Below are 56,355 nucleotides of genomic sequence, written 5' to 3' on the forward strand. Positions count from 1 at the left end.
CTGAGGGCTCCCCTCACGGACCTCCGCCGCTGCGCCCGGCGGGCCGCTTCTGAGAAATCGTGAAGTCCCTCCGAGGCCACTTCAGGCACACATATTTGCTATCGCGAAGAGAGGGTTCATGTCCGAGCAGGCACAGAATCACCCCGCCCATGCCGTTCCGCCCTGGCTGGTGCGGGTCGTCCGGCAGCCGGGGCCGAGGCCGTTGTTCGAAAGGGCCGAGGCCGCGGTGCCCGGCGGCGCGAAACTGGTCGCGCTGGCGGTCGCGGTCGCCGGGGCGGTCGTCGTGCCGGTGGACCGGCCCGGGATCGGCTGGGTCCTGGCCCTGCTGATCGCGGCCGGAGTGCTCCTGGCGTGCGCGAAACTGCGCGGCAGGCAAGAACGGACGGCCAAGGCGAGACGCTGGCGGCAGGCCGCGTGGGCGTTGATGGCGATCGCCCTGCTCGCGGTCGGAGCCCTGCGAGCGGCCGAGTGGTTGTTCGCGTTGTGCGCGGCGGGAGCGGCAGCCACGGCATCGCTCGCCGTCGTCGGCAAGCGGACTGTGCACGGCACGACGTACGACGTTCTCGCCGTGCCGCTCGAAGCGTTCCGCGCGGTGCCGTGGCTGCTCCGCCGCAGGCCACGCCCCGGCGGGCAACGCGGACGGGTTCTCGGGGCGGTGCTGCTGTCCGGGCTGGTCCTGGTGGTCTTCTTGCCGTTGCTGATCAGCGCGGATCCTCGCTTCGCGCAGTTCGTCGGCGACCTTGTCCCGGAGGTGCGTCCGGGTTCGGTCGTCCAAGCCGCGCTGGTGTTCGTCGTGGCCTTCGCCGCGATGGCAGCCGTCTTCCTGATCTCCACGGAACCCTTGCCGGAACGGGAAAACCGGAGAACCACGCTCGGCGACCGGCTGTCGTGGACGTCCTCGCTGGGCACCTTGGCGGTGGTGTTCACCGCCTACGTCGGAGTGCAAGCGACTGCACTTTTCGGCGGCACGGACTACGTCCTCCGCACCGACGGCCTCACCTCGGCGGACTACGCGCGCGGCGGTTTCTGGCAGCTCTGCGTCTGCACAGTGCTAACCCTCGGCATCGTCGCCGCGGCGCTGCGCTGGGCGCCGAAAGCCACCCGCGCCGACCGGACGGTCCTGCGCGCGCTGCTCGGTGCGCTGACCGTGCTAAGCCTGGTCGTGGTGCTGTCCGCTTTGAGTCGCATGTGGACCTACCAGCAGGCGTACGGATTCACGGTGCTGCGCTTGCTTGTGGAGGTGTGCGAGATCTGGCTGGGCGTGGTGTTCGTCCTGATCGGAGCGACGCTGGGCACCCTCCGCCCCGGCTGGCTGCCCCGCGCGGCGATCGCCGCCGCCGCACTGGCGTTGCTGGGACTGGCCGCGGCGAATCCGGAGGCGGCGATCGCGGACGCCAACCTGGACCGGGCGGCGCAGGGCAAGCCGCTCGACGTCCGCTACCTGAGCCGGTTCTCCGCCGACGTGGCGCCGGTCGTGGCAAGCCGCCGCCCCGACGCGGCTTGCCTGTTGCGCCCGCTCGCCCATTCCCTGCCCGACGACGCTTGGCCAGCCTGGAACTGGAGCCGTTCCCGGGCCCGGGAGATCATCCGGTCGGGGCCGCTGTGCGTGTGACGGGTTCCGGTCCGGGCGCGGTCAGCCAAGGGTGCTTCGGCCTCCGGAGATGGGTCTCGGGGCCACCGTGCAGTGATGATGCACCTGGCTGCGGCGTCGGGAGTCAGCTCCGTGGCACCGAACGGGCTTTCCTGGTCGATGCCCACGTCCGCGTCGACGGAGAACCGGCGAGCGTCCGCGGCCCGCTCCCACCGGAATGTTCGCCGCGGCAAGCGATTCCAGGGCTGCCGGAACCGCTTCCCGCGTCCGCCCGACGTTAAAGCGCGAACACTCCGTTCGACTGGCTGTCCGCCGCGCACTTGTTCGGGTACGTCGCCCGGTACGTCACCGGCGTGCCCCGCCAGCTGCCCTGTGCCGTGACGTCCACCGGCGAGTAGATCATCGTGCACTTCTGCCGACGCGGGGAGATGCGGGAGAAATCGCCGTTGACCGCTTCGAGGGTCGCGCAGGCGGCGTCGCGGTGGCGGTGCGTGCCGCCGGTGGGTTCGCAGGTCAGGGACGCGCTCGTGACGCGCCCGGAAGTCTCGTGCATGGTCAGCTGCAGCATCGACTCCGGGACGTGCGGTGCGGCCAGGCCGCCGAAACCGATCAAGGCAGCTGCGACCGGAGCGAAGGAAGAGAACACCATACGAGGGATATCGGCGCCGCGGACCCGATCACTGTGCTCCTCGTCCGGGTGGGTTTTCCTCGCTCGGACGGGTGGCGGTGCCGAGGTCGTGCGCCAGCAATGCCACGTACAGCGACAACATCGACTCCGGATCTTCCAGTCGCACTCCCAGCACCTGTTCGATGCGGGCGAGTTGCTGGTAGTACGCGGTCCGCGAGGTGTGGGCGGCGACGGCCGCGGCGGACTTGTTGCCGCCGTGCGCGCAGTAGTGCCGCAGCGCGGAGACGAGACGACTGCCGGAAGCAGCGTCGCGTTCGAGGAGCGGGCCTAGTTCTCGCGCGGCGAAGGCGTGGACGCGCTCGTCGTCGGCGAGAAGGTGCAGCAGGCCGCGTAGCCGAACATCCTTGAGACGGTGCAACGGTTGGTCGTCGTCCTCATCGAGGGCGGCGGCAGCGACGTGTGCGGCTTCGACCAAGGTGCGTTGTGCCTCAGCAGGTCCCGTGACAGTCGTGCCTACGCCGATGGCGGCTGGTGCGGACGCGCGCGCGTCGTGGATGTCAGTGGCAAGGCGCTGGAGCACGGCGTCAGCGTTGGCGTCCGGCGAGAGGGCGAGAAGCGCGCGTACGGCGGTCTCGTCCGTCGACACCAGCGCGGAAACCTTCGCGCGACGCGTCGCGAGAGCAGTCGCTTCGGCCAGTTCGCGCAACAGTGGCGGCGTCGACAGCGTCGGTCGCGTAGTCGCGGTAATGCGCGGCCTCACCGCGAGACCGACCAACTGCCGACCGGTCAACGGCACAGCTAGCGCAGAAGAGCGCGCGAGGATTTCGGCTGTCGGCGCGGGAGAATTCAGCAACTCGGTCAAGACCGCGCGGTGTGCTTGTCGTTCGAGGGTGTCGGAGTCGCGCGTCACGAGACGGTGCACCGCGAGCGCGGACGCTGCTCGTTCGGCGACCACCTGATACCGATGCGGTGGCGGTTCGGCGCACACCAGCACCAGCCGTCCCCAGTCGTGGCCGCGCGCGCCGACGACGGTGACGAGCCAGCCCGCCGCCGAGTGGTATCCGGTGCGCTCGCCGACCTGCACCACTCGCGACCGCGCCGGCCAGCCGATCAGCAGTTCGCCCGGATCGGTGCCCGCAGTGTCGTAGGCGAGGACTTCGTGTTCCAGGGTTTCCAGCACGACCGGCTGTTCGGTCAACCGCGCCACCTCGGCGAGCACCGCCGCAGGCTCGGCACCGGCGACGGTCAGCGACGTAAACGTCTCGTGCACCCGCTCCGCCGCCCGAAGCTCGGCGAGCTGCGCGTCCACGATCATTCCGTTCACTGCCTCGGTCACCGCGACATAGCGCGTCTCGAGGGACAGCGTCACGAGCGGCAATCCCCGCTGCTCAGCCGCCGTCACGAGAGCTTGCGGCAGCCGGTCGTTCCAGTGCCGCACGAGCTCGACCACCAGGCCCGCGACGCCCACGTCGGCGAGATCGGCGACGTACCGGGTCAGCGTCGCGTCGTCGTCCGGGAGCGCGACACCGGTGGTGAGCACGAGTTCTCCGCCGCGCAGCAGGTGCGCGATGTCGGCGACCTCGGCCGCGTGCGCCCAGCGGACTCGCCGTTCGAGCCCGGTGCTGCCCGCGACCACGCGCGGACAGCCCTGGCGCAGCACCGGCAACGCGAGCGCCTCGGCGACGGTCGGGTACATCGGTCCCCCTTGCTGGCCGGCCAGGGCACAGACTGTACGGCGGAGAGGGGTAGTCCGTACACGTTGTCGATGGCGGACCCGGGTGCCGCGCCCGGAGACTCGGGGGCACCCGACCGGAAGGAGCGGACGTCGTGACCGACCGCATCAGCCATTGGATCGACGGCAAGCCGGTCGTCGGCTCCGGACGCACCGGCGACGTGTACGACCCGGCTACCGGCCAGGTCAGCGCGCAGGTGGACTTCGCGGGACCGGCCGAGGTGGACCAAGCCGTGGCCGCCGCGACCGCCGCGCTGCCGGGCTGGCGGGGCACGTCGCTCGCCGGACGCACGCGCGTGCTGTTCGCCTTCCGCGAGCTGCTTCAGGCACGCAAACACGAACTGGCGAAGATCGTGACGAGCGAGCACGGCAAGGTCGAATCGGATGCTGCGGGCGAAGTCGCGCGCGCGATCGAAAACGTCGAATACGCGTGCGGCGCGGCGCAAATGCTGAAGGGCGGCTTCAGCGAGAACGCTTCCACGGGCGTCGACGTCTACTCGATCGCGCAGCCGCTCGGCGTGGTCGGCGTGATCTCGCCGTTCAATTTCCCGGCGATGGTGCCGCTCTGGTTCGTGCCGAACGCGTTGGCGTGCGGCAACACCGTCGTGCTCAAGCCAAGCGAGAAGGACCCGTCCGCGGCGCTGTTCATCGCCGAACTGCTCGCCGAAGCGGGCCTGCCGTCAGGTGTGTTCAACGTGCTGCAGGGCGACAAAGTCGCGGTCGACGGCCTTCTCGCGCACCCGGACGTCAAGGCGATCTCCTTCGTCGGCTCGACCCCGATCGCCCGCTACGTCTACGAAACCGGCACCAGCCACGGCAAGCGAGTGCAGGCGCTCGGCGGGGCGAAGAACCACATGGTCGTGCTGCCGGACGCCGACCTCGACCTGGCCGCCGACGCCGCCGTCTCGGCCGGCTTCGGATCGGCGGGGGAGCGGTGCATGGCGGTTTCGGTGGTGGTCGCCGTGGAGCCGATCGCGGACGAACTGGTGGCCAAAATCGTTGACCGGATGCGGAAACTGCGCGTCGGAGACGGACGCAAGCCGTCGTCGGAGATGGGACCGCTGGTCACCAGGGCGCACCACGAGCGAGTTGCGTCCTATGTGGACGCGGGAGTGGCCGAAGGCGCGGAACTGGTGATGGACGGCCGGGGCGTGGAAGCAGACGGCGCGAACGACGGTTTCTGGCTCGGCCCCACTCTTTTCGACCGGGTCACTCCCAGTATGTCGGTCTACACCGACGAAATCTTCGGCCCCGTGCTGTCCGTCGCGCGAACGACGACCTTCGACGACGCGCTAGCGCTCATCAACGCCAACCCGTACGGCAACGGAACCGCGATCTTCACCGGCGACGGACGGGCGGCGCGCCGCTTCCAGAACGAGGTCGAAGTGGGCATGGTGGGCGTCAACGTGCCGATCCCGGTCCCGGTCGGCTACTACTCCTTCGGCGGCTGGAAAGACTCCCTGTTCGGCGACACGCACGCGTACGGGCCGGAGGGGTTCCACTTCTTCACCCGCACCAAAGTGGTCACCTCGCGGTGGCCGGACACCTCGCATGCCGGGGTGAACCTGGGGTTCCCGAAGAACTCCTGAACCGGATTCACCACACGCCGTTCTCGCCGACGATGCTCGCCACCGAGCCGCTGTTCCCCAGCAGGCACACCGCGAGCACCCGCTCGGCAGCCAGCCGTTCGCCCCGGGCCGCATTGAGCTCATGGGTGCGGCCGCCCACACGGAGCTGCCATTTCTCGACCGTGCCCGGGCCGCGCGGCGTGTGCTTGAACCCGACCGGGTAGTCGTCGGTGATCGGGCCGGCGCCGAAATCGTGCGCCGGCCCGGAGACGACTGTCAGCGGCGCACGGCAGTCGGCGAGCTCGCGACGTCCGAACCGGATCGCCAGCGCGACGACCACGGCGGCGAACGCCACCGCCCACGAAGCGGACGCGCTGAAGCCGGACTTGACGACCGCCACGACCGCGATCGCCACTTCGATCGCAACGAACACCCAGACCGCCCAAAAGAACCAGCCGAGGACCGCTCCGCGCTGGCTCCGGTGCAGTCTCCCGGCGAGATTGGCGGCGGCGACCTCGCCGGGATCAGCATTCACGGTCATGCCGCGATCACGTTGACCAGGATTTTGCTGCGCGGGACGAAGACCGCGCCGTTGGCCCGCCCGCCGAGCACCCGGCGCTTCAGGTCGGGATCGAGCCGATAGCTCTTCCCGTTCACGACGAGGTAGGTGAAGGGGATCCGTTCCGTGATCTCGTACAGGTACATCGGGGGCAGTACGCCGGACGGCCGGTGCTGCACATGGCCGAAATCGTGCGTCAAGCCCGTCACCACGTCGACCTTGCCCCCGCGCCAGTCCGCCAGCCGCCGCCCGATCGCCCGCCCGGGATACACCGCGAGGACCAGGAAGACCAGTGACATCACGTACAGGGGCGCGTTCTTCGACCAGTAGGACACCAGCGGCTTGCCGAAGTAAGCGTTGAGATTGTTGGTGGCCTGGATCATGGCTGGGCTGATGCCGAACCAGATCGGGGTCAGGACCGCCAGCGCGACGAGAACGAGCAGCACCAGGACGAGCGTCCAGAAATTGGCGTCCAGCACCATTCGCCGCTGGGACGGATGCAGTTTGCCTTCGCGGTTGGCCTGGTCCGCGGCTGCTTGCACAGCTTCCTGGGTCACTCGCCGGAGCCGCCCTTCGCCTCCTTGGCCTCGCGTTCCTTCTTGGCGGCTTCGGACGCTTCGGAGTATCGGTCGTACTGTTCGTTCTCCTGCCGCCGGGTCTCGGCACCGACGCCGACCGTGTCGGCGGGGCTCCACTTCGGCACGCCGCCCTCCGCTTCTTTCCAGCCCTTCGGGCTGAGCACGCTGCGGCCGTCCTCCGAGTAGGTCTCTCCCCACTCGTTGACCCGGTCCTTCCACTTCTCGTTCAGCGGCGCCTGCACCTTCTCCTTGGCCGCTTCCTTCCAGCGGTCGGCCTTGACCTCGGCGGACTCGGCCTTGCCCGCGTCCTTCAGCTCTCCGGCCTTCTTCTCCAGGTTGATGCCCACGTCGACGCTCTTGTCGGTGATCTTGCCCGCCGACTTGCCGACCTTGCGCAGCGCGTTCGCGGCCTGCTCGATCGCCGCCTTCGACTTGCCCGCGCTCTCCGCGAGCTTGTCCAGCTTCTCCACGACCTTCGCGATCCGGGTGGCGATCTTCTCCGCCAGGATCCCGCCGTTGACGATGGTGTCGGCGATGAACGCGGCCACCGTGCCGCCGAGAGTGCACCACGACGAAGCGAGCGCGGCGAGGCCCTTGATGATCAGCTCGCCGACGAACGACGAGATCATGTCGCGGATCAGCCCGCGTTCGGTGCCGACCAGGGCGCCGGCGACGTTCATCGCGGTGGACGCGCCGTTGGCCTGCCCGGCCGCGTTGCGGAGCTTGTCCACGTAGTCTTTCGCCCGGCCCTGGTAGGCCTGGCCGCCCTGGCCTTGGAAGTTCGGTGCCACCTTGCCCGCGGCCTGCTCGTACTTGTCCGCGCTCTCGGCGAGCTGCTTCGCGACGTTCGACCAGGTCACGGCCTTGGCGGTGACCGCTTCCGGATTGCCGGCGAGCTGGTCGAGTCCCTCCTTGAGGAAGCTGATGTGCTCGATCAGCCAGCCGACGCCCGCGCTGGCCAAGCCGCCCAGCGGGTCCATCGCCACGCCGAGCAGGTCGAGCGCGTCGGTCACCCCGTCGACGGCGAGGTTGCCCCAGTCGCCGTGCCGGAGGTCGGTCTGTGTCGCGGAGAGATCGTTGACGATGCCCGCACCGGAGGTCTGGGCGTTGAGGTTGTCCAGCTCGTTCGAGGACGACCCCATGTTCGTGCTGAAGCCGCTCGGCGATTCCGACTTGGCGACCAGCGGGTTTTCCTGTGTCTCGGTCATTCCGGCAGCTCCTTGCCGAGGCCGTTGATGTGGCCGACAGTCTGTTGCTCGTGCCTGTCGTAGTGATCGTGCGCCTGTTGCAGCAGGTTCGCGATCTCGTCGCCTTCGCCCGCCAGGTCCGTCACGAACGAGGTCGCCACGGACATCCAGATCTGCAGCGGCATCGCGAACACCTGGCCGACGATGCCGAACGCGTCGTCGCCGAACGACTGGCCGGACTCGGTGGCCTGCGCCGCGGTGTGCACGCCGGCCGCGATGTCCTCGACCTCGCCCTTGTGCGCGCGCAGCGCCGGCAGGTCGACCTTCGATCCGTCTGCCATCAGTTCCTCCCCAGGAACGAGCCGCCGCCGTAGTAGTCGTCGTCATCTGTCGGGTCCGGCGCCGGGCGGGCGGGGCGTGCGGGCCGGGACGGCGGAGCGGGCGGGGCCGCGGGCCGGGCGGGCGGGGCGGAATCGTCCTGGGCGTCGAAGAATTGCGGCTGCGGCGGTGCCGGCGGGGCCGTTTCCTCCGGAATCTCCGGCTCCGGGATCTGCTCTTCGAGGAATTTCATCGCGTCGCTGTTCTCGCCGATCACCGGTGCCATGATCGCGGTCAGCTGCTGCGCCGCCTGGGCCTGGGCGCGCCGGGCGGTGGCCAGCACGGCGGCCGCGAGGGCGGCTCGCGGCATCTCGTCCGCGCGGGAGCCGAACTGGAGTTCCTGCAGCGCACCGGCGGTGTTGACGGTCGCGGTGACCGCGCCGTCCGGGCTCGTCGCGGTCGCCGACACGTGCTTCAGCCGTTCCTGGGCCTCCGCGGCCCGCTGCCGGATTTCGGCGATTTCGGGAGAAAGTGCGTTCATGTCGGCCGCTGCTTTCGGATCGAGTTGTGCATAGTCGTTCCGAGGCAGAAAACCGGGTTCCGGTTCCCCGTGCAAGCTAAGTTCCGAGTTGCCCGGTTCGTCGTCATTAAGAATCATTTGCCCGTCATTTACCTCGCGCCGCCCGGACCGGAGGGCGCGCCGGGCACTGCCGGGTCCGTAAACTCGGTGTGAGTAGCAGGAGGACCGCGAAGGAGGTGCCGGTGGCGAACACGGAAGAGCGTCGCTTCGAGGTGCTGCGCGCGATCGTCGCCGATTACGTGTCGAACCAGGAGCCGGTCGGGTCGAAGACGATCGTCGAGCGGCACAACCTCGGTGTTTCCAGCGCCACCGTGCGCAACGACATGGCCGCGCTGGAGGAAGAGGGCTACATCGCCCAGCCGCACACCAGCGCCGGCCGGATCCCGACCGACAAGGGGTACCGCCTGTTCGTCGACCGGCTCTCGGAGATCAAGCCGCTGTCGGCGGCCGAGCGGCGCGCGATCACCAGCTTCCTCGACTCCGGCACCGACCTCGACGACGTGCTGCGCCGGTCGGTCCGGCTGCTCGCGCAGCTCACCCGCCAGGTCGCGGTGGTGCAGTACCCGATGCTCACCAACACCGTGGCGCGGCACCTCGAAGTGGTCCCGCTCACGCCCGCGCGGCTCATGCTCGTGCTGATCACCGACTCCGGCCGCGTCGACCAGCGCACCGTCGACCTCGGCGACGTGGTCACCGAGGAGACCGTGCTGCGCCTGCGCACCGTGCTCAACGGCGCGCTCGCCGGGCGGCGGCTGGCCGACGCGGCGGCGAACGTGGCCGAGCTGCCCGACGGCGCGCCCCCGGACCTGCGCGACCACCTCACCCGGATCTGCACCACGCTGGTCGAATCGCTGGTCGAGCACCCCGAAGAGCGGATCGTGCTCGGCGGCACCGGCAACCTGACCCGCAACGTCGCGGACTTCCCCGGATCGCTGCGCCAGGTGCTCGAAGCGCTCGAGGAACAGGTGGTGGTGCTGAAGCTGCTCGCCGCGGCCCGCAACCCCGGTGCGGTCACCGTGCTCATCGGTGAGGAAAATGAGGACGAGCAGATGCGCAGCACCTCGGTCGTGTCCATCGGCTACGGCCGGGACGACATGCTGCTCGGGGGGATGGGCGTCGTCGGGCCGACCAGGATGGACTACCCGGGCACGATCGCGGCGGTCCAGGCGGTCGCCAACTACGTGGGGCAGATCCTGTCCGGCCGCTGACCGGCGGCAGGCCGGGGACGTGGCGGAACACGAAGGAGAAGGCAGAGCAACGTGGCGAGGGACTACTACGGGATCCTCGGGGTGGCCAAGAACGCGAGCGATCAGGAGATCAAGCGCGCGTACCGCAAGCTGGCCCGCGAGCTCCACCCCGACGTGAACCCGTCGGAGGACGCCCAGCACCGCTTCGGCGAGGTGACCACCGCGTACGAGGTGCTCTCCGATCCGCAGAAGCGCAAGATCGTCGACCTCGGCGGCGACCCGATGGACACGGGCGGCCGGGGCGGCGGGGGCGGCGACCCCTTCGCCGGCTTCGGCGGGCTCGGCGACATCATGGACGCCTTCTTCGGAGCGGCCGGCGGGGGCGGCGGACGGGGCCGCGGGCCGCGCAGCCGCGTCCAGCCCGGCTCCGACGCGCTGATCCGGCTCGGCCTCACCCTCGAGGAGTGCGCGACCGGCGTCGACCGCGAGATCACCGTCGACACCGCGATCGTCTGCGACCTGTGCCGCGGCGCGGGCACCGCCGAGGGCACGAGCACCAAGACCTGCGACACCTGCGGCGGGGCCGGCGAGGTCCAGTCCGTGCAGCGGTCGTTCCTCGGCCAGGTCGTCACCGCGCGCCCGTGCCCGGTGTGCCGCGGCTTCGGCGAGGTCATCCCCGACCCGTGCCGCCAGTGCGGCGGCGACGGCCGGATCCGGTCGCGGCGCGGCGTCACCGCGAAGATCCCGCCCGGCGTCGGCGACGGCATGCGGATCCGGCTGTCCGGCCAGGGCGAGGTCGGCCCCGGCGGCGGCCCGGCGGGCGACCTCTACGTCGAGATCGACGAGGCCCCGCACGAGGTGTTCGTCCGCGAGGGCAACGACCTGCACTGCAACTTCCGCATCCCGATGACCACCGCGGCACTCGGCGCGACGGTCCCGATCGCCACGCTGATCGACGGCGACTACGAACTCGACATCGAACCCGGCACCCAGCCCAACACCGAACTGGTGCTCACCGGCAAGGGCATGCCGCGGCTGCGCTCGTCCGGCCGCGTCGACGGCCGCGGCGACCTGCACGTGCACATCGACGTCGTGGTGCCGACCAAACTCGACGAGGCCCAGCGCGACCTGCTCGTCGACCTGGCCCAGCAGCGCGGCGAAGAAGTCCCGACGCTCGCCGCCAACGGCAGCAAGCACGGCGGCCTGTTCTCCAAGCTGCGCGCGAAGAACCGCTGACGGTGCCGGACACCACCCTGCCGGTCTTCCTCGCCCCGGCCGTGCCCGCCGAAGGCCGGGCGCTGCTCGACGGCGAGGAAGCCCGGCACGCGGCCACCGTGCGCCGGCTGCGCGTGGGGGAGCAGCTCGTGCTCTCCGACGGGGCCGGCGCGATGGCCCGCTGCGCCGTGGACGCGGTCGAAGCGGGCCGGGCGGCGTCGGTCACCCTCACCGTTCTCGAGCGCTGGCAAGAAGAACCGCCCGCGCTGCGCGTCCACGTCGCCCAGGCGCTCGCCAAAGGCGACCGCGGAGAACTGGCCGTCGAACTGGCCACCGAAGCCGGCGCGGACGCGATCGTGCCCTGGCGCGCCGCCCGCAGCGTCGCCCGCTGGGACGACGGACCCCGCGGCGAGAAAGCCCTCGCCCGCTGGCGCGCCACCGCCCGCTCGGCCGCGAAACAAGCCCGCCGAGCCCACGTGCCCGCCGTCGCCGAACCCGTCGGCACGCGCGAACTCGCCCAGCTCGCCGCGACGATGTCCGCGACGCTCGTCCTCGAATCCGGCGTCACCAGCAAACTCACCGACCTCGACCTCCCCGACGGCGGCGACCTCCTCCTCGTCGTCGGCCCCGAAGGCGGCATCACCGACGAGGAACTCGCCCTCCTCGAACAAGCCGGAGCCACCACGGTCCGCCTCGGCCCGACCGTCCTCCGCACCTCCACCGCGGCAGCCGTCGCACTCGGCGCGTTAGGCGTCCTCACCGGCCGCTGGCACTGACGCGAACCCGGAAAACCCGGCAGAACCCCTCAATATCCGCCCCAGGTGATGGCGCGTCGCACCCCCGCCAGCTACTCTGCACGGCAACGCGCGAACCCAAGGGTTTCACCCCGCCCCCAGGCGGGCATTACTCTTGAGTACGAACCCGAACCCCGCCGGGCACCTCCCCCCTCGGTCCGGCGGAGCCGCGGCGGCGGTGGAGCGACCCCCAGGCTCCACCGCGCCGCGGCGTCTTCGTATCGCCTGGCGGCGATCCTTCGCTGCTGCGGTTCCGGCTATTACTCCCGGGGGGCCGAGCCCCCCGGACCCCCGCGGTGCGGTGGTTGCGTTTGTGCGTCCGTTGCGGTAGTGCGTGGGGTGGTTGAGTGCCGTGCGTCCGTCGCGTTAGTGCGTGGGTGTGGCGCTTTGTAGGGTGTTGCCATGAGTGATGCGGGTGCTGCGGAGACTTTGTTCGAGCGGATCATCGCTGGGGAGATTCCGGCGGACGTCGTGTACCAGGACGACAGCACGTTCGCGTTCCGGGACATCAATCCGCAGGCGCGGGTGCACGTGCTCGTCGTGCCGCGGAAGAGGTACCGGAACGTGGGGGAGCTGGCCGAGGGGGACCCGGAGCTGCTGTCCCGCGTGCTGTTGACGGCGCGGAAGGTCGCGGAGATCGAGGGGATCGCCGAGAGCGGGTATCGGGTCGTGTTCAACACCGACGCCGACGCCGGGCAGACCGTGTTCCACGTGCACGCCCACGTGCTCGGCGGCGAGCAGCTGGGGTTGTTCGGGAAGCCGCAGGGCGGAGTGCACTGAAACCGGGCTGCGGGGCGGGGATCAGGACAAGTAGCATTCAAGGGTCCCCGTACGCCGACTTGCGAAGTGCGCAGAAAGCAGGACCGAGGCCACGTGGCCGGAACTGAGACAGGTGGAGCCGCCCGAGCTGACAATCGGGTATCGGCCGAGGCAACCGCCGCTGGGGCGGCACAGGTTCGATTCCCGATCCCGGAAGCGGCCCAGCTGAGCCTGCTGGGGTCCCGGGACGAAAATCTGCGGGTCGCCGAGGAACTGCTGGCCGCCGACGTGCACGTGCGCGGCAACGAGGTCACGCTCACCGGCGCCGCCGCGGACGTCGCGTTCGCGGAACGCGTGTTCACCGAGCTGGTGCAGCTCGCCGGCGGCGGGCAGCAGGTCGGGCCGGACACCGTGCGGCGCACCGTGGGGATGCTGTCCAGCGGCGACGCCTCGCCCGCCGAAGTGCTGAGCCTCAACATCGTGTCGCGGCGCGGCAAGACCATCCGGCCCAAGACGCTGAACCAGAAGCGCTACGTGGACGCGATCGACAAGCACACGATCGTGTTCGGGATCGGGCCCGCCGGCACCGGCAAGACGTACCTCGCGATGGCGAAAGCCGTGCAGGCGCTGCAGGCCAAGCAGGTCACGCGGATCGTGCTGACCCGCCCCGCGGTCGAAGCCGGCGAGCGGCTCGGGTACCTGCCGGGCACCTTGAACGAGAAGATCGACCCGTACCTGCGCCCGCTCTACGACGCGCTGCACGACATGGTCGAGCCGGAGTCGATTCCGCGGCTCATGCAGGCGGGCACGATCGAAATCGCGCCGCTCGCCTACATGCGGGGCAGGACGCTGAACGACGCCTTCATCATCCTCGACGAGGCGCAGAACACCACGCCCGAGCAGATGAAGATGTTCCTCACCCGCCTCGGCTTCGGGGCCAAGATCGTCGTCACCGGCGACATCACCCAGATCGACCTCCCCGGCGGGCAGCGCAGCGGGCTCCGCGTCGTGCGCGACATCCTCGGCGGCGTCGAGGACCTGCACTTCGCCGAGCTCACCAGCCAGGACGTCGTCCGGCACAAACTGGTCGGCGACATCGTCGACGCGTACGAGAAGTGGCAGGCCGTGCAGGACGCGCAGGAGCAGCAGACCGGCGGCTGGAAAGGCACCCGCCGATGAGCATCGAGATCGCCAACGAATCCGGCGTCGACGTCGACGAGGCGTCCATCGTCTCCGCCGCGCGCTACACCCTCGAGAAAATGGAGGTCAGCCCGCTCGCCGAGCTGTCCATCCTGTGCGTGACCCTCGAGGTGATGGAAGACCTCCACGAACGCTGGATGGACCTGCCCGGGCCCACCGATGTCATGGCCTTCCCGATGGACGAGCTCGACTCCTCCCGCCGCCCCGACGCGCCCGACTCGTCCCCCGCCCTGCTCGGCGACATCGTGCTCTGCCCGGCCTTCGCGAAAGACCAGGCGAAAACCGCGGGCCACCGGCTGATCGACGAACTGCACCTGCTCACCGTCCACGGCTGCCTCCACCTCCTCGGCTACGACCACGCCGAACCCGCCGAGGAACGCGAGATGTTCGGGCTGCAGAAGCGGATCCTCGGCGAATTCCAGGCCGCGGTCGCCGCGCACGAGGCCCGCAACGTGCAACGCGACGTCGACGACCGGGTGCTCGGCATCGCCGGGCTCGACGCACCGCGGCCCGGGGAAACGCCCTAGGCTCCGACCATGGGAAACCCCCCAGCACAGGTCGTCATCGCGGTGACGCTCGTGCTGCTCGCGGGCGTGTTCGCGGCCGCGGACGCCGCGGTCGGCACGGTGTCGCAGGCCAGGGTCGACGGCCTCGTCCGCAACGGCCGCGTCGGAGCCCGCCAGCTCGCCGCGGTCGTCGCCGAACGCCGCAGGCACATCAACCTGCTGCTCCTGCTGCGGCTCGCCTGCGAACTCACCGCCACGGTGCTGGTCACCGTGTCCTTCGTCGCCTGGTTCGACCGGCTGTGGCTCGCCATCCTGGTGTCCGCGGTCGTCATGGTCGTGGTCAGCTACGTCCTCATCGGCGTCGGCCCGCGCACCATCGGCCGCCAGCACCCCTACCGCGTCGGCACGATCGTCGCCGGACCGGTCCGCGCGCTCGGCACCGTCCTCGGCCCGCTGTCGCGGCTGCTGATCGTGCTCGGCAACGCGATCACCCCCGGCCGCGGCTTCCGCGAAGGCCCGTTCACCTCCGAGGTCGAACTGCGCGAACTGGTCGACCTCGCCCAGGAACGCGGCGTCGTCGAGGACTCCGAACGCGAGATGATCCACTCGGTGTTCGAACTCGGCGACACCGTCGCCCGCGAGGTCATGGTGCCGCGCACCGAAATCGTGTGGATCGAGCGCACCAAAACCGTGCGCCAGGCCCTCGCGCTCGCGCTGCGCACCGGCTTCACCCGCGTCCCGGTGATCGACGAGTCGGTGGACGACATCGTCGGCGTGGTCAACATCAAAGACCTCATGCCCGAGTACATGGGCCCGGACGGGCCGAGCACGGTCGTCGACGCGGTGATGAACCCAGCCAGCTTCGTGCCCGACTCCAAACGGCTCGACGAGCTGCTCAAGGAAATGCAGCGCACGCACAACCACATGGCGATCGCCGTGGACGAGTACGGCGGCACCGCGGGCCTGCTCACCATCGAGGACATCCTCGAGGAGATCGTCGGCGAGATCACCGACGAATCCGACGCCGACGAGCGCCCCGAGGTCGAGGAGCTCGAGGACGGTTCGGTCCGGGTGTCGTCCCGGCTCAGCATCGACGACCTCGGCGAACTGTTCGGCATCGACCTCGAGGACCACGACGTGGAGACCGTGGGCGGGCTGCTCGCCGAGCGACTGGGTAGGGTCCCGCTGCCGGGGGCCGAAGCCGAGGTCGCCGGTCTTCGGCTGTTCGCCGAAGGGGGCAAGGACCGCCGCGGCCGGATGCGCATCACGTCCGTGGTCGTCCGGCCGTCCTCCGCGCGCCCGCGCACCCGCCCGCCCCAGCCCGAAGAGCACGACAGGAGAGTCGAACATGCCTGACCTCGACGCCGAGGACCAGAAGCTGGTCACGCTGGCCCGTTCGGCCCGCGCGCGCACCGGTGCCGCGGAAGGCGCCGCGATCCGCGACAGCGACGGCCGCACCTACGCCGCCGCCACCGTCGACCAGCCGTCGTTCAAGCTCACCGCCGTGCAGGCCGCCGTCGCCGCCGCGCTGTCCAGCGGCGCCGAGGGCATCGAAGCCGCCGCGGTCGTCACCGCTGACGCGCTGGTCGCCGAGGCGTCGATGCACGCGGTCCGCGACGTCACCAAGGCCGCGCCGATCATCTTCGCCGATCCGTCCGGCGCCGTGGTCGAGGTGCTGCACTCGTGACCGAACCGCACCGTTCCGGTTTCGCCTGCTTCGTCGGCCGCCCCAACGCGGGCAAATCGACGCTCACGAACGCGCTCGTCGGCACGAAGGTCGCGATCACGTCCAGCAAACCGCAGACCACCCGGCACGCCATCCGCGGCATCGTCCACCGCGAAGACGCGCAGCTGGTGATCATCGACACCCCCGGCCTGCACCGCCCGCGCACGCTGCTCGGCCAGCGGCTCAACGACGTCGTGCACGAGACCTGGTCCGAAGTGGACGTCGTCGGGTTCTGCGTGCCCGCCAACGAGAAAATCGGCCCCGGCGACCGGTTCATCGCCGCCGAGCTGAAGAAGATCGCCCGGCGCACCCCGGTGATCGGCGTCGTCACCAAGACCGACCTCGTGAAGCCCGAACAGGTCGCCGAGCAGCTGGTCGCGCTGCAAGAGGTGATGGAGTTCGCCGACCTCGTGCCGGTGTCCGCTGTGGACGGTTTCCAGGTGCGGACGGTCGCCGACCTGCTGGTGCAGCGCCTGCCCGAGGGACCGCAGCTGTACCCGGGCGGCGAACTCACCGACGAGCCCGAGCAGACCCTCGTCGCCGAGCTGATCCGCGAAGCCGCGCTCGAAGGCGTCCGCGACGAGCTGCCGCACTCCATCGCGGTGACCGTCGAGGAGATGATCCCGCGCGAAGACCGCGACGACCTCATCGACATCCACGCGCTGCTGTACGTGGAACGGCCCAGCCAGAAGGGGATCATCCTCGGGCACAAGGGCGAACGGCTGCGCGAGGTCGGCGCGACCGCGCGCAAGCACATCGAACGGCTGCTCGGCACGAAGGTGTATCTCGACCTGCACATCAAGGTGGCCAAGGACTGGCAGCGGGACCCGAAGCAGCTGCGCAGGCTGGGTTTCTGACCGGTTGTGATCGTGCCCGGCGGCGCGGGCGGGTAGCGTCAGGCCGAACCGCACCCGATTCGTCCAGGGGGACCGCATGACCGGCCCGTATCCGCCGCAGGGCCCGTACCCGCCTTCGTACGGTTACCCGCCGCAGTATCCGCCGCCGCCGGACAGCAACCTGGTGTGGGCGATCCTGGCGACGGTGTTCTGCTGCCTGCCGCTGGGCATCGTCGCGATCGTCAAGGCCAGCCAGGTGAACACCTTGTGGTACCAGGGATACGCGGCCGAAGCGCACCGCGCGGCGGACGAGGCGCGCAAGTGGGCGATGTGGTCGGCGCTCAGCGTCGCCATCCTGATCGGGCTGTACGTGATCGTCGCGCTCGTGGTGTTCCTGATCGCCGGGAGCGCGATCTGGTGGCCGCATTGAGCACCGTCTACACCGGACTGCCCGCGCGCGGAACCCGTGCGGTGGCAAAGGCTCTCGCCGGTCCCGCGGCCGCGGCCGGAGGGGTCGGCCTCGCGTGCGTCGCGGTGTGGTTCGGCGATCCGACCACTCCCGGCGGGCCGCTCCCGGTGTGCCCGACGAAGCTGCTTTTCGGGATCGACTGCCCCGGCTGCGGCGGGATGCGCATGGCATACAGCGTGCTGCACGGCGATTTTTCCGCGGCACTGCACTACAACGCGGTGGCTTTGGCGTTCGTCGCCCTCTTCGCGTGGAGCGGTCTCGCCTGGACGATGGGACGGCTGCGCGGCCGGACGATGCGGTCGTGGCTGCACTGGCGGTGGACGCCGCACGTCGTCGCGGTCGTGTTCGTCTTGTGGTTCGTGGTGCGCAATCTTCCGTTCGCGCCGTTCACCAGCCTGTTCGTCTGAGTTCGCCTCGTTTTCGCTGTCCCGGGAACCGATTCGGCCGCTGTCGCGTCCACTGTGTCACCCGATGCGGACACCTGCTCGGCCTCGCCGCGCCGAACGAGGTACGCTCCCGCGCACCGACGTGTCCGCCGCGGACACGACGTGGGTCAGCTCGCGCGCCGAGACCAGCAACGAGGGGGACACTCGATGACCTATCCCTACGGCCAGCCCGGCGGCCCGCCTCAAGGCGGACCGCCGTTCGGCACGCCGCCGGGACAGCAGGTGCCGGGCGGCTACCCCCAGCCCGGTTCCGGGCAGCAGAACCCGTACGGCCCCGGCAAGGTCTACGCGGACTGGGGCCAGCGCGCCGGCGCCTACCTCATCGACTTCGCCCCGCTCCTGGCGGGGCTCCTGATCGCTCTGCTCGTGTCGATGGCGTCGGGCATCGCGGGCACGATCGTCTACGCCCTCGCGATCCTCGGCAATCTCGCCTGGACGGTCTTCAACCGCTGGATCAACGGGGGCAACACCGGCCAGTCGCTGGGCAAGCGGATCGTCGGCATCAAACTCGTCAGCGAGGCCACCGGCGAGCCGATCGGGGCCGGGATGGCGTTCGTCCGCGACATCGCGCACGCACTGGACAACATGGCCTGCGCCCTCGGCTACCTGTGGCCGCTGTGGGACGACAAGGCGCAGACGTTCTCGGACAAGATCCTCAGCACGATCGTGGTGCCCGCCGGTTCCGCGCCGTCGGGTGCGCCGGGCGGATTCGGCCAGCAGGGCGGCTTTCCCGGCCAGTCCGGCGGATTCGGGCAGCCCGCCGGTTTCTCGGGCCAGCCCGGCGGATTTCCCGGGCAACCCGGTCAGCCGGGCGGTTTCCCGGGGCAGCCGGGTCCCGCGCCGCAGCCGGGATTCGGGCAGCCCGCCTCGGGCGGGTTCCCCGCGCAGCCGTCGCCGTACGGCGGATTCCCCGCCGCACCGCCCGGATCCGGCGCTCCGCAGCCGGGATTCGGGCAGCCGCCGGTCCCGGGAACGCCGCCGCAGCAAGGATTCGGGCAGCCGGGCGGTGCGCCGCAGCCCGCGTTCGGCCAGCCGGGAGTTCCGCCGCAGCCCGCGTTCGGGCAGCCGAACCAGCCCGGTCCGCCGAACCAGCCGCCGGGCCCGACGCCGTTCGAGCAGCCCGAGCCGACGCAGGTCGTGCGCCCGCCCGCACCCCGGCAACCGCCGTCCGAAGCGCTCGGCGCCGCTGAGCGCACCCAGGTCGTACCGCCTTCCGGGGAGCCGGAAGCGACGCAGATGATCAAGCCGGAAACGCCTGAATCCGGTCCGGCCCAGTCCTGATCCGCACCGGATCACGGTAAGCACGAGGAACTCGGGGGAACCCAGATGACCAATCCCTACGGCCAGCCCCAGCAGCCCTACGGCGGCCAGCCGCAGCAGCCCTACGGCCAGCAGCCGTACCCGCAGTCCGGTGCGACGCCGGCGCAGCCGTACCCGCAGCAGCCCTACGGCCAGCCCGCGCCGTACGGCCAGCCCGCCTTCGGCGGCGCGCCCGGCGGCGACCTGAGCTCCATCAAGGACTACAAGGGCTGGGCGATCGGCTGCATCTTCCTGATGTGGATCATCGCGATCTTCGCGATCATGAAGTCGAACGAAGTCCAGAGCTACAAGATGCAGGGCAACGCCGCGATGGCCCAGCAGGCGTCGCAGACGACGAAGACGCTGTGTCTGGTCGCCACCATCCTCGGGGCGCTGGGCTGGGTCGTCGCGATCATCATGATCATCATCAGCCTCGTGGCCGCGTCCGAGGTGCACAGCTACTACTGCACCGGCAGCTACTGCTGAACCAGGGTGTCCCGCCCCGGCATCGTCGGAGAAGTGCGACGATGTCGGGGTGGTGAACCTCTACCGCGACACCGGGGTGGTGCTGCGCACGCACAAGCTGGGCGAGGCCGACCGGATCGTCACCCTGCTCACGAAACGGCACGGCAAGGTCCGGGCCGTCGCGAAGGGCGTGCGGCGCACGTCGTCGCGGTTCGGAGCGCGGCTGGAGCCGTTCGGGCACGTCGACGTGCAGTTCTATCCCGGCCGGTCGCTCGACGTCATCACCCAGGTCGAGACCGTCGACGCGTTCGCCCTGCCGCTCGTGGCCGACTACCAGCGCTACACCGCGGCGTCGGCGATCGCGGAAACCGCGGACCGGCTCTCGGCTGAAGAGGGCGAACCGGTCATGAAGCTGTATCTGCTGGTCGTGGGCGCGTTGCGGGCCCTGGCCGGCGGTCAGCGGGACGCGTCGCTGGTGCTCGACGCGTTCTTCCTCCGGGCCATGGCCTACGCCGGCTGGGCGCCGGCGATCACCGAATGCGCGCGCTGCGGCCTGCCCGGCCCGCACGCCGCGTTCAACGTCGCCGCGGGCGGCTCGATGTGCCCGGACTGCCGCATCGCGGGCTCGGTGCATCCCGCGCCCGAGGTGCTGACGCTGCTGGAAGCGCTGCTGCAGGGGGAGTGGGCGGTCGCCGAGTCGTCGCCCGGGATCACCCGCCGGGACGCGTCCGGCCTGGTCGCGGCGCATCTGCAGTGGCATCTGGAACGGCAGCTGCGGTCGCTCCCGCTCGTGGAGCGGCGTGCCCGGGAGGCCGCCGGGCCGGGCCCAGTAGGGTCGGCCGGGTAGGAAGTCCATTCTTCAGGAGGCCGCGAGTGCTGCGCAGGGGACGGGAGACCCGCTCGCCGGGGTACGAACTGCGGGCGCCGGATCCGCATCCCTCGGGCGCGAAACCGCCGGAAATCCCGCCGGACCTGGTGCCGAAGCACGTGGCGCTCGTCATGGACGGCAACGGCCGATGGGCCAACCAGCGCGGCCTGCCGCGGATCGAGGGCCACAAACGCGGCGAGGCCGTGATGATCGACGTCGCGAGCGGCGCGGTCGAACTCGGCATCAAGTGGCTGTCGGTGTACGCCTTCTCGACGGAGAACTGGAAGCGCAGCCCCGAGGAAGTCCGGTTCCTCATGGGCTTCAACCGCGACACCATCCGCCGCCAGGTCGACTACCTCGGCTCGATCGGCGTGCGCATCCGCTGGGCCGGGCGGCGGCCGAAGCTGTGGGCCAGCGTGATCAAGGAACTGCAGATCGCCGAAGAGAAGACCAAGCACAACACCAAGCTCAACATGACGATGTGCGTCAACTACGGCGGCCGCGCCGAACTGGGCGACGCGATGCGGCGGATCGGCCAGGACGTCGCGGCGGGCAAGATCAACCCGGACAAGATCGACGAGCGCACCATCGGGAAGTACCTGTACCAGCCGGAAATGCCGGACGTGGACCTGTTCCTGCGGCCCTCGGGGGAACAGCGGACGTCGAACTTCCTGCTGTGGCAGTCCGCGTACGCGGAGATGGTCTACCAGGACACGCTGTTCCCGGACTTCGACCGGACCCACCTGTGGAAGGCGTGCCTCGACTTCGCGAAACGCGACCGCCGGTTCGGCGGCGCGGTGGACCAGGCAGGGAGCACGAAATGAGCACCGCGGAAGCCGCCGAAACCGGCGCACTGCTCACCCGGGCGCGCGAAGCACTGGAACGCTACCTGGAAGTCCACGTCGACGACGACGGCGCGATCACGTTCTCCCACGCGGACGTCCCGTGTGTCATCCAGGCGACCCGCCTCGCCGACGGCCTGACGGTGCTCAGCCTGACCTGCGTAGTGGCGTGGGACATGCCCGACGACCCGGCACTGGCGGTCGCGGTCGCCGAGCGGGCTGGACAGGGGCTGTTCGGGACGCTGGGCGTCGGCCACACGGAGCGCGGGATGGACGTGACGCTGCGGTACGCGTTCCCGGCGGAGGGGATGGACCCGTCGCCGCTGGGGACGTTGCTGATGCTGGTGGTTTCCACCGCTTCGCAGTTGCGGACGGAGTTGCCCGGCGTGGAGGCGTGAGCCGGGTTTCCGTTTCCTGACCGGGTTTTGTGCTCGGCTCGTGCGGTGCCGGGTCCTGGGGTTCGTGGCTCGGCCGCTTCCGGTAATTCGCGCTGGTGGCTTGGCGGCTCGTCCAGTTGACTTCGCAGTCCAGCGGGCGTTCGTTGGAGAATCTCCCTGGCTGGACCAACTTTCCGGGGTCCTGGCTCGCTTTCGGCCGGGCGGAGGTCGCTGATGCCTTGCCCCCGTTGGCTTCTCCTGGATCTCGGAGCTCCTACGCCGGGGCTGGCTTCGTGACTCGACCAGCCTGCCGTGGGACCCGTTGTCTGCTGGGTTCGCTGCTAGCTTCCGCAGCCGCTTAACCGCTCGCGGTCGCTTAACCGCTCGCGGTCGCTTAACCACTCGCCGCGGGTTAACCAGTCGCGGCCGCTTAACCGCTCCCGGAGGCTTAATCAGTCGCGGGGGCTTAACCGCTCCCGGCCGTTAACCAGTCCCGGCGGCGTGTGGGTCGCGCACCGTGCCTCCAGCCGCACCGCGCCCTGGGATTCCGAAACCGGCACCCCCACGACCGGCAAACCCGACGACCCCTTGCGGCGTGCCCGAAGTGTGGCTTCGCTGCGGCTTTGTTCGTGGCGGCCGTTTCGCTTCGTTTTCTGTATTCGCCTTCCCTGTCCAAGTCTCGCCGCCGCCCGCCCCCGAAGACGCGGTCCGTCGCGATCCCCGCGCCACCCGCCCGATTCCGCCCCTTCCTCCTGTCCAATCGGGTGACATTCACGCAAAACCGGCGCGAGGGGACCCCTCGCGCCACCGGCGGCTGGGGTTCTGTCGGGCCCGGCTGGCATCATCGCCGGCGTGGAAACCCTTTCCAGCAACGCCGCCGAGGAGCGCCCCCGCACGCGGCGGTTCCGGATCAGCTCCATCGAGATCCTGTGCGCCGTGCTGCTGGTCGCCATCCTCGCGCAGAGCAAGCTCCAAAACCTCTTCGACGTGCCCGCGCTGCGCACCGGATCCACCGTGTTCGTCGCGGTGTGCGTGCAAGCGCTGCCGTTCCTCGTGCTCGGCGTGCTGATCAGCGGCGCGATCGCCGCCTTCGTGCCCGCCCGCGCGCTGGAACGGGTGCTGCCGAAGAAAGCGTCGGCCGCGGTGGGGGTCGCCGGGCTGGCCGGAGTCGCCTTGCCCGGTTGCGAATGCGCATCAGTCCCCGTGGCTCGCCGGTTGATCGGCCAAGGCGTCGCGCCCGCCGCCGCGCTCACCTTCCTGCTCGCCGCGCCCGCGGTGAACCCGGTGGTGCTGGTGGCCACGGCGGTCGCGTTCCCCGGCCGTCCGGAAATGGTGTTCGCGCGGTTCGCCGGCTCGCTCGCCACCTCGATGGTGATGGGGTGGATCTGGGCCCGGTGGGGCAAGCTGTCCTGGATCACCGAGCGCGCGTTGCGCCGATTGCCCGATGTCCCACCGGGACAGCGATGGCGGGTATTTGCCGAAACCGCCCGCACCGATCTCGTGGAAGCCGGCGGGTTCCTTGTTCTCGGCGCACTGATTTCCGCTTCGCTCAACGTTCTCGTGCCCGCGAAATGGTTCGAAGTGCTGTCCGGGCAGATCATCGTCGGCGTCGTGGTGATGGCGGTCCTGGCCGTGGTCCTCGCGCTGTGCAGCGAGGCGGATGCTTTCGTCGCCGCTTCGCTCACCGCCGTGCCGTTGCTGCCGAAGCTGGTGTTCCTCGTGGTCGGCCCGGCCATCGACGTCAAGCTTTTCGCCTTGCAGACAGGCACTTTCGGCCGTTCCTTCGCCGCGCGGTTCGCCCCGGTCACCTTCGTGGTGGCGATCTCCTGCGGCACCGTCGCGGGCGTGATCTTCCTCGGAGGCGTCCGATGAGGCGCGAAACCCAGAACGTTCTGCTGATCCTGCTGGGCGGCGCCCTGGTGAAGATCGCGCTGAACGGCGACTATTTGCGCTACGTAAAACCAGCCCAGCAACCATGGATCATCATCGGTGGCGCCGTGATGCTGCTGCTGGGCGCGACAGCGATCGTCCGCGACATCGCAGCCGCGCGTGCCGAGGCGAAAGCGGCCCACGAATCCGAGGCGGACACCGAACCTTCAGACGCGCACGGCCACCACCATCACCCCGCGCGCTCAGCCTGGCTGCTGGTCGTCCCGGTACTGGCGGTGTTCCTGGTCGCCCCGCCCGCACTCGGCGCGGATTCGGTCACCCGCACCGAAGCGCGCCTGCCCTCCAGTGCCTCGAGCACGTCGGCCGCCGCGTTCCCGCCGCTGCCTGCTGGAGCAGTGGTTCCGATGGCGATGAACGAGGTCGTCACGCGCGCGGGCTGGGACGCCAACGGCACCCTGAACGGACGCACCGTCCAGATTTCCGGATTCGTCGTGCACACCGGAGGCCAAACTCTGTTGGCCCGCTTGGTCATCAGCTGTTGCGCAGCCGACGCCGCACCGGTCACCGTGCACCTCAAGGGCGGTGGTGCGGACCGCTTCCCGAGCGACACCTGGCTGCGCGTCGCGGGCCAGATCGTCCCGGGCACCGCGACCGAGGCCAACAGCTACACGCCGGACCTGGTTCCGGTGACAGTCGAGCGGATCACCGCGCCGAAGGATCCGTATGAGTACTGAAAGGAGCGACGCGCTCGACTGTTCCGCCGCGGCCGCCTCGGAACGCGGACCGCCGCGTCCACCCGCCCGGTGCACCTGAGTTTCTTCGGCTGATCCGGAGAGGTCCTGCTTCGCGTACTCGCTCAAGTCCGCCGCTTGAGAGGCCGCCGAACGGACTCGGACCGAGATCAGTCCGAGTTGCTCAGAGTTGCGAAACCCTGCGGCCCGAAGGCCTCGCAGCGGCTCCGCTTTGCCGGACGCGTGCCCCCAACCTCGACGAGACCCGCGCTCTGGACAGTCGCAGACCGCACAACCTGTCCGAAGGGGTCAGCTCGCGTGCTCGGCGCAGGTGCCGGTGATCTCCACAGTGTGGCTGATGTCGCTGAACCCGTGGTCCGCCGCGATTTTCTCCGCCCAGCGTTCCACCGCGGGACCCTCGACCTCGACCGTGCGCCCGCACACGCGGCACACGAGGTGATGGTGGTGGTGCGACGAGCACCGGCGGTAGATCGCCTCGCCGGAGTCGGTGCGCAGCACGTCGATCTCGCCCGCCTCCGAGAGCGACTGCAGCGTCCGGTAGACGGTGGTCAGGCCGATGCCGTCGCCGCGCTTGCGGAGTTCGTCGTGGAGTTCCTGTGCCGAACGGAAGTCGTCGACGGTGCTGAGCAGGTCGACCACCGCCGCACGCTGCTTCGTGGACCGCCGGCCGGGCACCGGGGCCGGTTTGGGGACCGAGGACATCGTCACTTCCCTTCCTGCACGTGGGCGACCGCGTCGACGACGATGTGCGCCAGGTGGTCGTCCACCAGCCGGTAGACGACCTCGCGGCCGCGCCGCTCGCCCTGGACCACGCCCGCCGTCTTGAGTACGCGGAGGTGCTGGCTGATCAACGGCTGGGCGACGTCGAGTTCGTCCACGAGCTCGTGGACGCACCGGTCCGCCGCCCGCAACTGCAGCACGATAGCGATCCGCACCGGAGCGGCGAGCGCCCGGAGCAGTTCGCCCGCGTCAGCGAGTACGCCCGAGGGCACGACCGCAGGCCCGGACCCGGCGGAACGCGCGGGCGAGCCGCTCGCGCTGCCCGGGTTGACGGGGTGTGGCGGGTCGGCGGGCAGTTCTGCCTGCGTGTCGCCGACGGCTGGGTCGTCCGAGGCGGCGGAAGCATGCTCTGCCGAGCCGCTCGCGCTGCCCGGGTTGACGGGGTGTGGCGGGTCGGCGGGCAGTTCCGCCTGAGCGCCGCCGACGGCTGCGTCGTCCGAAGCGGAGGAAGCAAGCTCGCTGGAAGTCTCGATGCTCTCGATTGCGGTCGGTGCCGGAGCGGCAGGATCCGCTGCCCCCGGGTGGTCCGCGGCAGCGCTGTTCACTGAGGCCTCGGCGTTCTTGGTCGGTGCGGGATCCGGGACGGCCGGGCATGCCTCAGCCGGGTCGGGGTGTTCTGCGAATGCCCCGGCCGTTGCGGAGCGCGGCGCGGCTGAACCGACGGCGGTCGTCTCGTCGACGGATGCGCATTCGACCGGCGTCTCGCCGCCGGTGGCCGCCGAGACCGGGGCGGCTGAGTTTGCGGAGGTCGCCCCTGCCAGACCAGCGTGCGTCCCGGGCGTCGCCGGGCCGGTGCCGTCCGCCGCAGGACCCGCGCCCGGAGAGCCGGCGCCCGGACCGTCGGACAGGGCGCTCGAAGGTGCCGACGTCATCGCTGCCTCCACTCGCGTCCCGCTGTCCGCTCCGTCTCGCCGCACCCCTCGGCCGGGGCCGGCCAGGGGACGGCGTTTCCGAAGCCGGATGTCATTGCCGATAACCTTCGCCGCCATCGTAGTGTTCCCTTCCCCGGGCGCGGTGATCGCCGGGTCCCGGGGGACCGGGCGTTCCGGATTGACCCGACCGGGTGAGTTCGTGAAGATTTGGCTTGTCGGCTTCGCAAGCGGTGGCGGACGGTGCAAGGTTGTCGCGGGGGCGATTCGTCGCGTCTCGTAGGGTGGCGGATCGCTCGGGGCCGCCGGAGGGCAGTGGGGAGACATGACTCGTTTCGTGACGAAGGCCGCGGTGGCGGCCCTGGTGGCACTGCCGGCGCTGGCCCCGGCCGCCGCGGCGCAGACCCAGGCCGGGCAGGCCGTCGACGAGAAGACCGGTCCGGTGTCGTTCGCCAACGTGGCGTCCGTGCGGCTCGGCGGCGACCCGCAGCACGGCGGCGCGCTCATCACCGAAACCCAGCGGTCCCCGCTCACCCCCGGTCAGTCGCAGCTCGGCACGGACCGCGTCGCGGTGCCGAAGAACGACGGAGAGCGCAACACCTTCGGCCCGAACTACGAGATCGACCTCGGCAAGTACGGCGACAGCTCGGCCAGCCCGTACCCGGCGGGCATCGCGAGCCGCGATCACCAGGTCGTCGCCGCGCTGCAGACCACCCACGTGCCCACCGCCGTCGCGGAGACCAACTACGCGCTGCGCGACAACGGCCGCAAGAAGCCCAAGCCGGTCGACAACACGATGCTGGTCCTCGAGGGCGCGCGCAGTTCGGTCGACTGCTCGGGTCCCGGCAAGGTCACCGGCACCACCACGGCCGCCCGCGTCTGGGTGCGCGGCGAGGACGACGCGCTGAAGCAGGTCGCGATGCCCGCCAGCGGGACGCTCAGCGTCACCGGCCTCAAGATGGGCTCGCCGACCGACGTGCCGCAGAGCGACCCCGGCAAGACCACCTCGGACCTCGTGGTGTCCCGTGTTTCCGGGTTCGACCAGCTGATCAAGCAGGACGGCTGGCGTTCCGGCGACGTCACCGCGCAGGCGGGCTGGCGCGTCGAAATCACCACGCACGCGCGCGACGCCAAGGACACCAAGCTGAGCGACGTGCAGACCACCATGGTGCTCGGCGGCGTCAGCTGCTCGATCCCGAAGGACTTCGTCGCGTTGGCTGGCAACGGCTCCGGCAGCGGAAGCACCGTCCAGCAGCCGTCGGTGCCCACCGAGGTCCCGGCCGGCTACCTCGGCCCGCAGGCTGCCGCACCGTCGGACGACCTGCGCCTGCCGCTCGGCTTCGGCCTGCTCGGCGGAGGTCTGCTGTTCGGCGCCGTCGCGATCGTGCTCGGCCGTCGCCGCGCGGCGCGGGTCGTCCGTTCCCGCGGCGAATAGACCGTGCCGCGCACCGTGCTGACGGTCGCGTCGGCGGTGATCGCCGTCCTGGCGATCGCGGCCGGCGTGATCGTCCTGACCTGGGTGCCCGCCCCGTCCCCGGTCGCGGTCGCCGACCCGCCGCCCGGTTCGCTGCCGGGCGAGGACGGCGCGCCCGCCGAACTGCCCTCGGACGGCCAGGCGATCGGCCTGCAACGCCCCGGCAGCATCCGGCTGCCGGACGGTTCCGAGGCTCGGCTCAAGCGCACCGAGATCACCCAGGCAGGCATCCTGCCGATCCCGCGCGGCCTCAGCGACGCCGCGTGGTGGGGCGCCCGCCTCGGCGCGGCGCAGGGCGCGGCGGTGCTGTCCGGACACGTCAACTGGGCGGGTACGAAGGGTCCCTTCGACGACCTGTGGCGCGTCCACACCGGCGACAACGTCAGCATCGTCGACGCTTCCGGCGGCCGCTGGCTCTACCGCGTCACCGGCGCGACCACGATCCCGAAGGAACAACTGCCCGCGCAAGCCCCCGGATGGTTCGCCCAGACCGGCCCGCACCGCCTGGTCCTGGTCACCTGCGGCGGCGACTACATCGGCGGCACCGAAGGCTACGACGAGAACCGGATCGTCACGGCGGACCTGGTCTCCCGGCCGGATTGATCGGGTTGGAGTGACCTGGCCCGGGTGACGTGGCCGGACTGACCTGGCCGGAGTGGCCGGGCTGGATTGACCCGACTGGATTGACTCGGCGGATTGGCACGTCCGGAGTGGTGTGGCCGGAGTGGCCTGCCCGGAGCGGCTGGGCGGAATTGACCCGGCTGCATTGACCGGGGTGGGCTAGCCCGGCGGACTGACCTGGCCGGGGTGACGTGGCCGGAGTGGCCTGGCCGGAGTGGCCGGGCTGGATTGACCCGGCTGGATTGACTCGGCCGGATCGGCCCGTCCGGAGTGGTGTGGCCGGACGAGCCCGGCCGGAGGGGCCTGGCGGGATTGACCCGGCCGGATTGACCGAGCCGGAATAGCCGGGCTGGAGCAGCCGGGCCGGATTGGCAGAACTGGACTCGCCGGGCCGGACTGACTGGCTGGCGTGGCCTGGCTGGACTGACTGGCCGGGTTGGCCCGGGCGGAGTGGCCCGGCCGGAGTGAACTGCTCGGACTGATTCGGCCGGACCGAGCCGTCCAAGCCGGGACGGCTGGGAACCTCGCACCAGCTGTGCCGCGTGGCGGGTCCGCTCATCCGAAACACCCGCGAAAAGACACCAGCGAAGGACAAGGCCGCCAAGATCAAGGCCGCGAACCACCCGCCATCCAGGCGAAGATCCCTGCAACCCCATCACCTCCCCACCGCATGTCTCCCCGGAGAAACCTCCGGACCATGGGGAGCACGATGCAGGGCACGCAAGCACAACCAGCACGCAAACGCGGCGCAGTGATCGTCGTGGCTGCCGTCGTACTAGTGGCAGCCATCGCCGCCGTGCTGATCTTCTTCACCGGCAAGGACACCGTTGACTCGGCGCAGCCGCGGCAGCAGACCGGCACCGCGCAGGTCGGCGCCGGTCCGGGCGGGAGCAGCCAGGCTGGGAACACCCCGCCGGACCCCGGGCAGACCCCTGGCACCGTCAAGCTGCCCGGCGGCGGGCAGGCGAAGCTGATTCCCGAGGAGGTCGGCGCGGACGGCGCGCTGCCGATCCCGAAGAGCCTCGGCGAAGCGGCCTGGTGGGGGTCCGGGGTCGGGGCCGCGCAGGGTGTCACGCTGCTTTCCGGGCACGTCAACTGGGCGGGCGAGTCCGGGCCGTTCCAGGAACTGTGGCGGATGAAACCCGGCCAGGTCGTCAGCGTCGCCGACACCGCGGGCAAGCAGTGGGAGTACAAGATCGACGAGGTCCGCACGATCCACAAATCGGACCTGGCCGCCGAATCCGCGAAGCTGTTCGACCCCGAGGGCCCGCACCGGCTGGTGCTCGTCACGTGCGGCGGCGACTACGTGGGCGGCCAGGAGGGCTACGACGACAACCGGGTCGTCACGGCCTCGCCGGTCACCCGTTCGTGACCTCCGACCTGCGCGGAGGCCCCGGGGACCGGCCGGATACGCTGGACCTTCAAGTCCGATAACCGTCCCCGCATGCGTCCGGAGCGTGGAGTGCCCGCCAATACCATCGAAACCGTCGTCAGTCTGTGCAAGCGCCGTGGCTTCGTCTTCCCGTCGGGAGAGATCTACGGCGGCACCAGGTCGGCGTGGGACTACGGGCCGCTCGGCGTGGAGCTGAAGGACAACATCAAGCGCCAGTGGTGGAAGACCGTCGTGCAGGGCCGCGAGGACGTGGTCGGCATCGACTCCTCGGTCATCCTCCCGCGCCAGGTGTGGGTCGCCTCGGGGCACGTGAACGTGTTCACCGACCCGCTGATCGAGTGCCTTTCGTGCCACAAGCGGTTCCGTGCCGACCAGCTCGCCGAGGACTTCGAGGCGCGCACCGGCAAGGCCACCACCGAGGACGACCTGTCCGAGGTGCCGTGCCCGAACTGCGGCACCCGCGGCAAGTACACCGAGCCGCGCGACTTCAACATGATGCTGAAGACGCATCTCGGCCCGGTCGAGACCGAGGAGGGCCTGGCCTACCTCCGCCCGGAGACCGCGCAGGGCATCTTCGTCAACTTCCTCAACGTGCAGACCGCCTCGCGCAAGAAGCCGCCGTTCGGCATCGGCCAGATCGGCAAGTCCTTCCGCAACGAGATCACGCCGGGCAACTTCATCTTCCGCACGCGCGAGTTCGAGCAGATGGAGATGGAGTTCTTCGTCGAGCCGGGCGAGGACGAGCACTGGCACCAGTACTGGATCGACACGCGCACCGAGTGGTACAAGGACCTCGGCATCAAGGCCGAGAACCTGCGCCACTACGAGCACCCGAAGGAAAAGCTCTCGCACTACGCGAAGCGCACCGTCGACATCGAGTACCGGTTCGCGTTCAACGCCGGTCAGGAGTGGGGCGAGCTGGAAGGCATCGCCAACCGCACCGACTTCGACCTGACCACGCACTCGAACCACTCGGGCGTGGACCTGTCGTTCTTCGACCAGGCCTCGGGCCAGCGCTACCGGCCGTTCGTGATCGAACCGGCCGCGGGCGTCGGCCGTTCGATGATGGCGTTCCTGGTCGACGCGTACGACGAGGAAGAGGTGCCGAACGCCAAGGGCGGCACCGACAAGCGCACCGTGCTGCACCTCGACCCGCGGCTCGCGCCGTTCAAGGCCGCGGTGCTGCCGCTGTCGCGCAACGCCGACCTGTCGCCGAAGGCGCGCGACCTGGCCGCGCGGCTGCGCAAGCACTGGAACGTCGACTTCGACGACGCCCAGGCGATCGGCCGCCGCTATCGCCGCCAGGACGAGATCGGCACGCCGTACTGCGTCACGGTCGACTTCGACACGCTCGAGGACAACGCCGTGACGGTCCGCGAGCGCGACAGCATGAGCCAGGAGCGCATCTCGATCGACCAGGTCGAGTCGTACCTGGCCGGTCGCCTGCTCGGCTGCTGACCGCCGCGAAAACCCGTTCCGGACGGCCCTTCCCGCACTCGCGGGGAGGGCCGTCCGGCGTTTCGCCCCGGTCACCCCTGACACCTGTCACGGTCGGGTCGTGACGCTCGGCCTGCGTGCCGCCCGCCCCGGCGCGGCACGCTTCAAGCCATGGACAACACACAGGAAATCGCGGCGGGGGCGGCGATCCGGCTGGGCGGGATCGCCAAGCGCTACGGCGACGTGCGCGCGGTCAGCCACGTAGACCTGACCATCGCGCCGGGGGAAGTGGTGGCGCTGCTCGGGCCCAACGGGGCGGGCAAATCGACCACCGTCGACATGATTCTGGGGCTCACCACCCCCGACGAGGGCACCGTTTCGGTGTTCGGCCAGACGCCCGCCGACGCCGTCCGCGCCGGGATGATCGGCGCGATGCTGCAGGGCGGCACGCTGCTGGACGACCTGACCGTGCGCGAAACCGTCGGTCTCGTCGCGAAACTGCACCGCCGTCCGATGCCGGTGCGGGACGCGCTGCGCGCCGCGGGCGTCGAGGACATCGCCGACCGGCGCGCCAACAAGCTTTCCGGCGGGCAGAAGCAGCGCGTGCGCTTCGCGGTCGCGTTGGTGTCGGACCCTGATCTGCTGGTGCTCGACGAGCCGACCGCAGCGATGGACGTCGGCAGCCGGCGCGAGTTCTGGAAGTCGATGTACTCGTTCACCGACACCGGCCGCACCGTGCTGTTCGCGACGCATTACCTCGAGGAAGCCGAGGAATTCGCCGACCGGGTCGTGCTGATGCGGGCCGGGGCGGTCGTCGCCGACGGGTCCGTCGCGCAGGTCCGCGCTCTCGCCGGCGGACGCACGATCCGCGCGGTGCTGCCCGCCGGGATCAGCGACCAGCTGGTCTCGACGCTGCCCGCGGTCACCTCCTTCGAACTGCGCGGCGAACGCGTCGCACTGTCCAGTTCGGACTCCGACACCACCTTGCGCGCGCTCCTCGCCGCTGTCCCGGCCGTGCGCGACATCGAGATCGGCGCGGTCGGCCTCGAGGGCGCGTTCCTTTCCCTGACCTCCGACGAAACGGAAGAAGCAGTCCGATGAACCCCGCCTACCTGGTTGTCGAAACCCGCAGGCTGTTCCGCTCGCCGCGGTTCCTGATCTTCGTCGTGGCCTTCCCGGTCCTCATGTTCCTGTTGCAGGCCACGGTGTTCACCGACCAGTCGGCGGCGGACCACGTCGCGATCGCGGGCGTGATCATGGTCAACATGATGACGTTCGGCGCCTTCGCCGCGGCCACCACGAACGGCGCCCGCCTCGCGATCGAACGGGCCGGCGGCTGGCAGCGGCAGCTGCGGCTGACCCCGCTGTCCGGCGCGGGATACCTCGGCGGCAAAGCGCTGTCCGGGATGCTCGCCGGGCTGCCCGCGCTGATCCTGGTGCCGGTCATCGCGGCCTTCTCCCAGGGCGTGCACCTCGACCCGGCGGGCTGGATGCGGGTCTTCCTCGGCATTTTCCTGGGCACCGTTCCGCTGGTGCTGCTCGGACTGCTGCTGGGCCAGTTCGGCACTCCGGAGTCGATGCAGCCGATCAGCATGATCGTCACCCTCGGCATGGGTTTCCTCGGCGGGCTCTGGATCCCCTTGGACGGCATGCCGTCCTGGATGCACGACGTCGCGCAGATCATGCCGACCTACTGGGTCCTCGGGCTGGTCCGGCCCGTGGTGACGAATCAGCTGCTGGTGAGCTTGCCGACCGCGATCGGCGTGCTCGGGGCGTGGACGCTGGCGCTCGGGATTGTCGTGGTCAGGCGATACCGTAAGGACAGCGCTCGGGTCTGACCGGGCCGGGGAGGGGAGAACGACGTGTGGCCACTCGGGCGGGAGGCGACGACCGGCACGCCCGCGACGCTGCGGTTCGGGCTCACCGACCGGGCGTCCTGGTGGGACGACCCGCCGGTGCGCCGGGGACGGGGACCGCACAAGATCGGGTGGCCGATCTTCGCGGTCGGCTTCCTGCTGCCGTACCTGATCCCCGCGACCCGGGGCCTGATCCAGGACCCAGGGCCGCTGTGGATGCGGATCCTGCTCTTCGCGCTGATCGACGTGTACGCGCTCTGCTACGTCGTGTTCCCGGCGGTCTTCGGCAAGTCCCGGCGGGTGAAGCTCTGGTTCGGCGGGGTCATGCTGGTGCTGGGCCTGCTGTGCGCGCTGGTCGCGGACGCGAGCCCGTACATCCTGCTCTACGCCACCGCGACGCTGGCCTTCCTGTTCCCGGCTGCCTGGGCGGTGATCTTCAACGGGTCCGCGCTGGGTCTGCTGGTGCTGGTCCTGTACCTGCGCGGGGCGCTGTCGGAGCACTTCAGCGACGTCATCACGGTCGTCTCGGTCACGTCGGCGATGTTCTTCATGTCCAATCTGATCCGGGTGATCCGCAGGCTGGAGCTGGCGAACCAGGAGATCGGGACGCTCGCGGTCGCCAACGAACGCGAGCGGGTCGCCCGGGATCTGCACGATCTGCTCGGGCACAGCCTCACCACGATCACGGTCAAGTCCGGTGTGGCGCGGAGGGTGCTGGAAAGCTCCGGCGACATCGACCGCGCGGTGCAGGAGATCCGAGAGGTCGAAGGGCTTTCGCGTTCGGCGTTGTCGGACGTGCGGGCGACGGTGTCGGAATATCGCGAGGTTTCGCTGCCCGCGGAGATCGCTGGGGTGCGGGCGGCGTTGCGCGCGGCGGAGATCGACGCCGAACTGCCGCACGCGGTGGACAACGTCCGGCCGGAATTGCAGAGCACATTCGGCTATGTGCTGCGCGAGGCGATTACCAACGTGCTGCGGCACTCCGGTGCGAAGTCGGTGAAGGTGCGGCTGGGCCGCGACTGGCTGGAGGTCGAGGACAACGGCTGTGCGGTGGGGGACGTCGCGCCGGGCAACGGGTTGCGCGGACTGTCCGAACGGCTGGCCGCGATCGGGGGCACATTGGCGACGCGGACGCGGCCCGGGGGAGGATGGGTCGTCCGGGCCGAAGTCCGGCAGCCGAGCCCGGACGGATCCGCCGTCGCGGTGCGGGCCGAACCCGCCGGAGGACTGGCATGATCCGGGTGCTGCTGGCCGACGACCAGGCGATGGTGCGCGGCGCGCTGGCCACCGTGCTCGGCCTGGAAGGCGACATCGAAGTGGTGGCCCAGGTCGGCACCGGCGACGAGGTCGTGGCCGCGGCGAAGGAAACGGCGCCGGACGTCGCGCTGCTCGACGTGCAGATGCCCGGCATGGACGGCCTCACCGCGGCGGCCGAGCTGAAAACCGCGCTCCCGGCGTGCCGGGTGATCATCTGCACGACGTTCGGCCGCCCCGGCTACCTGGCCCGCGCCATGGCCGCGGGCGCGGCCGGGTTCGTGGTGAAGGACGCGCCGCCGGAACAGCTCGTCGAGGCGGTGCGCCGAGTCCACAGTGGACTGCGAGTGGTCGATCCGGCGCTGGCCGCGGAGTCGCTCGCCACCGGAACCAGCCCGCTGACCGCCCGGGAACGCGACGTGCTCAGCGCGGCCAAGGACGGCAGCACGGTCGCGGACATCGCGAAATCTCTCTTCCTGTCCGACGGAACTGTGCGCAATCACTTGTCGTCGGCGATCGGGAAGACTGGTGCGCGCACGCGCGCGGAGGCGGTGCGGCTGTCGGAGGAACGCGGCTGGCTCTAGCTTCGGCTCCGCGCCAAGCGGCTCACTGAAGTCTCGCGGCGCGGGTGTGCGGCGAGTTCGCTGTCGTGTTGCTCGCCGGGTCGGTGCGGAGCACCGGCTGAGAGGTCACGGGCCGCGCGGTTCCGCTCACGGACCTCCGCATCGCGCGCCGGGCCGATCGGCAGAGACAAGAACCCCGCGCCGCCGACGCCGCACCCACCACTGAGAAACCTCGACGTGGGGCCCTTGGGGTGTGTCCGTCGCACCGAATGCCACGCAGCAGACCTCGCCGCACTCACCTCGGCAAACCATAGGACCGCCGTTGTGGGCGTGCGCCTTGGCCGCTGCCTTCAAACGGAGGTGCTGCGCGCGGTGGGCTGATCAAAACCTCAATGGAAGGGGGACCCCGCCAGGGCGGCACCGGGGTGCCTTCCCGCCACCGGAGGTCGGCTCTGCGAGGATGGCCGCCATGGATGCGCGGACAGGTCCTACGGCGGGAAACTGGGTGCGCCGCATCGTTTTCGGTGCGGTGCTGGCCCTTGTCGCGGTCATCGGGGGCACCGCGTTCCGCGTGTGGCAGGTCGCGCGCGAGAACGACCGGACACCGGCGGATGCGATCGTCGTGCTGGGCGCCGCCCAATACAACGGCAAGCCCTCGGAGATCTTCACCGCGCGGCTGGAGAAGGCCCGGCAACTCTACGCGGCAGGCGTTTCGAAGACCGTCATCACCGCTGGCGGCAAGAAAACTCGCGACAACTTCACCGAGGCGACGGCGGGGGCCCGATGGCTGGCCAAACACGGCGTGCCGGAATCCGCGACGTTGCCGGTCGGCGAGGGCAATGACACCCTGCGCAGCCTCCGCGCGGTCGCCGATCAGGTGAAGGCGCGCGGCTGGCGTTCGGTGGTGCTGGTCAGCGACCCGTGGCATTCCTACCGGTCGCGGACGATGTCCGAGGACCTCGGGCTGGAGGCGTGGACCGCGCCGACGCACAGCGGGCCGATCGTGCAGGAACGGTCGACGCAGGTCCGCTACATCTTCCGCGAAACCGGCGCGCTGCTGTTCTACGAGCTGACCAAGTCGCCCGCGGACGACCTGTTCGGCACGACGATGGGCTGAATTGTCGGTCCCCGCGCCTAAGCTGGCGGGGTGAGCGACGGCTACCGCGAGCACGACCGCGCCCGCGTGCTGGCCGAGGAACCCAAGGGCGCGGCGCTGGCCGGTGCGCGGCCGGACGGGCGCAGCGCGTTCGCCCGCGACCGCGCGCGGGTGCTGCATTCCGCCGCGCTGCGCCGGCTGGCGGGCAAAACTCAGGTGGTCGGGCCGGGCGAGGGGGCGGAGGTCAGCGGCGCGCCGCGGACCCGGCTCACGCATTCGCTGGAGGTCGCGCAGATCGGCCGCGGCATCGCCGAGGAGCTCGGCGCGGACCCGGACCTGGTCGACACCGCGGGGCTCGCGCACGACATCGGGCATCCGCCGTTCGGCCACAACGGCGAACACGCGCTCGACCAGGCGGCCCAGGCGTGCGGCGGCTTCGAGGGCAACGCGCAGACGCTGCGCATCCTCACCCGGCTGGAGCCCAAGGCGGTCGGACCCGACGGCGCGACGGCCGGGCTCAACCTCACCCGGGCCTGTCTCGACGCCACCACGAAGTATCCGTGGCCGCGCCGGTCCGGGGAGCCGAAATACGGCGTCTACGCGGACGACACCCCCGTGTTCAGCTGGATCCGCGAGGGCGCGCCGGGCCTGCGCCGGTGCCTGGAAGCGCAGATCATGGACTGGTCCGACGACGTGGCGTACTCGGTGCACGACGTCGAGGACGGGGTGCTGGCCGGGCGGATCCGGTTGCGGCTGCTGGCCGATCCGGAAGAGCGCGCGGCCGTCGCCGAGGCGGCCGCCCGGCATTTCTCCACGCTCTCGGTGTCCACTTTGGAGGGTGCGGCGAAAGAGCTGCTCGACCTGCCGGTGGTCGCCGAGCTGGTGCGCGCGGAGCCGGACGGTTCGCTGCGCGCTCAGGTCGCGCTGAAACGGCTCACCAGCGAGCTCGTCGGACGGTTCGCCTCGGCCGCGGTGACCGGCACTCGCGCGGGCTACGGCGAGGGCCCGCTCACCCGGTACGCGGCGCGGCTGGCGGTGCCCGAGCAGGTCGGGGCGGAGGTGGCGCTGCTCAAGGCGCTGGCGCTGCGGTACGTGATGAGCGATCGCCGCCGGCTGGCGATGCAGGACGGGCAGCGGGAGGTGATCACCGAGCTGGTGGCGGCCTTGTGCCGGCGCGCGCCCGAGGCACTGGACCCGCTGCTGGTGCCGGCGTGGAACGCGGCCTCCGACGACGCGGCGCGGTTACGGGTAGTGGTGGACCAGGTCGCGTCGCTCACCGACGCGCAGGCGTACGAATGGCATCGATGGCACACCGGACGGCACGGAACGGCGCCGCCTGCCGAACCGTGAGCCGCGCGACCACCCGTTCCGGTACGGTCGCCGCATGGCCCTGGACAGCCACCTCACCTTCACCCTGGCGCTGCACGGTGCGACCGCGCCCCCGGGAAGCGACGCGTGCTTCTCGCCCTACTCGGCGGCGAGTGCGCTCGGCCTGGCCGAGCAGGCGGCACGCGGACGCACCGCGGAAGAGCTGGCCGGCGTGCTCGGCCGCGACCAGAGCGGCCTGCTGCACGCCGCGGCCGAGCCGGGCGACGACGTCCAGCTGGCCGTCGCGAACACGCTCTGGGCCTCGGACCGGATCGCCGTCGAGGACAGCTTCCAGGCCGCACTCGTGCGCTGGCCCGGCGGCAAAGCCGAGACCGCGCCGTTCGAGACCGATCCCGAGGGCGCGCGCGAGCGGATCAACACCGACGTGGACCAGACCACTCACGGGCTGATCCCCGAGCTGCTGCCCGAAGGCGCGATCCACCCGCACACGCGCGCCAGCCTGGTCAACGCGCTCTACCTGAAAACCGCCTGGCGGCATCCGTTCCCCGAGCGCGCCACCTCGGACGCCGATTTCCACACCCCCGAAGGCGTGCGCCAGGTGCCGACGATGCACTTGGACGAATCCGTCGGCTACGCGCACGAAAACGGCTGGGAGGTCGTCCGGCTGGCGGCCGAGGGCGGCGTCGAGACGGTGATCCTGCTGCCGGACGGCGACCTCGAGAGCGCCGAAGCCGCGCTCGACGGACAGTCGCTGCGCGCGCTCGTGGAAAGCCCGAAGCAGCACAAAATCCAGCTGTCGCTGCCCAAGATCTCGCTCGACGTGCGCGCTGACCTCGAACGTGCGCTGCAGGGCCTCGGCGTGCGCGAGCTGTTCACCCAAGACGCGGATCTGACCGGTCTCACGCCGGACCGTCCGCTGTGGGTGGACAGCATCCTGCACCAGGCCGTGCTCCGGCTGGACGAACAAGGCCTCGAAGGCGCTGCCGCCACCGCGATCCAGATGCGCACGATGTCGCTCATCTCCGCCGAGCCGCTCGAGGTGCGGGTCGACCGGCCGTTCCTGCTGCTCGTCCGCCACGCCGAAACCGGCGCGGTGTACTTCTTCGCGCGGGTGGTGCGCCCCGCGTGAGCGTGTTCCGGCCCGAAGCAAACCCCGACGCGAACCCCGAAGCGAAACCCGAAGCACCGCCCCGCGAACCCGGCGCGACCGCCGTCGCCGCCGAACCGCGGATGCGCCGGTCCTGGGCCGACGCCGGGATCATCGGCGCGTACCTGGCGTTCTCGGTGCTCTTGTTCGGCGGCCTGTGGGCCGATCTCGGCCAGGGCTATTTGTGGAACAGCGCTTCGGACCAGAACCTGTGGGAATGGTTCTTCGCGGTCACCGCGAAATCGGTGCAGCACCTGGAAAACCCGCTCACCAGCGGCCTCCAGAACTACCCGCTCGGCGTGAACATGATGGCCAACACGGCCATGCTCGGCGTCGGCATCCCGCTCACCCCGGTCACGCTCGCCTTCGGCCCCACCGCCACCTGGGCGATCGTGCTCACCGGCAGCCTCGCCGGCAGCGCGGCGGCCTGGTACTGGGTGTTCTCGCGGCACCTCGTGCGGCACCGGGTGTCCGCGGCGATCGGCGGCGCGTTCGCCGGTTTCGCACCGCCGATGATCTCGCACGCCAACGCGCATCCGAACTTCGTCGCGTGGTTCCTGCTGCCGTTCATCGCGCTCAAGGTGATCCAGCTGGCCCAGGGCAAGCGCCCGGTGCGCAACGGGATCTGGCTCGGCGTGCTCACCGCGTACCAGATTTTCCTCGGCGAAGAGCCGCTGCTGATCTTCGCGCTCGGCTTCCTGATCTTCGCGGTCGCGTACTGCGCTTCGCGGCCTCGCGAGGTCAAGGCGATGGTGCGGCCGGTGCTCCTCGGCGGCGGCATCGCGGTCGCGCTGACCCTGGTGGTCGTCGCTTTCCCGTTGTGGTGGCAGTTCTTCGGCCCGGACAGCTACACCGGGCTGGAACACGGCCAGGTCGGCAACGACACCGCTGCGATGACCCGGTTCGCGACCCAGTCGGTGTCCGGGCAGCCGGAGGCGGCGGCCGCGGTGTCGCTGAACCGCACCGAGGAGAACGCGTTCTTCGGCTGGCCGCTGATCGTGCTGATGGTCGTGATCACGGTGTGGCTGCGGCGCGAGGTCGTGGCCCGGTCGCTGGCGATCTCGATGTTCCTGATGGCCTGGCTTTCGCTCGGCTCCGAAATCACCGTGCTGCACGAGAACACCGGCATCCCCGGTCCGTGGAAACTGCTGGCGGACCTGCCGTTGTTCGAATCGCTGCTGGAATCGCGGCTGGCGATGGCGTGCGTGCCCGCGATCGGCGCGCTGCTGGCGATCGCGACCGACCGGGTGTTCACCGCCGCGGAGAAGGGCGAGCTGAAGCTGCCGGCGCGGCTGATCTGGCTCGGCGCGGTCGCGGCCGTGCTGCTGCCGATCGCGCCGACCCAGCTGCTCGTGCAGAAACGCCCGCCGACGCCCGCGTTCTTCGCCGATGGCACCTGGCAGACCTACGTCGCGCCCGGCGGCACCGTCGTGCCGGTGCCGCTGCCGAGTTCTGGGGAGTCAGAGCCGCTGCACTGGCAGATGGACGCCGGCCTGCGGTACGCGATGCCCGAGGGCTACTTCGTCGGCCCCCAAGGCCCGAACGACAAACGCGGCCGCTACGGCTCGTACCAGCGCCCGACCTCGACGCTGTTCGACCGCGTCCGCGACTCCCACCAGGCGCAGGAGGTCACCGACGCCGACCGGAACCAGGCGATCGAGGACCTGCGCTACTGGAACGCCAGCGTGCTCGTGCTGATCCCGCGCGAGCACAGCGACGCCTACCGCGCCACCGTCGACCTCTTGCTGCGCAAACCCGGGCAGTATGTGGACGGCGTGTGGATCTGGGACGTGCGGCCGATCACCGGGCATCGCTGAGGCTGTCACATCCCGCGCGGCTGTCCCGTTCCTCCTGTCGAACCACTCAGAAGGAGGACCCGACATGCCTCGTATCCCGGTCAAACGAGCCAGTGACGGCGGCCCGGTGCTCAAGCTCTTCTACCGGATCGCCGGGAAGCGGTACGGCGCGGTGCCGGAGCCGACGGCCGTCGTGGCGCACCACCGCGGGCTGCTGCGGACCACCATCGCGCACGAGATGATGGCGGAGAAGGCGTCGAAGCACCTGCCCGCCAACGTGCGCGAACTCGCCGTGTACCGCGTCGCGACGCGGATCGGCTGCTCGTGGTGCGTCGACTTCGGCACCATGCTGCAGCGGCACGACGGTCTCGACATCGACCGGCTCAAGCACATCGACGAGTACGAGACGTCGCCGCTCTTCACCCGGCAGGAGCGGCTGGCGCTGGCGCTGGCGGACGCGATGTCCGGCCCGACCGTGACGGTCACCGACGAGCAGATCGCCGAGCTCGTCGCCGAATTCGGCGAGAAGGGCGTGGTCGAGCTGACCTATCAGATCGGCCTGGAGAACTCGCGGGCGCGGATGAACAGCGCGCTCGGCATCGTCGACCAGGGCTTCACCTCGGGCGACGCCTGCCGGGTCCCGATTCCGTGACCTCGGGAAGGTCCGTGAAGGACTCCTTGAGGGAATCAGATTCCCTCAAGGAGTCCTTCACGGACTACTGCTCCGGCCGGGTGATCCGGGTCAGCTTCTCGGGGTTGACCTGGTCGTAGACACCGACGATGCGGCCGTCGCGCACACTGAACGTCTGCACGCGCTCGTCGAGGGCGAGGTAGCCGTCGACGGCGGGCAGCTGCGGCATCCACAGTCCGAGGTCGCCGTTGACGAGCACCGGCCGCCCGTTCTCCATCGTGCCCGGCGCGTACTTCGCCAGCACCCCGAGCACGAAGCGGGCGACCTTGTCCGGCCCGACGATCATCCGGCGGCTGGTGCGCGAATGGCCGTTGGAGTCGCCGATCATCACCACGTCCGGGTGCAGCAGTTCGGTGACCGCGCGGATGTCGCCCGCCAGCAGCGCCACCACGAACTTCTCCAGCACCGGCTGCTGCTGCGCCAGTTCGATCCGGGCGGGCGGATCGGCGTCCTCGACCGCGCGGCGGCCGCGGGAGGCGTGCTGGCGCGCGGCGGCCGCGCTGCAGCCCAGGACGTCGGCGATCTCGGCGAACGGCACCGCGAACGCGTCGTGCAGCACGAATGCCACGCGCTGCTCGGGCGTGAGCCGGTCGAGCACCACCATCGCGGCCATGCGCAGGCCGTCGTCGCGCACCGCGGCCTCGAGCGGATCCTCGCTCGCCGGCGCGCCGAGGGGCGTCACGATCGGTTCGGGCAGCCATTCGCCCACGTACTTCTCGCGCCGCACCGCCGCCGACCGCAGCCGGTCGAGGCAGATCCGGCCGACCACCGCGGTCAGCCAGCCGCGCAGGTCGCGGATCCCGGCGCGGCCCGCGTCGTCCAGTCCGGCCAGCCGCAGCCAGGCCTCCTGCGTCGCGTCTTCGGCGTCCGCGCGGGTGCCGGTGAGCCGGTAGGCAGCGGCGATGAGGTGCGGCCGGTGCGCGTCGAACTCGGCGGCGAGGTCCTCCAGCGCGGTCGTGGTGCTCATGTCCCGAGTGTGCCGCACGGCGCGGCGGGAGGGAGAACTATTGTGGTTGCCGTGGCAGGACGGATTCGGGAGAGCGATATCGCGGAGGTGCGTGAGCGCAACCGGATCGACGAGGTCGTGGGGGAGTACGTCGCGCTGCGCCGTGCCGGCGGGGGCAGCCTGAAGGGCCTGTGCCCGTTCCACAACGAGAAGACCCCGTCGTTCAACGTGCGCCCCACTCACGGGACCTTCCACTGCTTCGGCTGTGGCGAGGGCGGCGACGTCATCAAGTTCATTCAGAAGATCGACCTCGTGTCGTTCGTGGAGGCGGTCGAGCGGCTCGCCGACCGGGTCGGGATCCGGCTGACCTACGAGGGCGGCGGCGCGTCGGTGCAGCGCGACCGGGGCACCCGGTCCCGGCTGATCGAGGCGCACCGGGCGGCGGCCGAGTTCTACCTCGAGCAGCTGGGCACCGAGGAGGCGCGACCGGCCCGGGACTTCCTGACCGAACGCGGTTTCGACGCCGCGGCCGCCAAGCAGTTCGGCTGCGGGTTCGCGCCCGGCGGCTGGGACAAGCTCACCAAGCACCTGCTGGGCCGCGGGTTCGAGGTGAAGGAGCTGATCGCGTCCGGCCTGTCGAAGGAGGGCCAGCGCGGCCCGATGGACCGGTTCCACCGGCGGCTGGTGTGGCCGATCCGCGACCTCGGCAACGACGTGGTCGGCTTCGGCGCGCGGCGGCTGTTCGACGACGACCGGATCTCGGCGAAATACCTCAACACCTCCGAAACGCAGATCTACAAGAAGTCGCAGGTGCTGTTCGGCCTCGACCTGGCCAAGCGGGAGATCGCGCACCGGCACCAGGTCGTGGTGGTCGAGGGCTACACCGACGTGATGGCGATGCACGCGGCGGGCGTGCCGACGGCGGTCGCGTCCTCGGGCACCGCGTTCGGCGAGGACCACATGAAGGTCCTGCGCCGGCTGATGATGGACGACGACGCCTTCCGCGGCGAAGTGATCTTCACCTTCGACGGCGACGAGGCGGGCCAGAAGGCGGCGCTCAAGGCGTTCGAGGGCGACCAGACGTTCGCCGGGCAGACCTACATCGCGGTCGCGCCGGACGGGATGGACCCGTGCGAGCTGCGCATCGCGAAGGGCGACGCCGCGGTGCGCGACCTCGTGGCCCGGCGCACGCCGCTGTTCGAGTTCGTGATCAAGAGCATGCTGAAGCAGTTCGACCTGGATTCGGTCGACGGCCAGGTCGCCGCGCTGCAGAAGACCGTGCCGATGGTCGCCGCGATCAAGGACCGGGCCAGCCGGGACGGGTACGCGTCGAAGCTCGCCTGGTGGGTCGGCTGGCAGGACGTCGCGCAGGTGGTCAACCGGGTGCGCGGCGCGGCCGGAGCGGCGGCGCGGCGCGGCCCGGTCGAACCGCAGCAGCGGCGGTCGGCGGCCCGGCAGGAGGCCCCGGCGCCCCAGCCGGAGAAGCAGGACCTGCCGCGTCCCGCGCCGAACGACCCGCGGTTCCTGGCGCAGCGAGAGGCGCTCAAAGCCGCGCTGCAGCAGCCCGCGATCGCCGGTCCGGAGTACGACTCGCTGCCGGAGGAGGCGTTCACGCACCCGGTGTACGTCGCGGTGCACCTGGCCGTGCTGAAGGCGGGCGGGGCGGCGTCCGGGCTCACCGGGCCCGCGCTGCTGGACGCCGCGTCGGCGCACTGTCCGGAAGGGACGGTCCGCCGCGTGCTCAGCGAACTGGCGGTGGAACCGTTGCGCGCCTTGGGAGAAGTGGACTCGCGCTACATCTCCGGCGTGCTCGCGAGCGTGCAGGAGAACCTCGTCGGCAGGCAGATCGGCGAGATCAAGTCGAAGCTGCAGCGGCTGTCGCCGGTCGAGGCCCCGGACGACTACCGGGCCCTCTTCGGCGACCTGGTCGCGCTGGAGCAGTACCGGAAGTCGCTGCGCGAGCAGGCGGCGAGCGGGTGGGAGTGACGTGGGACTGCTGAGCCGGTTCTTCGGCCGGGGACTGCCCGAGCGGTTCCCCGGCGAGCTGGCCGAGGGCGAGGAGCCGGTCGCGGCCGCCGCGGTCGAGTCCGGCGGGCACCTGGTCGTGACGTCGCTGGGCCTGTGGATCCCGTCCGGAGACGGCGCGCGCCGCGTCGGCTGGCACCTGGTCGGCAAGGCGGCCTGGGACGACGGCGTGTTCACGCTGACCGAATCCGAGGAGACCGGGCGGACCGGCGCGGTCGCGGTACTGGCCGACCGCGAGCCGGTGCGGTTCCGGCTGCCGCAGCCCGGGAAGGTGCCGCAGCAGGTGCGGCTGCGCGTCGACGGCTCGGTGCGGGGACGGCACCGGCACGAGTTCCCCGAGGGCGGCGCGTGGTTCGTCCAGCGCAAGGTCCCCGGCCGCGACGGCGTGGAACTGCAGGTCCGCCCGGATCCCGGCACCGACCCGGCGCTCGTCGAGGCGGTCGCGGCGGAGGTCGCGGAGAAGCTGGCCAACCGCGCGGACTAGCAGTACGCTCGTAATCAGTACGGCTGTACTGTTTACTGGGGAGGCTGCTCATGTGGGATCCGGCGAAGTACCTCGACTACTCCGACCTGCGCGGTCGGCCGTTCTACGACCTGATCGGGCGCATCTCGGCGGCTTCGCCCCGCCGGGTGGTGGACCTGGGCTGCGGCCCCGGCACCTTGACCCTGGATCTGGCGCGCCGCTGGCCCGACGCGGTCTTGGAGGCGATGGACAGCTCGCCGGAAATGGTCGCCGCGGCCCGGGAGCGCGGGGTGGCCGCCGAGGTCGGCGACGTCCGGACGTGGACGCCGAAACCGGACACCGACGTGGTCGTCTCGAACGCGGTCCTGCAGTGGGTGCCCGGACACGAGGACCTGCTGCGCCGCTGGGTCTCGGAACTCCCCGCCGGAGCGGTGCTGGCGGTGCAGGTCCCCGGCAACTTCTCCGCCCCTTCGCACGCCATCACCCGGCAGCTGGCGGCCTCTCCGGCCTGGGCTTCACGGCTGTCCTCGGTCACGCTGCGTGCCGAAGACGCGGTCGGCGAACCCCGCGACTACGCGAATCTGCTCGCCGACGCAGGGTGCCTGGTCGACGCCTGGGAAACCACCTACGTGCAACGACTGTCCGGCCCGCGCGCGGTCTTGGAATGGATCACCGGAACCGCGCTCCGCCCCATCCGCGCGGCCCTGACCGACGAGGACTGGGCCGCCTTCCAAGACGACTTGGCCCCGCTGCTGGACGAGGCCTACCCGCCGCGCCCGGACGGCACGACCTGGTTCGAATTCCGGCGGATCTTCTTCGTCGCGAGCATCCCCGGCTGATGCCGTACTGGAACACGAACGTCGCCCGCCATCCGGGCGTCCTCCGTGCCGTGCCCGCCGGATGCGCGACCGCGCTGGACGTCGGCTGCGGAGACGGCCTTCTGGTGCGGAAACTGGCCGAGGCGGTGCCGGACGTCACCGGGATCGACAAGTCGCCGGAGATGGTCGCTCAGGCGCGTTCGCTGTCCGGCGACACCTTCGTCGAGGGAGATTTTCTCTCCGCTGACCTCGGCACGTACGACTTCATCTGCTCGGTGGCCACCATCCACCACCTGGACTTCGAAGCGGCCCTCGCGCGGATGCGCGACCTGCTGCACCCGGGCGGGGTACTGGTGGTCGTCGGCCTTGCCCGCGACGCGAGCGTGACGGACTGGGCGGCGACGATCGCGGCCGCGCCTGTCGTGCGGATCGTGAAGACGGTTCGCCGCGCGCGTGGCCCGGAGGGCATGCCGGCGATGCAGCCGCGGATGAACTACCGCGAGGTGCGCACAGCAGCGCGGCGGTTGCTGCCAGGAGCGCGGTATCGCAGACACGTGCTGCGGCGATACTCGCTCACCTGGCAGAAACCGGCCTGAGCTGGGGTTTCTCAGCCGTTCCGGCGCCCGAACCGCTCGCCGAGCTTGGCCCGCGCCACCCCGGCGGCGCCCTGGACCATCGGATGGTCGGCCAGTTTGCGGTAGGTGCGCACGATCTGCTCGTACCGTCCCCGGCCGGCCTTGGTGCCCAGCACGTACCCCAGGCCCACGCCCAGCAGGAACTTCTTCATCGGCGGCCACACCTCTCGTCAGCAGGACTTCCGACTGTCCATTGTCCAACACAACCGCCCTCCGTGCGGCGGCCGCCGAAAACCCACCCCCCTGTGCGAGGGCGGAACGGCATGGGCTAAAGTTCTTCCCGTCAGCCCGGAGAGATCCGGACCGGCGGAGCACGATCCCCTGTAGCTCAACTGGCAGAGCATTCGGCTGTTAACCGGAGGGTTCTTGGTTCGAGTCCAAGCGGGGGAGCCAAAGCCCAGGTCATAGACCTGGGCTTTTTTGTTACCTGTGAGTAGGGGCGATTTAGTGTCGATTTTGACGGTCGTCCAGTTGATCGGCTATCGGGTCGTCGGCGGCGCGCTGCGGTAGTCGGGGCAGTTCGGGGCACGGGGCGGACGCTGTGTTGGCCGCTGTCGCTCCTGGCGTGACCTGCCGAGTTCGATATGTCTATTCGTTGCTCGACGCGTGGCATGCAATGCGTGCGGCGGTTTCGACTTGCTGGTTGAGCCCTGGAGCCGCACCCGGGGTGAGCGGGCATGTCGCTGTAGCGTGCGTGTTTCCGACTCGTCGCTTCGCGGTTCGGGCCTGGAGGCGTCGGGCTGGCAACGGACGAGTTGATCTGTGGGACTGCGGACGAAACGTCGCAGCTGTCTGGACGAGCGATTGCCAGAGACGTGATGAAGCCGTGGCTGGTGCGCGCAACACGAGGCATGCTCATATTGTTCGCTCGCGGTGCCGACGCGTCGTCCAGTGCGACTGTGGTGGCGCCGGAGGAGGGGGTGGCGCGCCGTTGCCGTCCGGTGGAGCCTGACCGCAGGAGCTTACGGCGCATTCGCGCCGTAAACCCCGCGGGTTCGCGAACCGAGTGCTGTCGGGGAAATCGTCCTGGTGCTTTAGACGGTATCGCGTTCATCCACTTCTTCCCGCTGGCAATCGGTGCACTGGCCGACGCAGGCGGGCCGCGGGCCGAGATGGCCGTTATGCATCAGCCAGCTCAGCTGGCACTGGCGTGGCTGCTGCTCAAACGCTCGCCGGTGATGCTGCCGATTATCAGCACCGGGGGGCACGAGCTTCTTATGACCCCACCGTGGTCTTGGGGTTCGCGAGAGCTGCGACGGCATTTTCCGAGTGAATCGCACTGGGACGAAATGGGCGCGTTTGTTCCGAGGCTTTTCTCGTCCGAGGATTGCGCTTAAGTCGATCACGAAGTGGCCGTCCTCGGAATGTCGGCGACTCCTGTCGTCCACGACTTGCGCGAAGCCCGCAGCCTGCTCGAAATGGTCGAGGGCCGCAAACTCGTGCAGCCGGGGGACCAGCTTCGCTACGTCCGGCGCGCCAAAGGCGAAGTGCATACGGCCCGGGTGCTCGAGGACGACCAGTTGAAACTGGCGGACGGAACCCGCCACCGCACTCCGCCGGCTGCGGTTCGGGCGGCGTGTGACGGGAAAGTCAGCGAGGGCTGGCGGACATGGCGGCGGGTCAAGGACGGTCGCACGCTCCTGGAGCTGTGCGAAGACGCCAACGCGGGCCGGGAGATTCAGCCGTAGCGCTTCGGCCGAGATCGTCAGCGCGGAACAGGGACGCGCTCATGCCGAGGCCCCGCGACAGCAGGGCCTACGGCTTTGCTCTCACTGATCTTGCGGAGGTGCAAGAAACAGTGCAGCGGCGACGAACAGGGTGCAGAGTTCGCCGGGAGCGGATCAAGACGCTGGACGGGTGGCTCCCGCGTAGCCGTCTCCCGTGTGTCGGTAGACGTCGATTTGCACGGGCTGGCCGAAGCCGGGGGCGTTGAGCATTTCCCGTGTCCTATGTAGACCGACGTGCCGGATGCGGATGCGCTGGCCGTAGCAGACGAGTTCGCCCGGTTCCTGGGTGCTCTATTCCTCCGCTCGGTCGCATGTCGCTGACTCTTACGGCGGCCTCGTTGCGGCTAGACAACGTCCGATGGGATCGAGTGGGGATGGCGGCGTCGTTGTGGGTAGATCGTCTTGAGGTAGCCCTGTTCACACGGTCTGGCCTACAGCCCCTCGACGCCGCTCGACGATGCGGCCGTGTCGCTGGCCGAGATCCGGCCCGACGACGATGAGGCGTCTCCCGGGTCGATCATGCTGTGCGGCGCGCACCTGCTGGACCAGGCACGCCCGCATCTCCTGATCAACGAGTTGCCCGACGTGATCCACCTGTCCGCGCGTGCCGGACGGCACCCAGCACTGCGTGCGACATTGGATCTGCTCGACATGGAACCGGAACTCGCTCGCCCGGGCTCGGAGGCGATGCTGCCCGCTCTGCTGGACCTCCTTCTCCTGCACGTCCTGCGGGCATGGCCCGACGAGCAGGTCACCGACACCGCCGCCGGCTGGGTCGCTGCCCTCCACGATCCTGCAGTCGCCGCGGCGCTGAGCGGCCGACCCTCACCGCGCGGCTCCTGCGCGATGCCGACACACCACTGGCCCTATGCCCGAACCGTCGGCTACACCTCGGAATTCGCCTTCGCGCACGCCTTCAAGCGCCAGTACGGGCGGCCGCCCGGCCGATTCCGGCGTTGGGGCGGACAGGCGATCACGGCATCAGATCGATCCACGGCGGGTGTGTCACCGGTCAGTTCGCAAACGGACGTCAGCAGCATGCCTCGCCGTCACTGGACAACGCCCGCGTCCGTCTTCTGCCAGCCCGATGCCCACAACTGGTCGGGTGTCGAGGTTCCCCGGAAGATCATGGCGGAGCGCTGGGCGAACTCGGCGAACGAGGTGGGCCGGATGTGGAGCTGTTCGAACACCTCGACAGCGACCTGGGACTCCGGCCCGCCGTCCCGGCGGAGGCGGAACAGGTCATCGAGGTCGTCGGCGAAGCGGGGCGGGAGCCCGGCCTCGACAAGTCGCCGGCGCTTGTCCTCGGGCGGGATGTCGACGTACCGGATCGGGTTGCCGACAACGGACGTCAGAACCGCGCAGATCTCCGGCATCGTCAGCGCGTCCGGCCCGGTCATTTCGTAGATCGCCGATCGGTGGCCGCCCCCGGTCGCGGTCGCGTAGGCGACCTTGGCGATGTCCTCGATGTCGATCGGCGCCAGCCGGGTGTCGCCCAGCGGTTGCGCGAACGTCCCGTCGGCCAGCATCGTCGGGATCTCGCGATAGTAGACCTGCATGAACTGGCTGGGGCGGAGAATCGTCCAGCCGACGTCGGCTGCCTGAAGACGTCGCTCGATCTGCGCGTGATAACGCCCGAAACGAAAGGGCGAGTGCGGATCGGCGCCCATCCCGGACACCTTCACGATGTGGTTGACGCCGACGGTGACGGCCGCGTCGACGAGGTTGCACTGCGCCTCGACCATCCGGTCATCGGCGCCGGAGATCAGGATGACCGTGTCGATCCCGTCCAGCGCCGCCGCGAGAGTGCCCGGCACGAGCAGGTCGGCCTCGACGGTCTCGATGCCGGGCGCGGCGGCAAAGGCCCGGCTCTTGGCGGGGTTGCGCAGGAGGACACGCGCGGGCCGGCCCTGGCGGACGAACTCGCGGACTACAGCCGAGCCGGTCAGCCCGGTCGCGCCAGTAATGAGTATCACCGATTACTCCTTCGTCGATGGGGGGCCGTCGCATCGGGCCCTCACCCTTGTAGACGAAGTGCGTTGACAGAATTGACCGCCCGTCGGGAATCCGTTCAGGCAGCCGGGTGTTGCCCGTGACGTGACCACGACCACGACCAGCTGGAACGAGATCCACGCACGACACCGGTCCGAACTACTGGGCTACTGCTACCGGATGCTCGGGTCTCCTTTCGACGCCGAGGAAGCCGTTCAGGAGACGATGCTGCGCGCGTGGCGCGGCCACGATGCGTTCGCCGGCACCTCGTCACTGCGGGTGTGGCTGTTCCGGATCGCGACCAACGTGTGCCTGGACATGCTCAGGCAGCGGCCCCGGCGAGAACACCCGATCGACGTCACCGGCGCTGGGGACGCCGGCTCGCCGCTCGGCCAGCCAGACGACCGCAGATGGATCGCACCCGCGCCCGACCGCTGGCTCCTCCCACCCGGCACCGACCCGCTCGAGACCGCCGTCCTGCACGATTCGGTCCGCCTCGCCTTTGTCGCCGCCCTGCACTGCCTCTCACCCACACAGCGCGCCGCACTCATCCTGCGCGACGTCCTGAAGCTCAGCGCGCAGGAGACCGCCGCCCTCCTCGGCATCACCGTCGCCGCCGCAAACGGGCTGTTGCGACGGGCTCGTCACCGCCTCGCGAACAAACCGGCTCAACTGATGCCGCCGGTCGACCTCACCGACGAACAACACGCTCTGCTCGAGCGCTTCGTCGACGCGTTCGAGCGGTACGACATCCCGGCCCTGACCGCGCTGCTCCACGACGACGCGACGCTGTCCATGCCGCCGTACGGACTCTGGCTGGCGGGCCGAGCCCAGATCGAGCGGTGGTTCCTCCGCGAACCCAACCCGTGCCGCGCCGCCAGGGCCATACCGGTCAAAGCCAACTGCTCACCAGCCTTCGCGATCTACCACGCCGATGACCGACAGAAGTCCCTGCGCGCCTTCGCCGTCCAAATCGTCACCGTCAGGGACGACCGCATCGCCGCGATCGACGTCCACATCGGACCACGGCTGTTCGGCCTGTTCGAACTCCCGGCCGAACTCGCTGGCGCCAACGCGTTCCTGGTGGATGACAGCGATTCGCTGCGGTAGTTTCGACAGATGGATCTGGGGGCCGGTCTTGACCGCGACGAGGATTTACGAAGATATCGGCGAACTCGGAATTGGCATCTCGGTACCTGCCTTGTCTTGACGATTGCGAGTGGTGTGGTCGTCGGCGGTGTGGTCGTCGGCTTGGCCGACGGCAGTGCGTCGCCGGGCGAGGTGAACGTCATCGGTGGCGCGGCGGTGTTGTTCGTGCTGCTTGCCCTGCCGGCTGTCTTCACGGCGGTCAAGGCCGCGTACTGGAACAGACTAGCCAAAGAACGGTTGCGGGAAACAGCGACCGCGACGGCGACTGGCAGGACCGCTCCGCCTGCGAGGACCTGGGTGCCGCCCGGTCCGGGCGAAACCGCCTACCGTGACCTGGATCTGACCGCGCAGGTGTCCCGGCTGGGGGTGCCGGCCTGGCGGGCAATCGGGACCACGGTGGTGTTCCTCGTGCTGCTGGCGGGCGGAATCGTGGAAGGTGTCAGGAGTTCGGCTAGTGGGCAAGAGCTGCTGGATTCCGGTGTCCGGGTCACCGCCAGGGTGTACTTCGTGACCGAGCCGTCCAAAGGCAGTTGGACGATCGATGTGACCTACCCCGTGGGCGACGCGTGGCGGACGGCCGAGATCAGGCTCGAAACGAAGCGCGACTTCGAGCTGGGGCAGGAGGTGCCGGTCATCTATGACCCTGAGGATCCTGGGCGGGTTCGCACCCCGGAGGACGAGAACACCAGCGACGTACAGCTGTCGCTGTTCGTCGAACCGCTGCTGGCAGGACTGGGCGGGGTTCCGTTCGCGGCGTGGGCCGCGGTGGGTTGGGTCCGAAGGCATCGGGCAGTGCGGCGCACCGGCTGGCATCCCGCTTCGGTCCTGGTAACCCCGACCGGACAGATATTCGCAACCTACTTCCAGGGCGGCAAGATCGAACTCGGGGGCGTTCTGTCGACCCGCCGGGCGACGCGCTTCGCACACGGGGAACGGCAGCGGGCCTGGGTCGGCGGCGAAGCCTCGACAATGGTCGTGCTGTTTCCCCGGGAAGGCGGCAAACGTCCGTACGCGGTCCCTGTGCAAGCGGAGACCCCACTTTCGCCACCTCGCCGATCCTCACGCCGCCGTCGGTCTCGAGGCACATCGAGAACTGACAAAGAAAAACGGGGTCCGGGATGATTCGCCGTTCTCTTCGATTGTCTATTTTGGACACGCTCCACAGGTAGGTGGTAGTGGTGCGGAGGCAGAACGCCTTTCCGGCCGCGATCTAGCAATTTCGTCTCCTGACCTGGGGGTTTCACGTGTCGGACCTGTTCGCGACGTCGGACTGCTGCGGTGCCGAGCCGAACAGTTCCAGGCACTTGCCCGGCCAGCCGTACCGTGCATCAGTGATGAACTCGCAGAGAATTCAGGCGTTGCGGGCCGTCGACGGCGACACGATGAACGCCTCGACCTCGGCCGGCTCCCACCGCGCAGCCCGTTCCATGGCGTTGCCACCACCACAACATCGTTGAGTTTTGTCCAATCGAACTTGAGATTCCCAGATGGACAGTACAAAGTGGATTGATGATCTCCTGTCGGTCTGCCTCCGACTGACCAGCGTGTCCCGGGGCAACGTCCTCGAATTGGACCTGCACACCGGTGAAATCGTCCGTCGCATCGAAACCGGTGGCGGCCCCAACGGGCTGGCCGAGGACGAGGACGGCCAGGTGTGGGTCGCCCAGAACGGCGGATCGGTGCGTCCCAGCAAGTCCGCGCGGCCGGTCGCGCCGGACCTGCAGACGCTGCACGGGGACACCGCCGAGGATGCTGCCGTTCCCGGGCTCCGCGCGCCCAACGACCTCGTGTGCGGGCCGGACGGACGGATCTGGTTCACCGACCCGGGCAGCCCGCACGAGGAAGGCCCCGGCCTGGTCTACGCGTACCACGACCGCAGCACGCGGCTCGAGCCGGTGGCTGGGGGGATCGACTTCCCCAACGGGCTCGCCTTCGACCTCGACGGCACGCAGTTGTTCGCCGCCACCAGGGAACGACGCGTGCTGCGATACACCTGGGACGGGCAGGAACTGCGGCCAGGCGGTGTGCTCGCCGATGTTCCCGGCGGGCCGGACGGGCTGGCCTTCGACACCGCCCAGCGCCTCTACGCCGCGCTGCCCGAGGCGGACCAGGTCGCCGTGATCCATCCCGACGGCACGCTCGGCGCGCCGATCCGCTTCCCCCGCGGCACTTTCCCGACCAACCTGTGTTTCGCGGGCCCCGAGCGGGACACACTGGTCGTCACGGCGGCCAGGGGCGGCCGGGTACTCGCACTCGACGGCGTCGGGACCGGTCCGCAGACGCTTGTGGTCGCCAGGAGGCGAACCGGCGGGGGCTGAAGCCAGCCTCCAGCGCGGGTCTTGAAGCCGCTTGTCCTGCGTGATCGGCGGGGAACGGATCCGCCGCCCGGTCGCGTGAAGCACGGCGTTGCCGATCGACCGAATGGTGGGCCTGACGGGTTCGAGATCATTTCGGTTGAGCAGCGGTGTTCGTGCTGGCAGGCGGCCCCGTGTGCCGGTGCACCGGACAGCAGTTCATTGCGGACGGGCCGCGGCCGCGCCCGGAACCGTTGCCCGCTCATGCCGCCGCCAGCCATCGCGATGCCCAGAACCGCCTTTGGTCCGGAGTTGCCTGTCGGTCAGCACGGTGCTGCTGGCAGCGTCGTGCGCACCAGACAGATGAGGGCCCGCGGCGCATCCGCTATGGATTGTCCGCCGTCGATGGGTCGATGATGCGTGCCTGCGCTGGGGCTTCGTGGCGGTGATCGGAAGCTGTTGTCGGCGTTGTTGGGATCCTCGACGGCGCGTGCCGGTCTGGCGCGGCTCGGTGGGACCGGTGCGTCCCGTGTCCTGATCGCCTCGCCCAGCGCCGTCAGATGGGGGCGCGGCCCCAGGTGACGGCATCGCGGACCGCGGCGGGGAGCTTGTCGACGACTGCCTGGTCGAGCCGCAGCCCGAGGGCGTCGTTGAAACTCGAGAATGCCAGCCGGAGCACCAAGAACAGTGTCGCGGCGAAGATCTGGTCATCGGTGAAGCCGGCGCGGCGGAGGTCGTCGACGTCGGCGGAGGTGGTCGCGTTCGGGTCTCGTACGACCTTGCGCGCCCACCCGGCGAGCGCCTTCTCGTCCGGCGGCAGCGCGTCGTCGTCCCCGCGCAGGGCGCTTGCCGGCACGTCGGGGTCGTCCGCCCACTTGGCGTACTTGCCGCCCCACGCGTACGCGCAGGCCGAGTCGCCGAGGGTGGCGGCCATGGCGGTGGTGAGCACCCCGCGCTGGCGAAGCGAGAGGCCGCCGAACTTCGCGGCGCTTCGCTGCAGCGCGAACAGGTCGTCGAACGCGCCCGGCATGCGCGCCCAGAGCTTGGTCACCGTCCAGACGAAGCCGTCCTCGTCGAGGTCTGCCTGCCGCGACTGCTCGGCGTACTCGCTCGGGGGGTACCAACCGAGGAAGGAGCCGGTGAAGTCACCCTCGTACGATTCGGGCACCTCCACGGGGCGCCTCGCGGTGAATCCCGCGACGTTGATCTTCGCCCGCAGCGGCAGACCGTCGCGGACGTGCCCGGCCGCGAGTTCCACGCACCTCCGGTGGAATTCCTCCGCGCCGACCTGCTCGATCGCTTCGTAGGCCGGCCCGGTCGAGGCCAGCGCACGCGCGAACTGCTCGGGATCGGCGAACTCCCATACGAACGGGATGTCGAGGCGCTCGATGTCAGCGAAGCCGGCGTCCGCGAGCAGCCGCTCGCCGACGCCGGGTCTGCCCATCTGATTCATGTCAGCCTGGTTCCGGACCTGCGGCTCCGCGGCAAGGGTGAACGGGCTCAGCGACCAGGCTCCGGGCGAAGCCTTGATGTGCCCCCACACGGTCATGCCGAATCGGCCGCCCGGCTTGAGCACGCGCAGTGCCTCGGCCATCGCGTTCGGAGTGGTGGCCCAGATGCCGCGAAAGCTCGTCACCACGTCGAAGCTCGCGCTGTCCCAGGGCAGCTCGTTCATGTCTCCGACGCGGACGTCGCCGTCAGGGTTCCGGTCGCGCGCCACCGCGACCAGTCTCGGCGAGGCGTCGATGCCGGCGACCTGGGCGCCGCGCAGCGAGGCGAGTTCGAGCGCCAGCCCGGCGCCGCAGGCGAGGTCCAGCAGGCGGTCGCCGACGGCCACCCCCAGAGCATGGTGCAGTCCGACGTATTCGCGGACGTTCGACGGTTCGGACAGCGTCGCGAAATCCGCGGCCAGCCGCCCCCACCCGGCGTCTACTGCTTCCCATTGCTTCATGCCGCTCATAGTTGACGCTGCGGCGTCAACGCACAAGGGAGGCGGGTTGCCGTCGGTCGCATCGCTCAACCCGTGTTGATCGAACCGACTAGACGATTGAGTCCTCAAACGGATCTTCGGGTGCGTTGTTGCCTTGGGCGCGGACGGAGGTGGTTTATGACGAACAGCCTGGACGCCCTCTGGACCGCACTGTGCGTGCACCTGGAAGGCGTCGGCCTTGGGGTGGACGCGTGATCGTCGGCGCGGCCGTAAGTTTCGGCTGTCGGGTGCGGAGCTGTTGTATGCGGCCTCGCGGGAAGGAGTTCTGTCGGCGTCTTCTCCGGCAGTCCCGGTTGCACTGGTCAGCGCCAGAGGTCGGCCGCGGCGCGGGCGTAGTCGGCGAAGGAGACTGGCGGCCGGCCGGTGATGCGCTGGACGTCGTCGGTCACGGCGGCGGCCGAGTCGTTGCGGATGCCTTCGTACATGGTGGCGTAGAAATCGGCGACCCGACCAGGCGTGCCGCCGCCGAGCATGGCTTCGCGGAATGCGTCCGGGTCCATCGCTTGATACCGCACGGGCTTTCCGGCGGCATCGCCCACGATCGCGGCCATGTCTGAAAAGGACAGTGAATCAGGTCCGGTGAGCGAGTACGTCTTGTGCTGGTGGCCGTCTTGGGTCAGGGCGACCGCGGCCGCGGCGGCGATGTCCTCGACGGAGATCGGCGCGACCCGGCCGTCGCCCGCGGGGACCGCGACGACACCGGTGCGGATGCCCCGCACGATCGCGGGGTGTTCGGAGAAGTTCTCGGCGAAGACGTTGGGGCGCAGAATCGTCGCGGGCACCGGCCCGGTTTCGAGGAATCGCTCCACCCGGTGCAGCGGGAAGTCCTCACCGCACAGATGCGCCGTCGCGGCGGACAGGTGGACCACTCTGCGCACCCCGGCGGCCTTGGCGTCGTCCAGCAGCGCCGCGACCTGCGTCGTGGGGTCGGAGCTGGTCGGCAACCACTGGTAGACCGCGTCCACGCCTTCCAGCGCGGGCGGGTAGGTCGCCGGGTCGCTCCAGTCGAAGCGGACCGGCGTCACCGGACCCTCCGGGCACCTCGGGGTTCGGCTCGGCACCCGGATCGCGTGTCCCCGCTCGGCCAGCAACGACACCACCCGGCCTCCGGTGCGGCCGGTCGCGCCGAGAACAAGAACTGTGGCAGACACGCGTTCCTCACACGGTAGGGTCGAATCGGCAACCACAGCACCATATGAACGGGTTATCGACGCACGCCATGACAGCTCTCGACAGATTCATATCCGATCGGCGCCGTGCCAGAGCGAATCGGGTATAGCGGGTGACGGCGAAAGCAGCCGGTCGTGAGCGCGACCAGGTGGCCGACGTCGTGGGCCACGTCGTCGCCGCCCTCCGCCGCGGCGGCGTTGTCTACGGAAGGGCGCTGGTGCGCGCCCCCTGGGGCATCGCGTTCGAGTCGCGGTCGATCGCCACCATCTACGTCGTGATCGCCGGTTCCCTCGTGCTCGTCCCCGACGGCGGACAGCCTCTGCATCTCGCCCAGGGTGATGTCGCGTTGCTGCCGTCCGGTGCCGGACACGTTGTCGCCGACACCCCAGGCCGGCCGGCTCCCACGGTGCGAGAGCTGTTCGGCGCCGACCTGGAGGAGCTGTCGTCCACCGATCTCGTCATCGACGG

56 protein-coding genes, 1 tRNA gene and 1 pseudogene (1 of these 58 only partly in view) are annotated in these 56,355 nt (G+C 70.0%); 44 read left to right on the plus strand and 14 right to left on the minus strand.

Annotated elements, in window-relative coordinates; genetic code table 11:
* The first annotated feature begins 118 nt into the window (after positions 1–118).
* A complete protein-coding gene (locus H5411_RS14720) occupies positions 119–1,612 on the plus strand; it encodes a DUF4153 domain-containing protein (protein ID WP_183124104.1) in 1,494 nt (497 codons plus the stop codon).
* Positions 1,613–1,868: 256 nt separating this feature from the next.
* Here the strand turns inward: H5411_RS14720 and H5411_RS14725 are convergent, their stop codons facing one another.
* Together H5411_RS14725 and H5411_RS14730 are read right to left on the minus strand one after the other, a co-directional pair.
* Entirely contained in the window at positions 1,869–2,240 is a 372-nt protein-coding gene (locus H5411_RS14725) for an SSI family serine proteinase inhibitor (RefSeq protein ID WP_183124105.1), read from the minus strand.
* A 28-nt stretch (positions 2,241–2,268) separates the two neighbouring features.
* Entirely contained in the window at positions 2,269–3,915 is a 1,647-nt protein-coding gene (locus tag H5411_RS14730; RefSeq protein WP_183124106.1) for a PucR family transcriptional regulator, read from the minus strand.
* A gap of 131 nt (positions 3,916–4,046) precedes the next feature.
* On the opposite strand from H5411_RS14730, the gene H5411_RS14735 reads away from it, so the two are divergent.
* Positions 4,047–5,540, plus strand: coding sequence for a CoA-acylating methylmalonate-semialdehyde dehydrogenase (locus tag H5411_RS14735; RefSeq protein WP_183124107.1), 1,494 nt, complete (start codon positions 4,047–4,049; stop codon positions 5,538–5,540).
* Between the two features lie 7 nt (positions 5,541–5,547).
* Here the strand turns inward: H5411_RS14735 and H5411_RS14740 are convergent, their stop codons facing one another.
* Genes H5411_RS14740 through H5411_RS14760 form a run of 5 tightly spaced genes read right to left on the minus strand, consistent with a single transcriptional unit; the run spans position 5,548 to position 8,702 of the window.
* Positions 5,548–6,060 (minus strand): hypothetical protein, encoded by a 513-nt coding sequence (locus tag H5411_RS14740; RefSeq protein WP_183124108.1) that lies wholly within the window; start codon positions 6,058–6,060, stop codon positions 5,548–5,550.
* Positions 6,057–6,635, minus strand: coding sequence for a hypothetical protein (locus tag H5411_RS14745; RefSeq protein WP_183124109.1), 579 nt, complete (start codon positions 6,633–6,635; stop codon positions 6,057–6,059). Before H5411_RS14745 ends, H5411_RS14740 begins: the two co-directional genes overlap by 4 nt.
* Positions 6,632–7,864 (minus strand): PPE domain-containing protein, encoded by a 1,233-nt coding sequence (locus tag H5411_RS14750; protein ID WP_183124110.1) that lies wholly within the window; start codon positions 7,862–7,864, stop codon positions 6,632–6,634. The genes H5411_RS14745 and H5411_RS14750 overlap by 4 nt, the downstream gene beginning before the upstream one ends.
* Positions 7,861–8,184: a type VII secretion target gene (locus H5411_RS14755; protein ID WP_101434298.1), complete on the minus strand. Its 324-nt coding sequence runs from the start codon at positions 8,182–8,184 to the stop codon at positions 7,861–7,863. The genes H5411_RS14750 and H5411_RS14755 overlap by 4 nt, the downstream gene beginning before the upstream one ends.
* Complete coding sequence (locus H5411_RS14760) at positions 8,184–8,702, minus strand: YbaB/EbfC family nucleoid-associated protein (RefSeq protein WP_183124111.1); 519 nt, start codon at positions 8,700–8,702, stop codon at positions 8,184–8,186. Before H5411_RS14760 ends, H5411_RS14755 begins: the two co-directional genes overlap by 1 nt.
* A gap of 221 nt (positions 8,703–8,923) precedes the next feature.
* On the opposite strand from H5411_RS14760, the gene hrcA reads away from it, so the two are divergent.
* The 18 genes from hrcA to H5411_RS14850 all read left to right on the plus strand — a co-directional run bounded on the left by hrcA (position 8,924) and on the right by H5411_RS14850 (position 24,354).
* On the plus strand, positions 8,924–9,949 hold the full coding sequence (hrcA, locus tag H5411_RS14765; protein WP_101434300.1) for a heat-inducible transcriptional repressor HrcA: 1,026 nt from the start codon (positions 8,924–8,926) through the stop codon (positions 9,947–9,949).
* A gap of 51 nt (positions 9,950–10,000) precedes the next feature.
* Positions 10,001–11,164, plus strand: coding sequence for a molecular chaperone DnaJ (gene dnaJ, locus H5411_RS14770; RefSeq protein WP_183124112.1), 1,164 nt, complete (start codon positions 10,001–10,003; stop codon positions 11,162–11,164).
* Between the two features lie 2 nt (positions 11,165–11,166).
* Positions 11,167–11,919: a 16S rRNA (uracil(1498)-N(3))-methyltransferase gene (locus H5411_RS14775; RefSeq protein ID WP_101434301.1), complete on the plus strand. Its 753-nt coding sequence runs from the start codon at positions 11,167–11,169 to the stop codon at positions 11,917–11,919.
* Between the two features lie 420 nt (positions 11,920–12,339).
* The gene (locus H5411_RS14780; RefSeq protein WP_183124113.1) at positions 12,340–12,717 is read left to right on the plus strand and encodes a histidine triad nucleotide-binding protein; all 378 of its coding nucleotides are present in this window, start codon (positions 12,340–12,342) and stop codon (positions 12,715–12,717) included.
* Positions 12,718–12,810: 93 nt separating this feature from the next.
* The gene (locus tag H5411_RS14785; RefSeq protein WP_101434303.1) at positions 12,811–13,875 is read left to right on the plus strand and encodes a PhoH family protein; all 1,065 of its coding nucleotides are present in this window, start codon (positions 12,811–12,813) and stop codon (positions 13,873–13,875) included.
* On the plus strand, positions 13,872–14,423 hold the full coding sequence (ybeY, locus tag H5411_RS14790; protein ID WP_037362443.1) for an rRNA maturation RNase YbeY: 552 nt from the start codon (positions 13,872–13,874) through the stop codon (positions 14,421–14,423). The genes H5411_RS14785 and ybeY overlap by 4 nt, the downstream gene beginning before the upstream one ends.
* Positions 14,424–14,432: 9 nt before the next feature.
* Complete coding sequence (locus H5411_RS14795) at positions 14,433–15,758, plus strand: hemolysin family protein (RefSeq protein ID WP_101434304.1); 1,326 nt, start codon at positions 14,433–14,435, stop codon at positions 15,756–15,758.
* Positions 15,751–16,089, plus strand: a complete 339-nt coding sequence (locus H5411_RS14800; RefSeq protein WP_101434305.1) for a cytidine deaminase — start codon at positions 15,751–15,753, stop codon at positions 16,087–16,089. Before H5411_RS14795 ends, H5411_RS14800 begins: the two co-directional genes overlap by 8 nt.
* A complete protein-coding gene (gene era, locus H5411_RS14805) occupies positions 16,086–16,985 on the plus strand; it encodes a GTPase Era (RefSeq protein ID WP_101434306.1) in 900 nt (299 codons plus the stop codon). The genes H5411_RS14800 and era overlap by 4 nt, the downstream gene beginning before the upstream one ends.
* A gap of 76 nt (positions 16,986–17,061) precedes the next feature.
* Positions 17,062–17,394: a CD225/dispanin family protein gene (locus H5411_RS14810; RefSeq protein WP_101434307.1), complete on the plus strand. Its 333-nt coding sequence runs from the start codon at positions 17,062–17,064 to the stop codon at positions 17,392–17,394.
* Entirely contained in the window at positions 17,391–17,840 is a 450-nt protein-coding gene (locus H5411_RS14815; protein ID WP_101434447.1) for a DUF2752 domain-containing protein, read from the plus strand. The genes H5411_RS14810 and H5411_RS14815 overlap by 4 nt, the downstream gene beginning before the upstream one ends.
* Before the next feature lie 186 nt (positions 17,841–18,026).
* Positions 18,027–19,160 carry an RDD family protein gene (locus tag H5411_RS14820; RefSeq protein WP_101434308.1) on the plus strand — a complete coding sequence of 378 codons (1,134 nt, stop codon included), beginning with the start codon at positions 18,027–18,029 and terminating at the stop codon, positions 19,158–19,160.
* Between the two features lie 45 nt (positions 19,161–19,205).
* Positions 19,206–19,664 (plus strand): CD225/dispanin family protein, encoded by a 459-nt coding sequence (locus H5411_RS14825; protein WP_101434309.1) that lies wholly within the window; start codon positions 19,206–19,208, stop codon positions 19,662–19,664.
* Positions 19,665–19,713: 49 nt separating this feature from the next.
* Positions 19,714–20,490 carry a DNA repair protein RecO gene (recO, locus tag H5411_RS14830; RefSeq protein ID WP_101434310.1) on the plus strand — a complete coding sequence of 259 codons (777 nt, stop codon included), beginning with the start codon at positions 19,714–19,716 and terminating at the stop codon, positions 20,488–20,490.
* A 26-nt stretch (positions 20,491–20,516) separates the two neighbouring features.
* Positions 20,517–21,335: an isoprenyl transferase gene (locus H5411_RS14835; RefSeq protein ID WP_101434311.1), complete on the plus strand. Its 819-nt coding sequence runs from the start codon at positions 20,517–20,519 to the stop codon at positions 21,333–21,335.
* On the plus strand, positions 21,332–21,751 hold the full coding sequence (locus tag H5411_RS14840; protein WP_101434312.1) for a YbjN domain-containing protein: 420 nt from the start codon (positions 21,332–21,334) through the stop codon (positions 21,749–21,751). The genes H5411_RS14835 and H5411_RS14840 overlap by 4 nt, the downstream gene beginning before the upstream one ends.
* 831 nt (positions 21,752–22,582) lie before the next feature.
* Positions 22,583–23,602, plus strand: coding sequence for a permease (locus tag H5411_RS14845; protein ID WP_183124114.1), 1,020 nt, complete (start codon positions 22,583–22,585; stop codon positions 23,600–23,602).
* The gene (locus H5411_RS14850) at positions 23,599–24,354 is read left to right on the plus strand and encodes a TIGR03943 family putative permease subunit (protein ID WP_183124115.1); all 756 of its coding nucleotides are present in this window, start codon (positions 23,599–23,601) and stop codon (positions 24,352–24,354) included. Before H5411_RS14845 ends, H5411_RS14850 begins: the two co-directional genes overlap by 4 nt.
* A 306-nt stretch (positions 24,355–24,660) precedes the next feature.
* Here the strand turns inward: H5411_RS14850 and H5411_RS14855 are convergent, their stop codons facing one another.
* Together H5411_RS14855 and H5411_RS49765 are read right to left on the minus strand one after the other, a co-directional pair.
* Complete coding sequence (locus tag H5411_RS14855; RefSeq protein ID WP_183124116.1) at positions 24,661–25,074, minus strand: Fur family transcriptional regulator; 414 nt, start codon at positions 25,072–25,074, stop codon at positions 24,661–24,663.
* A 2-nt stretch (positions 25,075–25,076) separates the two neighbouring features.
* Positions 25,077–25,448 carry an ArsR/SmtB family transcription factor gene (locus H5411_RS49765; RefSeq protein WP_183124184.1) on the minus strand — a complete coding sequence of 124 codons (372 nt, stop codon included), beginning with the start codon at positions 25,446–25,448 and terminating at the stop codon, positions 25,077–25,079.
* Positions 25,449–26,346: 898 nt separating this feature from the next.
* Between H5411_RS49765 and H5411_RS14865 the strand changes: the two genes are divergently transcribed.
* The 13 genes from H5411_RS14865 to H5411_RS14925 all read left to right on the plus strand — a co-directional run bounded on the left by H5411_RS14865 (position 26,347) and on the right by H5411_RS14925 (position 40,639).
* Complete coding sequence (locus tag H5411_RS14865; protein ID WP_183124117.1) at positions 26,347–27,456, plus strand: hypothetical protein; 1,110 nt, start codon at positions 26,347–26,349, stop codon at positions 27,454–27,456.
* A gap of 3 nt (positions 27,457–27,459) precedes the next feature.
* The gene (locus H5411_RS14870) at positions 27,460–28,098 is read left to right on the plus strand and encodes a class F sortase (protein ID WP_183124118.1); all 639 of its coding nucleotides are present in this window, start codon (positions 27,460–27,462) and stop codon (positions 28,096–28,098) included.
* Positions 28,099–28,813: 715 nt separating this feature from the next.
* Positions 28,814–29,488, plus strand: coding sequence for a class F sortase (locus tag H5411_RS14875; protein ID WP_376772145.1), 675 nt, complete (start codon positions 28,814–28,816; stop codon positions 29,486–29,488).
* A gap of 90 nt (positions 29,489–29,578) precedes the next feature.
* Entirely contained in the window at positions 29,579–30,967 is a 1,389-nt protein-coding gene (locus H5411_RS14880) for a glycine--tRNA ligase (RefSeq protein ID WP_183124119.1), read from the plus strand.
* 150 nt (positions 30,968–31,117) lie between these two features.
* Complete coding sequence (locus H5411_RS14885) at positions 31,118–32,047, plus strand: ABC transporter ATP-binding protein (protein ID WP_183124120.1); 930 nt, start codon at positions 31,118–31,120, stop codon at positions 32,045–32,047.
* Positions 32,044–32,784: an ABC transporter permease gene (locus tag H5411_RS14890; RefSeq protein WP_183124121.1), complete on the plus strand. Its 741-nt coding sequence runs from the start codon at positions 32,044–32,046 to the stop codon at positions 32,782–32,784. Before H5411_RS14885 ends, H5411_RS14890 begins: the two co-directional genes overlap by 4 nt.
* A gap of 24 nt (positions 32,785–32,808) precedes the next feature.
* Complete coding sequence (locus tag H5411_RS14895) at positions 32,809–34,038, plus strand: sensor histidine kinase (RefSeq protein ID WP_183124122.1); 1,230 nt, start codon at positions 32,809–32,811, stop codon at positions 34,036–34,038.
* A complete protein-coding gene (locus H5411_RS14900; RefSeq protein ID WP_101434321.1) occupies positions 34,035–34,640 on the plus strand; it encodes a response regulator transcription factor in 606 nt (201 codons plus the stop codon). Before H5411_RS14895 ends, H5411_RS14900 begins: the two co-directional genes overlap by 4 nt.
* 448 nt (positions 34,641–35,088) lie before the next feature.
* A complete protein-coding gene (locus tag H5411_RS14905; protein WP_101434322.1) occupies positions 35,089–35,736 on the plus strand; it encodes a YdcF family protein in 648 nt (215 codons plus the stop codon).
* Between the two features lie 30 nt (positions 35,737–35,766).
* Complete coding sequence (locus H5411_RS14910; protein ID WP_183124123.1) at positions 35,767–37,065, plus strand: deoxyguanosinetriphosphate triphosphohydrolase; 1,299 nt, start codon at positions 35,767–35,769, stop codon at positions 37,063–37,065.
* Between the two features lie 34 nt (positions 37,066–37,099).
* A complete protein-coding gene (locus H5411_RS14915) occupies positions 37,100–38,173 on the plus strand; it encodes a serpin family protein (RefSeq protein WP_183124124.1) in 1,074 nt (357 codons plus the stop codon).
* Positions 38,174–38,274: 101 nt separating this feature from the next.
* Complete coding sequence (locus H5411_RS14920; protein WP_246368985.1) at positions 38,275–40,008, plus strand: YfhO family protein; 1,734 nt, start codon at positions 38,275–38,277, stop codon at positions 40,006–40,008.
* Positions 40,009–40,072: 64 nt separating this feature from the next.
* The gene (locus H5411_RS14925) at positions 40,073–40,639 is read left to right on the plus strand and encodes a carboxymuconolactone decarboxylase family protein (protein ID WP_101434326.1); all 567 of its coding nucleotides are present in this window, start codon (positions 40,073–40,075) and stop codon (positions 40,637–40,639) included.
* A 64-nt stretch (positions 40,640–40,703) separates the two neighbouring features.
* Here the strand turns inward: H5411_RS14925 and H5411_RS14930 are convergent, their stop codons facing one another.
* Positions 40,704–41,645 carry a sigma-70 family RNA polymerase sigma factor gene (locus tag H5411_RS14930; RefSeq protein ID WP_183124126.1) on the minus strand — a complete coding sequence of 314 codons (942 nt, stop codon included), beginning with the start codon at positions 41,643–41,645 and terminating at the stop codon, positions 40,704–40,706.
* Between the two features lie 51 nt (positions 41,646–41,696).
* Here H5411_RS14930 and dnaG point away from each other — a divergent pair, with 51 nt between their 5' ends.
* The 4 genes from dnaG to H5411_RS14950 are packed head-to-tail and all read left to right on the plus strand — an operon-like array spanning position 41,697 to position 45,526.
* Entirely contained in the window at positions 41,697–43,610 is a 1,914-nt protein-coding gene (gene dnaG / locus H5411_RS14935) for a DNA primase (RefSeq protein WP_376772147.1), read from the plus strand.
* 1 nt (position 43,611) lies between these two features.
* The gene (locus H5411_RS14940; RefSeq protein ID WP_183124127.1) at positions 43,612–44,133 is read left to right on the plus strand and encodes a hypothetical protein; all 522 of its coding nucleotides are present in this window, start codon (positions 43,612–43,614) and stop codon (positions 44,131–44,133) included.
* Positions 44,134–44,183: 50 nt separating this feature from the next.
* Positions 44,184–44,951, plus strand: a complete 768-nt coding sequence (locus H5411_RS14945; RefSeq protein WP_183124128.1) for a trans-aconitate 2-methyltransferase — start codon at positions 44,184–44,186, stop codon at positions 44,949–44,951.
* Complete coding sequence (locus tag H5411_RS14950; protein WP_183124129.1) at positions 44,951–45,526, plus strand: class I SAM-dependent methyltransferase; 576 nt, start codon at positions 44,951–44,953, stop codon at positions 45,524–45,526. The genes H5411_RS14945 and H5411_RS14950 overlap by 1 nt, the downstream gene beginning before the upstream one ends.
* A gap of 11 nt (positions 45,527–45,537) precedes the next feature.
* Here the strand turns inward: H5411_RS14950 and H5411_RS14955 are convergent, their stop codons facing one another.
* On the minus strand, positions 45,538–45,717 hold the full coding sequence (locus H5411_RS14955) for a hypothetical protein (protein ID WP_183124130.1): 180 nt from the start codon (positions 45,715–45,717) through the stop codon (positions 45,538–45,540).
* 165 nt (positions 45,718–45,882) lie between these two features.
* On the opposite strand from H5411_RS14955, the gene H5411_RS14960 reads away from it, so the two are divergent.
* From H5411_RS14960 to H5411_RS49300, 3 genes and pseudogenes are all read left to right on the plus strand, one after another.
* Positions 45,883–45,958 (plus strand) — tRNA-Asn (locus tag H5411_RS14960).
* A gap of 971 nt (positions 45,959–46,929) precedes the next feature.
* Positions 46,930–47,253: a restriction system modified-DNA reader domain-containing protein gene (locus tag H5411_RS14965; protein WP_183124131.1), complete on the plus strand. Its 324-nt coding sequence runs from the start codon at positions 46,930–46,932 to the stop codon at positions 47,251–47,253.
* A gap of 504 nt (positions 47,254–47,757) precedes the next feature.
* Positions 47,758–47,970 (plus strand): annotated as a pseudogene (locus tag H5411_RS49300) (cupin domain-containing protein); the annotation flags it as partial.
* A gap of 371 nt (positions 47,971–48,341) precedes the next feature.
* On the opposite strand, the gene H5411_RS14975 reads toward H5411_RS49300, so the two are convergent.
* Positions 48,342–49,268 carry an SDR family oxidoreductase gene (locus tag H5411_RS14975; RefSeq protein WP_183124132.1) on the minus strand — a complete coding sequence of 309 codons (927 nt, stop codon included), beginning with the start codon at positions 49,266–49,268 and terminating at the stop codon, positions 48,342–48,344.
* A gap of 121 nt (positions 49,269–49,389) precedes the next feature.
* On the opposite strand from H5411_RS14975, the gene H5411_RS14980 reads away from it, so the two are divergent.
* From H5411_RS14980 to H5411_RS14990, 3 genes are all read left to right on the plus strand, one after another.
* A complete protein-coding gene (locus tag H5411_RS14980) occupies positions 49,390–50,394 on the plus strand; it encodes an RNA polymerase subunit sigma-70 (RefSeq protein WP_183124133.1) in 1,005 nt (334 codons plus the stop codon).
* Positions 50,395–50,403: 9 nt separating this feature from the next.
* Complete coding sequence (locus H5411_RS14985; RefSeq protein ID WP_183124134.1) at positions 50,404–51,555, plus strand: DUF3592 domain-containing protein; 1,152 nt, start codon at positions 50,404–50,406, stop codon at positions 51,553–51,555.
* 422 nt (positions 51,556–51,977) lie between these two features.
* Positions 51,978–52,751 (plus strand): SMP-30/gluconolactonase/LRE family protein, encoded by a 774-nt coding sequence (locus H5411_RS14990; protein ID WP_158242431.1) that lies wholly within the window; start codon positions 51,978–51,980, stop codon positions 52,749–52,751.
* 532 nt (positions 52,752–53,283) lie between these two features.
* On the opposite strand, the gene H5411_RS14995 is transcribed toward H5411_RS14990, so the two are convergent.
* Both H5411_RS14995 and H5411_RS15000 read right to left on the minus strand, forming a co-directional pair.
* A complete protein-coding gene (locus tag H5411_RS14995) occupies positions 53,284–54,678 on the minus strand; it encodes a methyltransferase domain-containing protein (RefSeq protein ID WP_158242430.1) in 1,395 nt (464 codons plus the stop codon).
* 341 nt (positions 54,679–55,019) lie between these two features.
* A complete protein-coding gene (locus H5411_RS15000) occupies positions 55,020–55,868 on the minus strand; it encodes an NmrA family NAD(P)-binding protein (protein ID WP_101433919.1) in 849 nt (282 codons plus the stop codon).
* A gap of 131 nt (positions 55,869–55,999) precedes the next feature.
* On the opposite strand from H5411_RS15000, the gene H5411_RS48940 reads away from it, so the two are divergent.
* Positions 56,000–56,355, plus strand: partial view of an AraC family transcriptional regulator gene (locus tag H5411_RS48940; protein ID WP_101433918.1) — the 5' portion only. It continues 634 nt past the right edge of the window; only the first 356 of its 990 coding nucleotides appear in the window; the start codon lies at positions 56,000–56,002; the stop codon falls past the right edge of the window.

It is taken from the genome of Amycolatopsis echigonensis (genome assembly GCF_014174495.1).
Classification (GTDB): Bacteria; Actinomycetota; Actinomycetes; order Mycobacteriales; family Pseudonocardiaceae; genus Amycolatopsis; species Amycolatopsis echigonensis.

Excerpts from the sequence above, each read along its gene's own strand:
- H5411_RS14720 (WP_183124104.1), top strand. The coding sequence starts at position 119 with ATGTCCGAGCAGGCACAGAATCACCCCGCCCATGCCGTTCCGCCCTGG.
- H5411_RS14725 (WP_183124105.1), bottom strand. The coding sequence starts at position 2,240 with ATGGTGTTCTCTTCCTTCGCTCCGGTCGCAGCTGCCTTGATCGGTTTC.
- H5411_RS14730 (WP_183124106.1), bottom strand. The coding sequence starts at position 3,915 with ATGTACCCGACCGTCGCCGAGGCGCTCGCGTTGCCGGTGCTGCGCCAG.
- H5411_RS14740 (WP_183124108.1), bottom strand. The coding sequence starts at position 6,060 with ATGACCGTGAATGCTGATCCCGGCGAGGTCGCCGCCGCCAATCTCGCC.
- H5411_RS14750 (WP_183124110.1), bottom strand. The coding sequence starts at position 7,864 with ATGACCGAGACACAGGAAAACCCGCTGGTCGCCAAGTCGGAATCGCCG.
- H5411_RS14755 (WP_101434298.1), bottom strand. The coding sequence starts at position 8,184 with ATGGCAGACGGATCGAAGGTCGACCTGCCGGCGCTGCGCGCGCACAAG.
- H5411_RS14760 (WP_183124111.1), bottom strand. The coding sequence starts at position 8,702 with ATGAACGCACTTTCTCCCGAAATCGCCGAAATCCGGCAGCGGGCCGCG.
- H5411_RS14780 (WP_183124113.1), top strand. The coding sequence starts at position 12,340 with ATGAGTGATGCGGGTGCTGCGGAGACTTTGTTCGAGCGGATCATCGCT.
- ybeY (WP_037362443.1), top strand. The coding sequence starts at position 13,872 with ATGAGCATCGAGATCGCCAACGAATCCGGCGTCGACGTCGACGAGGCG.
- H5411_RS14795 (WP_101434304.1), top strand. The coding sequence starts at position 14,433 with ATGGGAAACCCCCCAGCACAGGTCGTCATCGCGGTGACGCTCGTGCTG.
- H5411_RS14800 (WP_101434305.1), top strand. The coding sequence starts at position 15,751 with ATGCCTGACCTCGACGCCGAGGACCAGAAGCTGGTCACGCTGGCCCGT.
- H5411_RS14810 (WP_101434307.1), top strand. The coding sequence starts at position 17,062 with ATGACCGGCCCGTATCCGCCGCAGGGCCCGTACCCGCCTTCGTACGGT.
- H5411_RS14820 (WP_101434308.1), top strand. The coding sequence starts at position 18,027 with ATGACCTATCCCTACGGCCAGCCCGGCGGCCCGCCTCAAGGCGGACCG.
- H5411_RS14825 (WP_101434309.1), top strand. The coding sequence starts at position 19,206 with ATGACCAATCCCTACGGCCAGCCCCAGCAGCCCTACGGCGGCCAGCCG.
- H5411_RS14840 (WP_101434312.1), top strand. The coding sequence starts at position 21,332 with ATGAGCACCGCGGAAGCCGCCGAAACCGGCGCACTGCTCACCCGGGCG.
- H5411_RS14850 (WP_183124115.1), top strand. The coding sequence starts at position 23,599 with ATGAGGCGCGAAACCCAGAACGTTCTGCTGATCCTGCTGGGCGGCGCC.
- H5411_RS14855 (WP_183124116.1), bottom strand. The coding sequence starts at position 25,074 with ATGTCCTCGGTCCCCAAACCGGCCCCGGTGCCCGGCCGGCGGTCCACG.
- H5411_RS14865 (WP_183124117.1), top strand. The coding sequence starts at position 26,347 with ATGACTCGTTTCGTGACGAAGGCCGCGGTGGCGGCCCTGGTGGCACTG.
- H5411_RS14875 (WP_376772145.1), top strand. The coding sequence starts at position 28,814 with ATGGGGAGCACGATGCAGGGCACGCAAGCACAACCAGCACGCAAACGC.
- H5411_RS14885 (WP_183124120.1), top strand. The coding sequence starts at position 31,118 with ATGGACAACACACAGGAAATCGCGGCGGGGGCGGCGATCCGGCTGGGC.
- H5411_RS14890 (WP_183124121.1), top strand. The coding sequence starts at position 32,044 with ATGAACCCCGCCTACCTGGTTGTCGAAACCCGCAGGCTGTTCCGCTCG.
- H5411_RS14900 (WP_101434321.1), top strand. The coding sequence starts at position 34,035 with ATGATCCGGGTGCTGCTGGCCGACGACCAGGCGATGGTGCGCGGCGCG.
- H5411_RS14905 (WP_101434322.1), top strand. The coding sequence starts at position 35,089 with ATGGATGCGCGGACAGGTCCTACGGCGGGAAACTGGGTGCGCCGCATC.
- H5411_RS14915 (WP_183124124.1), top strand. The coding sequence starts at position 37,100 with ATGGCCCTGGACAGCCACCTCACCTTCACCCTGGCGCTGCACGGTGCG.
- H5411_RS14920 (WP_246368985.1), top strand. The coding sequence starts at position 38,275 with ATGCGCCGGTCCTGGGCCGACGCCGGGATCATCGGCGCGTACCTGGCG.
- H5411_RS14925 (WP_101434326.1), top strand. The coding sequence starts at position 40,073 with ATGCCTCGTATCCCGGTCAAACGAGCCAGTGACGGCGGCCCGGTGCTC.
- H5411_RS14930 (WP_183124126.1), bottom strand. The coding sequence starts at position 41,645 with ATGAGCACCACGACCGCGCTGGAGGACCTCGCCGCCGAGTTCGACGCG.
- H5411_RS14945 (WP_183124128.1), top strand. The coding sequence starts at position 44,184 with ATGTGGGATCCGGCGAAGTACCTCGACTACTCCGACCTGCGCGGTCGG.
- H5411_RS14950 (WP_183124129.1), top strand. The coding sequence starts at position 44,951 with ATGCCGTACTGGAACACGAACGTCGCCCGCCATCCGGGCGTCCTCCGT.
- H5411_RS14955 (WP_183124130.1), bottom strand. The coding sequence starts at position 45,717 with ATGAAGAAGTTCCTGCTGGGCGTGGGCCTGGGGTACGTGCTGGGCACC.
- H5411_RS14965 (WP_183124131.1), top strand. The coding sequence starts at position 46,930 with ATGTCGGCGACTCCTGTCGTCCACGACTTGCGCGAAGCCCGCAGCCTG.
- H5411_RS14985 (WP_183124134.1), top strand. The coding sequence starts at position 50,404 with ATGGATCTGGGGGCCGGTCTTGACCGCGACGAGGATTTACGAAGATAT.
- H5411_RS14995 (WP_158242430.1), bottom strand. The coding sequence starts at position 54,678 with ATGAAGCAATGGGAAGCAGTAGACGCCGGGTGGGGGCGGCTGGCCGCG.